Origin of the sequence: Sphingomonas sp. ABOLE, from assembly GCF_003950455.1 — a bacterium.
Taxonomy (GTDB): domain Bacteria; phylum Pseudomonadota; class Alphaproteobacteria; order Sphingomonadales; family Sphingomonadaceae; genus Sphingomonas; species Sphingomonas trueperi.
Genome location: NZ_QQWY01000030.1, coordinates 1 through 57,243 on the forward strand (window position 1 = coordinate 1; position 57,243 = coordinate 57,243).

The 57,243-nt window shown below is 68.2% G+C and carries 49 protein-coding genes, 1 tRNA gene and 2 riboswitches (1 of these 52 only partly in view); of the genes, 30 read left to right on the forward strand and 20 right to left on the reverse strand.

What is annotated here, in order from left to right; translation table 11 throughout:
- Nucleotides 1–387: 387 nt before the first annotated feature.
- The 4 genes from CA234_RS16970 to hcp form a co-directional block, all read right to left on the reverse strand.
- Entirely contained in the window at nt 388–1,623 is a 1,236-nt protein-coding gene (locus CA234_RS16970; RefSeq protein ID WP_126002306.1) for a tyrosine-type recombinase/integrase, read from the reverse strand.
- 163 nt (nt 1,624–1,786) lie between these two features.
- Nucleotides 1,787–1,861 (reverse strand) — tRNA-Glu (locus tag CA234_RS16975).
- A gap of 54 nt (nt 1,862–1,915) precedes the next feature.
- Nucleotides 1,916–3,682 carry a single-stranded-DNA-specific exonuclease RecJ gene (gene recJ / locus CA234_RS16980; protein ID WP_126002307.1) on the reverse strand — a complete coding sequence of 589 codons (1,767 nt, stop codon included), beginning with the start codon at nt 3,680–3,682 and terminating at the stop codon, nt 1,916–1,918.
- 85 nt (nt 3,683–3,767) lie between these two features.
- The gene (gene hcp / locus CA234_RS16985; RefSeq protein WP_126002308.1) at nt 3,768–5,408 is read right to left on the reverse strand and encodes a hydroxylamine reductase; all 1,641 of its coding nucleotides are present in this window, start codon (nt 5,406–5,408) and stop codon (nt 3,768–3,770) included.
- A 131-nt stretch (nt 5,409–5,539) separates the two neighbouring features.
- Between hcp and CA234_RS16990 the strand changes: the two genes are divergently transcribed.
- Nucleotides 5,540–5,959 carry an Rrf2 family transcriptional regulator gene (locus CA234_RS16990; protein WP_125973779.1) on the forward strand — a complete coding sequence of 140 codons (420 nt, stop codon included), beginning with the start codon at nt 5,540–5,542 and terminating at the stop codon, nt 5,957–5,959.
- Nucleotides 5,960–5,962: 3 nt separating this feature from the next.
- Here the strand turns inward: CA234_RS16990 and CA234_RS16995 are convergent, their stop codons facing one another.
- The 3 genes from CA234_RS16995 to CA234_RS17005 all read right to left on the reverse strand — a co-directional run bounded on the left by CA234_RS16995 (nt 5,963) and on the right by CA234_RS17005 (nt 8,186).
- Nucleotides 5,963–6,685, reverse strand: coding sequence for a 2OG-Fe(II) oxygenase (locus tag CA234_RS16995; protein WP_125973777.1), 723 nt, complete (start codon nt 6,683–6,685; stop codon nt 5,963–5,965).
- A gap of 74 nt (nt 6,686–6,759) precedes the next feature.
- Entirely contained in the window at nt 6,760–7,605 is an 846-nt protein-coding gene (locus CA234_RS17000) for an RcnB family protein (protein ID WP_126002309.1), read from the reverse strand.
- A 107-nt stretch (nt 7,606–7,712) separates the two neighbouring features.
- Nucleotides 7,713–8,186, reverse strand: coding sequence for a (2Fe-2S)-binding protein (locus CA234_RS17005; RefSeq protein WP_125973773.1), 474 nt, complete (start codon nt 8,184–8,186; stop codon nt 7,713–7,715).
- Between the two features lie 77 nt (nt 8,187–8,263).
- Between CA234_RS17005 and CA234_RS17010 the strand changes: the two genes are divergently transcribed.
- The gene (locus tag CA234_RS17010) at nt 8,264–9,064 is read left to right on the forward strand and encodes a class III extradiol ring-cleavage dioxygenase (RefSeq protein WP_126002310.1); all 801 of its coding nucleotides are present in this window, start codon (nt 8,264–8,266) and stop codon (nt 9,062–9,064) included.
- A gap of 55 nt (nt 9,065–9,119) precedes the next feature.
- On the opposite strand, the gene CA234_RS17015 is transcribed toward CA234_RS17010, so the two are convergent.
- On the reverse strand, nt 9,120–9,881 hold the full coding sequence (locus CA234_RS17015) for a class II aldolase/adducin family protein (RefSeq protein WP_126002311.1): 762 nt from the start codon (nt 9,879–9,881) through the stop codon (nt 9,120–9,122).
- Between the two features lie 66 nt (nt 9,882–9,947).
- Nucleotides 9,948–11,375, reverse strand: coding sequence for a short-chain fatty acyl-CoA regulator family protein (locus CA234_RS17020; protein WP_125973767.1), 1,428 nt, complete (start codon nt 11,373–11,375; stop codon nt 9,948–9,950).
- A 103-nt stretch (nt 11,376–11,478) separates the two neighbouring features.
- On the opposite strand from CA234_RS17020, the gene CA234_RS17025 reads away from it, so the two are divergent.
- The 6 genes from CA234_RS17025 to CA234_RS17050 all read left to right on the forward strand — a co-directional run bounded on the left by CA234_RS17025 (nt 11,479) and on the right by CA234_RS17050 (nt 19,889).
- Nucleotides 11,479–13,005, forward strand: coding sequence for an acyl-CoA carboxylase subunit beta (locus CA234_RS17025; RefSeq protein WP_126002312.1), 1,527 nt, complete (start codon nt 11,479–11,481; stop codon nt 13,003–13,005).
- Between the two features lie 23 nt (nt 13,006–13,028).
- On the forward strand, nt 13,029–13,448 hold the full coding sequence (gene mce / locus CA234_RS17030) for a methylmalonyl-CoA epimerase (protein ID WP_125973763.1): 420 nt from the start codon (nt 13,029–13,031) through the stop codon (nt 13,446–13,448).
- 150 nt (nt 13,449–13,598) lie between these two features.
- Nucleotides 13,599–15,740 (forward strand): methylmalonyl-CoA mutase, encoded by a 2,142-nt coding sequence (gene scpA, locus CA234_RS17035; protein WP_125973809.1) that lies wholly within the window; start codon nt 13,599–13,601, stop codon nt 15,738–15,740.
- Nucleotides 15,741–15,813: 73 nt separating this feature from the next.
- The gene (gene bioB / locus CA234_RS17040) at nt 15,814–16,824 is read left to right on the forward strand and encodes a biotin synthase BioB (RefSeq protein ID WP_125973761.1); all 1,011 of its coding nucleotides are present in this window, start codon (nt 15,814–15,816) and stop codon (nt 16,822–16,824) included.
- Nucleotides 16,825–17,056: 232 nt separating this feature from the next.
- Nucleotides 17,057–19,066: an acetyl/propionyl/methylcrotonyl-CoA carboxylase subunit alpha gene (locus CA234_RS17045; RefSeq protein WP_125973759.1), complete on the forward strand. Its 2,010-nt coding sequence runs from the start codon at nt 17,057–17,059 to the stop codon at nt 19,064–19,066.
- Between the two features lie 166 nt (nt 19,067–19,232).
- Nucleotides 19,233–19,889: a hypothetical protein gene (locus CA234_RS17050; protein WP_125973757.1), complete on the forward strand. Its 657-nt coding sequence runs from the start codon at nt 19,233–19,235 to the stop codon at nt 19,887–19,889.
- 6 nt (nt 19,890–19,895) lie between these two features.
- Here CA234_RS17050 and CA234_RS17055 read toward each other — a convergent pair whose 3' ends face one another.
- Nucleotides 19,896–20,375 carry an RNA pyrophosphohydrolase gene (locus tag CA234_RS17055; RefSeq protein WP_125973755.1) on the reverse strand — a complete coding sequence of 160 codons (480 nt, stop codon included), beginning with the start codon at nt 20,373–20,375 and terminating at the stop codon, nt 19,896–19,898.
- Nucleotides 20,376–20,453: 78 nt separating this feature from the next.
- Between CA234_RS17055 and CA234_RS17060 the strand changes: the two genes are divergently transcribed.
- From CA234_RS17060 to CA234_RS17080, 5 genes are read left to right on the forward strand one after another with little or no spacing between them, the layout of a single operon-like run.
- On the forward strand, nt 20,454–21,395 hold the full coding sequence (locus tag CA234_RS17060) for a histone deacetylase (RefSeq protein WP_125973753.1): 942 nt from the start codon (nt 20,454–20,456) through the stop codon (nt 21,393–21,395).
- Nucleotides 21,392–22,378, forward strand: a complete 987-nt coding sequence (hemB, locus tag CA234_RS17065) for a porphobilinogen synthase (RefSeq protein WP_125973751.1) — start codon at nt 21,392–21,394, stop codon at nt 22,376–22,378. The genes CA234_RS17060 and hemB overlap by 4 nt, the downstream gene beginning before the upstream one ends.
- Nucleotides 22,375–22,899 (forward strand): GNAT family N-acetyltransferase, encoded by a 525-nt coding sequence (locus CA234_RS17070; RefSeq protein ID WP_125973749.1) that lies wholly within the window; start codon nt 22,375–22,377, stop codon nt 22,897–22,899. The genes hemB and CA234_RS17070 overlap by 4 nt, the downstream gene beginning before the upstream one ends.
- On the forward strand, nt 22,896–23,420 hold the full coding sequence (locus CA234_RS17075; protein WP_125973747.1) for a GNAT family N-acetyltransferase: 525 nt from the start codon (nt 22,896–22,898) through the stop codon (nt 23,418–23,420). Before CA234_RS17070 ends, CA234_RS17075 begins: the two co-directional genes overlap by 4 nt.
- Entirely contained in the window at nt 23,417–25,624 is a 2,208-nt protein-coding gene (locus CA234_RS17080; protein WP_167713057.1) for a fused MFS/spermidine synthase, read from the forward strand. Before CA234_RS17075 ends, CA234_RS17080 begins: the two co-directional genes overlap by 4 nt.
- Here CA234_RS17080 and rsmA read toward each other — a convergent pair.
- The 4 genes from rsmA to lptD all read right to left on the reverse strand — a co-directional run bounded on the left by rsmA (nt 25,621) and on the right by lptD (nt 31,199).
- Entirely contained in the window at nt 25,621–26,442 is an 822-nt protein-coding gene (rsmA, locus tag CA234_RS17085; RefSeq protein ID WP_125973745.1) for a 16S rRNA (adenine(1518)-N(6)/adenine(1519)-N(6))-dimethyltransferase RsmA, read from the reverse strand. The genes CA234_RS17080 and rsmA overlap by 4 nt on opposite strands.
- The gene (pdxA, locus tag CA234_RS17090) at nt 26,439–27,452 is read right to left on the reverse strand and encodes a 4-hydroxythreonine-4-phosphate dehydrogenase PdxA (protein ID WP_126002313.1); all 1,014 of its coding nucleotides are present in this window, start codon (nt 27,450–27,452) and stop codon (nt 26,439–26,441) included. The genes rsmA and pdxA overlap by 4 nt, the downstream gene beginning before the upstream one ends.
- A gap of 1 nt (nt 27,453) precedes the next feature.
- A complete protein-coding gene (locus CA234_RS17095; RefSeq protein ID WP_241213557.1) occupies nt 27,454–28,812 on the reverse strand; it encodes a peptidylprolyl isomerase in 1,359 nt (452 codons plus the stop codon).
- A 98-nt stretch (nt 28,813–28,910) separates the two neighbouring features.
- The gene (gene lptD, locus CA234_RS17100; protein ID WP_209092424.1) at nt 28,911–31,199 is read right to left on the reverse strand and encodes an LPS assembly protein LptD; all 2,289 of its coding nucleotides are present in this window, start codon (nt 31,197–31,199) and stop codon (nt 28,911–28,913) included.
- Nucleotides 31,200–31,337: 138 nt separating this feature from the next.
- On the opposite strand from lptD, the gene CA234_RS17105 reads away from it, so the two are divergent.
- Nucleotides 31,338–31,778: a DNA polymerase III subunit chi gene (locus CA234_RS17105; RefSeq protein ID WP_125973739.1), complete on the forward strand. Its 441-nt coding sequence runs from the start codon at nt 31,338–31,340 to the stop codon at nt 31,776–31,778.
- A gap of 74 nt (nt 31,779–31,852) precedes the next feature.
- The gene (gene ndk / locus CA234_RS17110) at nt 31,853–32,275 is read left to right on the forward strand and encodes a nucleoside-diphosphate kinase (RefSeq protein ID WP_125973737.1); all 423 of its coding nucleotides are present in this window, start codon (nt 31,853–31,855) and stop codon (nt 32,273–32,275) included.
- Nucleotides 32,276–32,417: 142 nt separating this feature from the next.
- On the opposite strand, the gene CA234_RS17115 is transcribed toward ndk, so the two are convergent.
- From CA234_RS17115 to CA234_RS17130, 4 genes are all read right to left on the reverse strand, one after another.
- Nucleotides 32,418–33,800, reverse strand: a complete 1,383-nt coding sequence (locus tag CA234_RS17115; protein ID WP_125973735.1) for a HAMP domain-containing sensor histidine kinase — start codon at nt 33,798–33,800, stop codon at nt 32,418–32,420.
- Complete coding sequence (locus CA234_RS17120; RefSeq protein WP_125973803.1) at nt 33,797–34,516, reverse strand: response regulator; 720 nt, start codon at nt 34,514–34,516, stop codon at nt 33,797–33,799. The genes CA234_RS17115 and CA234_RS17120 overlap by 4 nt, the downstream gene beginning before the upstream one ends.
- Nucleotides 34,517–34,676: 160 nt before the next feature.
- Nucleotides 34,677–35,171 (reverse strand): EF-hand domain-containing protein, encoded by a 495-nt coding sequence (locus tag CA234_RS17125; RefSeq protein WP_125973733.1) that lies wholly within the window; start codon nt 35,169–35,171, stop codon nt 34,677–34,679.
- 127 nt (nt 35,172–35,298) lie between these two features.
- Nucleotides 35,299–36,513: an MFS transporter gene (locus CA234_RS17130; protein ID WP_206431226.1), complete on the reverse strand. Its 1,215-nt coding sequence runs from the start codon at nt 36,511–36,513 to the stop codon at nt 35,299–35,301.
- A gap of 292 nt (nt 36,514–36,805) precedes the next feature.
- Between CA234_RS17130 and CA234_RS17135 the strand changes: the two genes are divergently transcribed.
- From CA234_RS17135 to CA234_RS17145, 3 genes are all read left to right on the forward strand, one after another.
- Entirely contained in the window at nt 36,806–39,538 is a 2,733-nt protein-coding gene (locus CA234_RS17135; protein ID WP_125973731.1) for a TonB-dependent receptor, read from the forward strand.
- Between the two features lie 184 nt (nt 39,539–39,722).
- Nucleotides 39,723–39,959 (forward strand): hypothetical protein, encoded by a 237-nt coding sequence (locus CA234_RS17140; protein WP_125973729.1) that lies wholly within the window; start codon nt 39,723–39,725, stop codon nt 39,957–39,959.
- 9 nt (nt 39,960–39,968) lie between these two features.
- A complete protein-coding gene (locus tag CA234_RS17145) occupies nt 39,969–40,691 on the forward strand; it encodes a hypothetical protein (RefSeq protein WP_126002314.1) in 723 nt (240 codons plus the stop codon).
- Nucleotides 40,692–40,718: 27 nt separating this feature from the next.
- Here the strand turns inward: CA234_RS17145 and CA234_RS17150 are convergent, their stop codons facing one another.
- A complete protein-coding gene (locus CA234_RS17150; protein ID WP_241213555.1) occupies nt 40,719–42,626 on the reverse strand; it encodes an EAL domain-containing protein in 1,908 nt (635 codons plus the stop codon).
- 112 nt (nt 42,627–42,738) lie between these two features.
- On the opposite strand from CA234_RS17150, the gene CA234_RS17155 reads away from it, so the two are divergent.
- The 9 genes from CA234_RS17155 (at nt 42,739) to cobJ (ending at nt 54,276) form a co-directional block, all read left to right on the forward strand.
- Nucleotides 42,739–43,497 (forward strand): phosphatase PAP2 family protein, encoded by a 759-nt coding sequence (locus CA234_RS17155; protein WP_126002315.1) that lies wholly within the window; start codon nt 42,739–42,741, stop codon nt 43,495–43,497.
- 74 nt (nt 43,498–43,571) lie between these two features.
- A complete protein-coding gene (locus CA234_RS17160; protein WP_206431227.1) occupies nt 43,572–44,885 on the forward strand; it encodes a DUF5690 family protein in 1,314 nt (437 codons plus the stop codon).
- Nucleotides 44,875–45,092, forward strand: a riboswitch (cobalamin riboswitch). (Overlaps the previous gene by 11 nt.)
- A 211-nt stretch (nt 45,093–45,303) precedes the next feature.
- Nucleotides 45,304–46,290: a HoxN/HupN/NixA family nickel/cobalt transporter gene (locus tag CA234_RS17165; RefSeq protein ID WP_241213558.1), complete on the forward strand. Its 987-nt coding sequence runs from the start codon at nt 45,304–45,306 to the stop codon at nt 46,288–46,290.
- Between the two features lie 24 nt (nt 46,291–46,314).
- A riboswitch (cobalamin riboswitch) is annotated at nt 46,315–46,536 on the forward strand.
- A 184-nt stretch (nt 46,537–46,720) separates the two neighbouring features.
- Complete coding sequence (cobW, locus tag CA234_RS17170; RefSeq protein ID WP_125973723.1) at nt 46,721–47,758, forward strand: cobalamin biosynthesis protein CobW; 1,038 nt, start codon at nt 46,721–46,723, stop codon at nt 47,756–47,758.
- Nucleotides 47,759–47,770: 12 nt separating this feature from the next.
- Nucleotides 47,771–51,049 carry a cobaltochelatase subunit CobN gene (cobN, locus tag CA234_RS17175; RefSeq protein ID WP_125973721.1) on the forward strand — a complete coding sequence of 1,093 codons (3,279 nt, stop codon included), beginning with the start codon at nt 47,771–47,773 and terminating at the stop codon, nt 51,047–51,049.
- Nucleotides 51,046–52,170: a cobalamin biosynthesis protein CobG gene (locus CA234_RS17180; RefSeq protein WP_126002316.1), complete on the forward strand. Its 1,125-nt coding sequence runs from the start codon at nt 51,046–51,048 to the stop codon at nt 52,168–52,170. Before cobN ends, CA234_RS17180 begins: the two co-directional genes overlap by 4 nt.
- Nucleotides 52,170–52,799: a precorrin-8X methylmutase gene (locus tag CA234_RS17185; RefSeq protein ID WP_126002317.1), complete on the forward strand. Its 630-nt coding sequence runs from the start codon at nt 52,170–52,172 to the stop codon at nt 52,797–52,799. Before CA234_RS17180 ends, CA234_RS17185 begins: the two co-directional genes overlap by 1 nt.
- Nucleotides 52,796–53,521, forward strand: coding sequence for a precorrin-2 C(20)-methyltransferase (cobI, locus tag CA234_RS17190; protein ID WP_126002318.1), 726 nt, complete (start codon nt 52,796–52,798; stop codon nt 53,519–53,521). Before CA234_RS17185 ends, cobI begins: the two co-directional genes overlap by 4 nt.
- Nucleotides 53,518–54,276 (forward strand): precorrin-3B C(17)-methyltransferase, encoded by a 759-nt coding sequence (cobJ, locus tag CA234_RS17195; protein ID WP_126002319.1) that lies wholly within the window; start codon nt 53,518–53,520, stop codon nt 54,274–54,276. The genes cobI and cobJ overlap by 4 nt, the downstream gene beginning before the upstream one ends.
- Here cobJ and CA234_RS17200 read toward each other — a convergent pair.
- Nucleotides 54,243–55,001 (reverse strand): cobalt-precorrin-6A reductase, encoded by a 759-nt coding sequence (locus tag CA234_RS17200; RefSeq protein WP_126002320.1) that lies wholly within the window; start codon nt 54,999–55,001, stop codon nt 54,243–54,245. The two genes, cobJ and CA234_RS17200, sit on opposite strands and share 34 nt — an antisense overlap.
- Here CA234_RS17200 and cbiE point away from each other — a divergent pair.
- The 3 genes in view from cbiE to cobM are tightly spaced (each overlapping or abutting the next) and all read left to right on the forward strand, a layout consistent with a single transcriptional unit that may run on beyond the window.
- A complete protein-coding gene (cbiE, locus tag CA234_RS17205) occupies nt 55,000–56,196 on the forward strand; it encodes a precorrin-6y C5,15-methyltransferase (decarboxylating) subunit CbiE (RefSeq protein WP_125973709.1) in 1,197 nt (398 codons plus the stop codon). The two genes, CA234_RS17200 and cbiE, sit on opposite strands and share 2 nt — an antisense overlap.
- Nucleotides 56,193–56,540, forward strand: coding sequence for a cobalamin biosynthesis protein (locus CA234_RS17210; protein WP_125973707.1), 348 nt, complete (start codon nt 56,193–56,195; stop codon nt 56,538–56,540). The genes cbiE and CA234_RS17210 overlap by 4 nt, the downstream gene beginning before the upstream one ends.
- On the forward strand, nt 56,537–57,243 hold the 5' portion of the coding sequence (gene cobM / locus CA234_RS17215) for a precorrin-4 C(11)-methyltransferase (RefSeq protein ID WP_126002321.1). It continues 79 nt past the right edge of the window; the window shows 707 of its 786 coding nt (coding positions 1–707); its start codon is at nt 56,537–56,539; the stop codon falls past the right edge of the window. The genes CA234_RS17210 and cobM overlap by 4 nt, the downstream gene beginning before the upstream one ends.

Below are 57,243 nucleotides of genomic sequence, written 5' to 3' on the forward strand. Positions count from 1 at the left end.
GCTCCTCGAGCCCATCGGCAACATCCCGCCTGCCGAAGCCGAAGCGAACTACTATGCTGCCGCTGAGCAGATCGTTATGGCGGCGTGACTCACATCTAATGGCCTCCGGCAAACCCGGCGCGGTTCACCCCCCCCCGGATGCCTCCTCTTTGGCTGGCAACCCTTATCACATTTCCCGGGGGGGAACGCGGGTCCTCCGTCAGCCATCTTTGCAGCATCGTATAGACGCGGAAAGTTCACGATCTCAGAGAATGTGCCGGGTAGACAGCTATCAACGTCTTTCGGCTCTAGGATTGTGATCTTAGGCTTTAGATGGATTGGCTCCGCGAGCTTGCCGCCGTCGTCGCAGAGCATGCGGCCGCGCGGAGTCGTGGTCACCTCATCCGACTAAGTTCGACTCTCAGCCGCTTGCCCGAAGTTCCTGCTCAACACCTTTGCACGGTGGCGCAGAAAGTCGAGGTGGTCGGACCAGTGCTGCATCATGCGAACGCGTTCGTCCCAATATTCGCCTCTGGTGTAGGCGCGGCGGACGGCATTGTTGTCGCAGTGCGCGAGTTGCCGCTCGACGGCGTCGGGGTGCCATAGACCCATTTCGTTGAGCAGCGTGGCCGCCATCGCGCGGAAGCCGTGGCCGGTCATTTCGTCCTGCGCATATCCCATCCGGCGGAGTGCCGCATTGATCGTGTTCTCCGACATCGGCTTTCGGACGGAGCGGAGGGATGGGAAGAGATAGCTGCTATAGTCTGCGTCGTGCTCAATCGACGCAAGGATCGCGAGGGCTTGGCGGGAGAGGGGGATCGCATGGGCTCGCCGCATCTTCGTCTTGTGCGGCGGAATGGTCCAGATCGCCCGTTGCAGGTCGAAGTCCTGCCATTCTGCGAAACGTAGCTCGCCAGGGCGGACAAAGACGTGTGGCAGGAGCCTCAGCGCCGCGAGGGTGTTGGGCTGCCCCTGGAAGCCGTCTATGGCCCTCAGAAGCTCGCCTGCGGCCTTTGGCGTGGTAACTGCGGCGCGATGTGCTGGCTTGGGCGCGATCAGCGCGCCGCGGAGGTCAGCGGCGACGTCGCGCTCGGCGCGGGCGGTCGCAATCGCGTAGCGAAATACCTGCGAACAGGTGCTGCGGAGCCGCTTTGCCGTCTCGTAACGCGCGTTGCCCTCCATCTTCCGCAGCATCAGAAGCAGTTCCTGCGCGGATATCGCAGCGATCGGGCGCTTGCCGATCGACGCGTAGATGAAACCGAGAAGCCAGCGGAGCTTCTTCATCGTGACCGGCGAACGGCCTTCCTTTTCGACCTTGGACAACCATTCGTCCGCAACCGTTTCGAAGCTGTTGGAGGCAGCGACGGTCGCCGCTACCCGATCGAGCTTGATCCGCTCGGCGGGATCTTCGCCGCGGGCCAGCACCTTCCGCGCGGCATCACATTCGGCGCGTGCTTCTGCCAGACCGGTGTCGGGCCAAACCCCGAAAGCGAGGGTCTTTTGCTTCCCATAATGTCGATAGTTCATCCGCCAATAGCGTCCGACGGATGGGGTCACGAGCAGGTAGAGCCCGTCTCTATCGCTTAGCTTGTACGCCTTGCCGCGAATCTCTGCGGCTTTGATGGCAACCACCGACAGCGCCATGATGGTATCTCCCGTCGAAGCGACCGGCGCATGCCATCAAAAATACCATCAGCTTGCTGGTATGCAGTGGCATTCTTCCAGCTTGGATGAGAGACTTATACCACCAAAAACCGCAGAAAACAGCCAGTTATGGCATGTTCTGGCATGCCTTGGGAAGGCACTTTGGTGACCCCTACGGGAATCGAACCCGTGTTTCAGCCGTGAAAGGGCCGCGTCCTAACCGCTAGACGAAGGGGCCAACTGCTTGGCGTGGAGCGGCCGAATAGGGGGCGATTTCGCAGCCGTCAAGCACTCAATCGGCCCATGCCGCATCTTCTATGTGCATTTCTGCTGCGGGCCGGCTGCCCCAGGTGTCCACCTTCGCCCGGCCGGCCAGCCAGAGCCGGCGGTGCGAGGGGGCAGAGAGCAGCGCGTGGCCCAGTTCCGTATCGGCCTGGCGGAAGGCGACGGCCTTCAGGCTCTTCCCATCCGCTCCGGCGACGATCGCGCGGACATGGCCGCCGGTGCCGACCACATCGGCCTTGATCACGCGAACCGGGCCCGCCGCGATTCGCGGCGCGGGCCATCCCATCCCGTAGGGGCCGCCGGCCTCCATCGCCTCCACCAGCATCGGGTTCACGCCCGCCGGGCTCAGCACCGCATCGAGCAGCAGGGCCCGTTCGCCGCGCGCGATCGCGATTCGTTCGGCGAGGCGCTCCTCCAGGAACGCGGCGAGCGCTTCCACGCCCTCGGCGGCCACCGTCACGCCGCAGGCCATCGCATGCCCGCCGCCGGCGATCAGCAGCCCGGCGTCCTTGGCGGCCAGCACCGCCGCACCCAGGTCCACGCCGGGGATCGACCGGCCCGAGCCCTTGCCGATCCCGTCCTCGCCGATGGCAATCACCAGCGCGGGCCGGCCGAACTTTTCCTTCAGCCGCCCGGCGACGATGCCGATTACGCCGGGGTGCCAGCCCTCGCCGGAGACCAGCGCCACCATCCGATCACCACCGAGCAGGCACAGCGATTCGGCCGCTGCCTGAACTTCGGCTTCGATCGCGCGGCGCTCCTCGTTGAGCAGGTCGAGCTCGGCGGCGATGGCGCGCGCCTCGGCGGGATCGCGCGTGGTGAGCAGACGGACGCCGAGGTCCGACTTGCCGACGCGACCGCCCGCATTGATCCGCGGCCCCAGCGCAAAGCCGAGGTCGGTGCAGGTCGGCGCGCGGGTGAGCCGCGAGGCTTCGATCAGCGCGGCCAGCCCGATGTTCCGCCGCTGCGCAATCACCTTGAGGCCCTGGGCCACGAAGGCGCGGTTGAGCCCCTTGAGCTGCGCCACATCGGCCACGGTGCCAAGTGCCACGATGTCGAGCAGGTCGAGCAGCCGCGGCTCCTGCCGGCTCGCGAAATAGCCGCGCGTCCGCAGCGTGCGCACGAGGGCGGCGCCGAGCAGGAAGGCGACGCCCACGGCGGCGAGATGGCCGTGCTCGGCGCCCTCGGCCTCGTCGAGCCGGTTGGGATTCACCAGCGCGTGTGCGACGGGCAGGTCGGTCGCGCATTTGTGATGGTCGACCACGATCACATCGGCCTGGGCGTCGCGCGCCATCGCCAGCGCCTCGAACGCCTGCGCGCCGCAGTCGACGGTGACGATCAGCCCGTGCCCCTGCTGCTTCAGGCGCACCAGCGCCTCTCCCGAGGGGCCATAGCCTTCCATCAGGCGATCCGGGATATAGGGGGTGGCCTCCAGGCCGAGCGCGCGCAGCAGCAGGATCAGCAGCGCCGCGGAGGTGGCGCCGTCGACGTCATAGTCGCCGAAGATCGCGATCTGCTCGCGCGCTTCCACCGCGTCCGCGAGGCGTTCGGCAGCGCGGTCCATGTCGCGGAAGATCGAGGGGTCCGGCATGAAGGCGCGGATGCTGGGGGTGCGGTGACGCTCCAGATCGGCGCGGTCGACGCCGCGGGTGAGCAGCAGCTGGGTGACGAGGTCGTCGGGAGCGAAATCGGGGTCGCGTGCATCGGCGGCGAGGCCGCGCCAGCGCCAGGGCTGGCCGAGGATCGAACGGTGAACATTCAGGGCAGGGGACATGCCCCCGATGTGGCCGGGGGGTGGCCGATTGTCGAGGGGCATGCGCCGAAACCCCGCTCGGCGCGTCGGGCGGGGTGGGGGTTCGTCACGCCGCCTCAAGCATGTGCGCGAGATCGTCGTGCGCATCGCCGGTCGGACGGATGTCGAATTTCGCGATCAGGATGCCAAGCACCTCCGGCGTGAGGAACTGCGGCAGCGTCGGGCCCAGATGGATCCGGCGCAGGCCGAGATGCAGCATCGTCAGCAGCACCGCGGTCGCCTTCTGCTCGAACCAGCTGATCGCGTAATGGAGCGCCAGGTCGTTGACGCCGACGTTCAGCGCCTCGGCGACGGCGGTGGCGATGCGGATCGCCGAATAGGCATCGTTGCACTGGCCGATGTCGAGCACCCGCGGGATGCCGTTGATCGCGCCCAGATCCTCGCGGTTGAAGCGGAACTTGCCGCAGCCGAGGGTGAGGACCAAGCTGTCCTTGGGCGTCGCCATGGCGAGGTCATGGAAATAGTTGCGCCCCGGCCGCGCGCCGTCGCAGCCGCCGATCAGGAACAGGTTCTTCACCTCGCCCTTGCCAATCATGCCGAGCAGCGTGTCGGCGACCCCCATCACCGTGTTGCGGGCGAAGCCGATGGTGATCGTCTGCTCGGGCGCGTCCTCGGCGAAGCCGGGCTGGGCCAGCGCGCAGGCGACGGCGGGTGCGAAGTCATGGTCCACCAGGTGCGGCAGCCCCTTCCAGCCCACGGGTCCCGCGGTGAAGATACGGCCGCTATAGCCCTTGAGGTTGGGGTTGATCAGGCAGTTCGAGGTCATCACGATCGCGCCGGGAAAGGCATCGAAATCCCTCTGCTGGTCCTGCCATGCGCCGCCGTAATTGCCGGCGAGGTGCGGGTACTTCTTCAAGCCCGGATAGGCATTGGCGGCGAGAAGTTCGCCATGGGTATAAACGTGGATGCCGGTGCCTTCGGTCTGCTGGAGGATCGCTTCCAGGTCGCCCATGTCGTGGCCGGAGACGAGCAGGCACTTACCCGCCCTTGGCGTCATCCGCACCGCCGTCGGCTCCGGATGCCCGAAGCGGCCGGTATTGGCGGCGTCGAGCAGCTCCATCACCTTGAGGTTGAGCGCGCCGATCGCCAGCGCATGGCCGAGCAGCGCGTCGACGTCGGTTGGATCGGTGGCGAGGAAGGCGGCGATGCGATGGAACTCGGCGCTGATGGCGTCCTCCTCGAAGCCGAGCACCCGGGCATGCTCGCCATAGGCGGCGGTGCCCTTCAGGCCGTAGAGGATCAGGTTGCGCAGGCCGACGATGCTCGGCCCGTCACGATCGAGGAAGCGCTGGATCGCGGCGAAGGGCGCAGCGGCGGCGAGTTCCGAGGGCGTGGCGCCGGGGTTCCACAGCGCGGGCTCGGGCAGCGCGGAAAGGTCGGCCCCGGCGGCCTCGGCCAGCAGCCGCGCCCGCTCACGCATCGATAGCGCGCGCACGATCAGCGGCACGAAGCGGGTGTCGTCGAAATTCACGTTGGTCAGCGTCGTGAACCAGGCGTGCGGCGTGAACGCATCCACCATGGCGTCGCGCGCGCTCTTGGCGGCGGCGCGATCGGCATAGACCGAAACGCCCTGCAGTACCCGCAGCAACACATCCTGCAGCTCCGCAACCTGCGCCGTCTTGCCGCAGGAGCCGATCTTGGCGGCACAGCCACCCTTGTTCGATTGTTCGCACTGGACGCAGTACATCGCCGGTCTCCCAATAAAGCTGAATATTGAATTCCGGTTATTGGGTATCCCGCGCGCTCACTTTGACGCTTGTCAAATATACGTAGTCTTCCGCATGCATCTGCAGAGCTTGCCAGCTAAGAAGATGTCGCATGCAATTGACCCGCCACAGTGATTACGCGCTGCGCCTGCTGATCCACTTGGGCAGCAGCGGGGAAGGGCGCGTCTCGATCGCGTCGGTGGCGGAGGAGCAGGACATTTCCGCCACGCATCTGATGAAGATCGCCAATGGTCTCGCCCATGCCGGCTATATCGAGGCGGTGCGCGGGCGCGGCGGCGGGATCCAGCTGGCGCGCGATCCGGCGGAGATCAACATCGGCGCGGTGCTCGACGTGACCGAGCCGCGCTGCGCGATGGTCGATTGTACCGGCTGCCGGTTAGTCCGCGGCTGCAACCTGCCGGGCGTGCTCGCCGAAGCACGACGCGCCTTCATGGACGTGCTGCGGCGCTATACGCTGGCGGACGTGCTGCGCGGGCGGGCGGGCCAGCTCTGGCCGCCGCGCGCCGCCTGAAGCTCAGTCGGCGTCGACCACGCCCGAGCGATAGGTCTGGATCGGCGCCTTGATCCAGGCCTGCTCGCGAAACCATTTGGTGATGATGTACTTGGTCCCCTCGACGACGCGCATGCCCTCGTGCAGTGTGTCGTAATTGGGGCTGCCGTCGGCAAGCATGTTGTTCCAGATCACCAGCAGGCCGCGCTTGGGCTTGAAGCGGATGCCGGCGCGCGGGAACCAGGTGGCGCCGCCTTCCTCGACGGTGTTGAGATAGCCCATCGCGGTCCAGGTGCGCTGGCCGCCGGTCTCGACCATCTTGTCCCAATAGCCGCTGTCTTCGTGGAAATAGTCGCAATGCGCACGGAACTGCTGGTTGGGCGCATAACGCTGGCCCTGCATCGTCTCGGCATTTTCGACCGGGATGCCGAGCAGGGCGGCGATGCGGTTGTCGATCGCCAGCACGTCGGGCGACCAGCGATACAGGTCCGAGCTGTGGCTGGTGCGATAGTCGGGATCGTCGGTCGCGGCGAGCAGCGTGGAGGGGCGGGCGTTGCTGTCGATCAGCGCCATCAGCATGTCGCACTCGGCGTCGCTGAAGAAATCGGGATAGGTATAGACCTGCGCCAGTTCGACCTTGGCGCGGCGTACGTTCGGGTTCGCGTCCAGCCGCGCCGCGACCTCGCGGCCGATCCGTGCCCGCTCCGGGGAGGGCGATCCCTTGCTGTTGGGGTTGGTTTTGCTCACGGCGAAACTCTTTGCCGCGGGCGTCGGCGAATGCAAGCGCAAGGGGCCGGCATCGCTGCCGGCCCCCGTTTCGCTCACCAGAAGATGCCGTAGATCACGTCGACCACCTGGCCGCTGTCCACATCGACGAGCAGCGCGTCGTCATAATAGCGGACCCAGCGATACGGCCCCCAGACGTCCGGCAGCCGGTAGAAAGAGGGATCGCTGATCCAATATTGCTGCGCGAACAGGAATCTGTCGAGCCGGTAGCCCACCGAGAAGCGCCTGTATCCGTAGCTCCAGCGTGCCGGCGGATAATAGCGCGGCAGGCGGTAGAGGCTGCGGTTATAGTCGCGATAGGCCCGCCAGTCATAGCGATGGTCGCTCCGCCAGCCATTGTTCCAGATGCCGCCGTTGCCGCGCCAGCGGTCGGCGCGATCCCAGTCGCGACGATCGTTCCAGCCGCGATAGCCGTCGCGGCGGCCCCAGTCGCGGGCGCCGTTCCACTGCGGGCGGCCACGATCGTCCCAGCGGCGATCCTGCCAGGCCTGCGGGTCGCGGTTCTGCCAGTCGGGACGCTGCCCCCCACGCCAGTCGCGTCGCGGCTGGACAGGGCTTTGCGTACCCTGCGGTTGCTGGAAGGCCGGCCGGGGCTGTCCATCGGGCCGACGCCAGTCGCCGCGATCCATCGCCTGCGGCGCACCCTGTGGACGCTGCCAGCCGGGGTTGCCCTGCGGACGCTGCCAGTTGCCGCCGTTCTGGGGCTGGCCCTGGCCCTGGGGGCGCTGCCATCCCTGACCTCCCTGGCCGCCCTGCGGACGGAAGTTGTCGGGGCGCATCCAGCCGCCATTGCCGCGATGCTCGCCGCGCTCCTGCGCGATGGCAGCGGCGGGGACCAGCGCAGTCGCGGCTGCGATCGCCGCCAACAGCATCCTCTTCATCGAACCATTCTCCGGTGGCAGCGGCGAAGTCGCCGTGCCGATGCTGCCCGAATACGCGCCCGACGCTGAGCGGGCTCTGAATTGCACTGACAGCAGATTGAAAGCATTCAGGCGCCGTCGGCCGGGTCGCCGCGGGCAATGCGCGCGGCATCCTGGATCGCCGCGACCAGCCGCGGGTAGATGCCGCAGCGGCAGATATTGGGGATGCCCTGGCGGATGTCTTCTTCCGACGGGTTGCGATTGGTGCGGATCAGCACCGACGCCGCCATCACCATGCCGGGAATGCAATAGCCGCACTGGACGAGATTGGCGGCGAGGAAGGCCTGTTGCACCGGGTGGCTGCGATCGGGCGAGAGACCCTCGATGGTCGTGACGAAGGTGCCTTCGATCGCGCCGATCGTTTCGCGGCAGGCGAGGCGGGCGGCGCCATCGATATCGACGGTGCAGGCGCCGCAATCGCCGGTGCCGCAGCCATATTTGGTGCCGGTGAGGTTGGAGGCGTCGCGCAAGGCCCAGAGCAAAGGCGTCTGCGGATCCATGTCATACTGGACCGGCTGGTTGTTGACGGTGAACCGAGTCATGGCGCGACCCTAGCGGGAAACGGCGGGTTTCCGAAACCGGCATTGTCGGTCGGTGCGGCACAGGCGACATTGCGAGCATGACCCTACCCGCGCTCTTCGTCCCCCATGGCGGCGGCCCGTGCTTCTTCATGGATCCGGCCGGCGGCCCACCCGATCCGATGTGGCGCCCGATGCAGGCCTATCTCGCCGGGAGTATCGCCAGCCTGCCCGAGCGGCCGCGGGCGATCCTGCTCGTCTCCGGGCATTGGGAGGAGCGCGACGTTACCGTGCATGTCGGCGACGGCCAGCCGCTGCTGTTCGACTATTACGGCTTCCCCGAGCACACCTATCATCTGCGCTGGGATGCCCCCGGCGCGCCCGAGGTGGCGCTGCGGGCCGAGGTGCTGCTCGACGCCGCCGGCTTCCCCGCCGGGGTCGAGCGCGAGCGCGGCTGGGACCACGGTGTGTTCATTCCGATGAAGGTCGCGGTGCCGGCTGCCGACATCCCGCTCGTGCAAGTGTCGCTGCGGGCCGATCTCGATCCCGCCGCGCATGTCGCGATCGGCAAGGCGCTGGCGCCGTTGCGCGACGAGGGGGTGCTGATCGTCGGCTCGGGCATGAGCTTCCACAATCTGCGCGCTCGCGGGCCGCAGGCTACGCCCTATGCCGATGCCTGGGACGACGCGCTGGTCGAAGCCGCTACCGATCCCGATCCGACGCGTCGCGAAGCCAGGATCGTCGCTTGGCGAGATCTGCCCTATGCCGAATTCGCGCATCCGCGCGAGGAGCACCTCCTGCCGCTGATGGTCGCGCTCGGTGCGGGCGGTGAGGGGCCGGCGGTCTGCGACTATCGAGACCATGTGCTCGGCTGGGCGGTGAGCGGCTTCCGCTTCGGATGAGCATTTTCTAGTTGCCCGCGTGCGGGCGACGGCTCGGAAAATGCGTTTAAAGCGATCACTCGCGCCAGCTGCGATCGATCCGGTCGACCAGCCGGACCATCGCGGCGAAGTCCGCAGCGCCCGGGCCGCCGGGGACCTGCGCCATATGGACGTCGCGCTGGTGGACGGCGACGACCTCCGGCGAAATCTCGATCGGCTGGCCCATGCCCATCGTCGCGACCTGGATCTCGCAGGCGCGCTGCAGCGCCCAGTGCTTGACGAACGCCTCGGGCAGCGTGCGGCCCATGGCGAGGATGCCGTGGTTGCGCAGCAGCATCACGCGCTTGTCGCCGAGATGGGCGAGCAGCCGCTCCCCTTCCTCGTCGCGCACGGTCACGCCTTCGAAATCATGGTAGGCGATCTGGCCGATGAAGTTGCACGCGTAGAAATTGGTCGGCCGCAGCCCGCCTTCGAGCGAGGCGACCGCCATGCCGGCGGTGGTGTGGCTGTGCATGATGCAATGCGCGTCGGGCAGATGCCGGTGGAACAGCGCATGCTGGACGAAGCCCGCCCGGTTCACCGGATAGGGCGAGTCGTCCAGCTTGTTGCCGTCGATGTCGATCTTGACGAGGTTGGAGGCCTTCACCTCGCTGAAATGCAGCCCGAAGGGGTTGATCAGGAAGGCGCCGTCCTGGTCCGGCAGCTTCACCGTGATGTGGTTGTAGATCATCTCGGACCAGCCGAGCATGTCGAACACGCGGTAGCAGGCGGCGAGCTGCTGGCGCGCCTCCCATTCGGCGTCGCTGACCTGTGGACTGGGGGCGAGCGCGGTTGCCATGGCACCTCTCCAAAATTCTGTTTTCGAGCTTTGGGTATGCCATGAAGGGGGCGACGCCCGCAAGCGTCAGCGGAAGCCGTAGGGCACCGCGCGGCGGCGGTCGGGGTCGATCTCGATCACCGATCCGGCAGGCGGGAAGGCGCGCTGGTCGCAATCGAGCCGGGGGCAGATGCGGCACGAGGCGCCGATTGGCGTGGCGGCGCCGCCGGTGCGCAGCGCATCGGCATAGACGAAGTCGGCGGCGTGCGCCTCCTCGCACCCCAGCGCGACGGCATAGCGGCGGGGCGGACGGGTGAAGCTGCCCGAGGGCTTGACCAGCCCCTTGGCCATCGAGACATAGCGGGTACCGTCGGGCATCTCGGCGAGCTGCACCAGGATGCGGTCCGGGATCGCCACCGCCTCGTGGACGATCCACAAGGGGCACGCGCCGCCGAGCGCGGCGAACTGCAGCCGCGTGGCCGAGTGTCGCTTGGTGATGTTGCCCGCCATGTCGACGCGGCAGAAGAACACCGGCAGGCCCTGCGCGCCGGGGCGCTGCAGCGTCGAGAGCCGGTGGCACGCCTGCTCGAAGCTCACCGCGAAACGCTGACGCAGGCGATCGATGTCGTGGCGCACTTCATAGGCGGCCGCGCGGAAGCGACCATAGGGCATCAGCAACGCCCCCGCGGCATAGTTGGCGAGCCCGACGCTCAGCAGCTCGCGCGCGGCGGGCGAGGCGAGCCCGGCCCGATCGATCACCAGCCGCATCTCGTTGGCGAACTCGTAGCGGACCAGCCGGTGCGCGAGCAGGAAGGCGCGGCTTTCCGGCGGCAGGGCATGGTTGAGCGCCAGCGTCCGTGCGCCCTCGTCGAAGCGACTGAGCTCGCTGCCGTCGCCCTGCGCGCCGACCACGCGGACGCCGTGCCACAGCCGCAGCCGGTCCTCGAAGGCGCGAACGACATTGTCGTCGTCGAGCGCGAGCGCGTCGGCGAGCAATTCGGCCGAGCGGTCGATCGCGTCGATGTAATTCCCCTCGGCCTGGAACCAGTCACGCACCTCTTCCCAAGGGAGTGGTGCGGCGTCGCCCGAGCCGGTGTCGAACCGGTCGTCGAGCACGCGCAGCTGCTCCTGGCTGCGGCGATAGGCGTCGTGGAGCGCGACCATCCGCCGGGCGAGCAGCGGCTGTTGCTCGATGCCGCGGCGGACATCGGCCTCGTCGATCCGGTCGGCGGGCACGCTGCTATCGGTCGCGGCGTCGATTGCACGAAGCAGGGCTGCAGTCCCGCCTTCACCATTGATCTCCGCCGCGTCGACCGGGAATTCGCGGACGAGTGCGAGCAGTACCCCGTCGGTGATCGGCCGGTCGTTGTTCTCGATCTGCGAGAGATAGGAGACCGAGATACCCAGCCGTCGGGCCATGCTCGCCTGCGGGATGTTCAGACGCCGCCGCAGGTCGCGCAAGCGGAAGCCCTCGAACAGGCGGCGGCGGGGCAAAGGTGGGAGCTGGCTGGCCATGAGTTCGCATACTCTGCAAACCTGCGCCCCGCAACTTCGCAACATTGCATTTGCGAAGCCGGCATGGCCCGGTGCACAAGCCGCGTCCACGGAGAGAATGCCGATGTCGTCGACGATCGAGGAACTGGAACACCGTCGTGCCGCTGCCCGTCTGGGTGGCGGCCAGAGGCGGATCGATGCACAGCACGCCAAGGGCAAGCTGACCGCGCGCGAGCGGCTCGAGGTGCTGCTCGACCAGGGCAGCTTCGAGGAACTCGACATGTATGTCGAGCACAACTGCACCGATTTCGGCATGCAGGACCAGGTGATCCCCGGCGACGGCGTGGTCACCGGCTCGGGCACCATCAACGGCCGCCTCGTCTTCGTGTTCAGCCAGGATTTCACCGTGTTCGGCGGCTCGCTCTCGGAACGGCACGCGCAGAAGATCTGCAAGATCATGGACATGGCGATGAAGGTCGGCGCGCCCGTGATCGGCCTAAACGACAGTGGCGGCGCGCGCATCCAGGAGGGCGTGGCGTCGCTCGGCGGCTATGCCGAGGTGTTCCAGCGCAACGTGCTGGCCTCGGGCGTGGTGCCCCAGCTCAGCCTGATCATGGGGCCCTGCGCCGGCGGCGCGGTCTACAGCCCCGCGATGACGGACTTCATCTTCATGGTGAAGGATTCGTCCTACATGTTCGTCACCGGCCCGGATGTAGTGAAGACCGTTACCAACGAGATCGTCACGCAGGAGGAACTGGGTGGAGCGGTGACGCATACCACGAAGTCGGGGGTCGCTGACGTGGCCTTCGAGAACGATATCGAGGCGCTGCTCGCGGCCCGCGACTTCGTGGACTTCCTTCCCGCCTCGAACCGCGAGGCGCCGCCCGAGCGGCCCTGCGACGATCCCTGGGATCGGATCGACGAGAGCCTCGACACGATCATCCCGCCCAGTGCCAACCAGCCCTATGACATGCACGAGCTGATCCGGAAGACGCTCGATGAGGGCGAGTTCTTCGAGCTGCAGCCCGCCCATGCCGGCAACATCCTGGTCGGCTTCGGCCGGATCGAGGGGCGCACGGTCGGCGTGGTGGCGAACCAGCCGATGGTACTGGCGGGCTGTCTCGACATCAATGCATCCAAGAAAGCGGCAAGGTTCGTGCGCTTCTGCGACGCGTTCGAGATCCCGATCGTCACCTTCGTCGACGTGCCGGGCTTCCTGCCGGGCGTCGGGCAGGAGCATTCGGGGATCATCAAGCACGGCGCCAAACTGCTGTTCGCCTATGCCGAAGCGACGGTGCCCAAGATCACGGTCATCACCCGCAAGGCCTATGGCGGCGCCTATGACGTCATGGCGTCGAAGCATCTGCGCGGCGACCTCAACTATGCCTGGCCCACCGCCGAGATCGCGGTGATGGGCGCCAAGGGCGCGGTGGAGATCATCTTCCGGGGCAAGACGCCCGAGGAGATTGCCGAGCGCACCGCCGAGTATGAGGCGCGCTTCGCCAACCCGTTCGTGGCAGCGAGCAAAGGCTTTGTCGACGAGGTGATTATGCCGCACTCGACGCGCCGCCGGATTGCGCTGGGGTTGCGCAAGCTGCGCAACAAGCAGCTCGAAAACCCGTGGAAGAAGCACGACAACATCCCGCTGTGACGCGGCGCTGATCGAGGACCATGATGAAACTCGGCCGTCTCAACCATGTCGGCATTGCGACGCCGTCGATCGAAACCTCGATCGCCTTTTATCGCGACGTGATGGGCGCGGAGGTGATCCGCGAACCCTTCGAGCTGCCCGCGCAGGGGGTGAAGGTGTGCTTCGTCGATGCGCCCAACAGCCAGATCGAGCTGATCGAGCCGCTGGGGGAGGCGTCGCCGATCCACGGCTTCCTCGCCAAGAACCTGGCGGGCGGACAGCATCACCTCTGTTATGAAGTGCCCGATATCCACGAGGCCAAGGCCTGGTTCGAAGCCAAGGGCTGTAAGGTGCTCGGCGAGCCACGCATCGGGGCGCATGGTACGCCGATCTTCTTCGTCCACCCCAAGGACATGGGCGGCATCCTTACCGAGATCATGGAGACGCCGCGTGACGGGCATTGAGCAAATCGCCCTCTCCCCAACGGGGAGAGGGAAGGGGCCCGCGCGCGAAGCGCGTGGGAAGGGAGAGGGGCAGTGGATGGCCGCCGCTCCGAGCCCCTCTCCCTTCCGCACGCTTCGCGTGCTCCCTCCCTCTCCCCGGTGGGGAGAAGGATTGTGACCAAGCCCTCGCTCGACCAATGGTCCGCCGTCGCTTCCAAGGAGGTGAAGGGCAAGGACCTAACCTGGGAAACGCCGGAAGGTATCCCGGTCAAACCTCTGTACACCCAAGAGGATGTGGCGGGCATCGACCCCGGCCTGCCCGGGTTCGCGCCGTTCACGCGCGGCGTGCGTGCCTCCATGTACGCCGGTCGCCCCTGGACCATCCGCCAGTATGCCGGCTTCTCGACCGCTGAGGAGTCGAACGCCTTCTACCGCCGCAACCTCGCCGCCGGGCAGAAGGGCCTGTCGGTCGCGTTCGATCTCGCCACCCATCGTGGCTATGACAGCGATCACCCCCGCGTGGTGGGCGATGTCGGCAAGGCGGGTGTCGCGATCGACAGCGTTGAGGACATGAAGATCCTGTTCGACGGCATTCCGCTCGACCAGATGTCGGTGTCGATGACGATGAACGGCGCGGTGATCCCGGTGCTGGCCTTCTTCATCGTTGCGGGCGAGGAGCAGGGCGTTCCGCAGGACAAGCTGGAAGGCACGATCCAGAACGACATCCTCAAGGAGTTCATGGTTCGGAATACCTATATCTACCCGCCCGAACCGAGCATGCGGATCATCTCGGACATTTTCGCCTATACCAGCGCGAAGATGCCGAAATTCAACAGCATTTCCATCTCCGGCTACCATATGCAGGAAGCCGGCGCGACCCAGGTGCAGGAGCTCGCCTTCACCATCGCTGATGGCATGGAATATGTGAAGTATGGCGTCGCCTCCGGCCTCGATATCGACAAGTTCGCAGGGCGTCTGAGCTTCTTCTTCGCAATTGGTATGAACTTCTTCATGGAAGTGGCGAAGCTGCGAGCCGCCCGGGTGCTGTGGCACCGGGTGATGACCCGGCTCGGCGCGCAGGACGATCGCTCGAAGATGCTGCGCACCCATTGCCAGACCTCGGGCGTGTCGCTCACCGAGCAGGACCCGTACAACAACGTCATCCGCACCACGATCGAGGCGATGGCGGCGATGCTGGGCGGCACCCAGAGCCTCCACACCAACGCGCTCGACGAAGCGATCGCGCTGCCGACCGATTTCTCCGCCCGGATCGCCCGCAACACCCAGATCGTGCTGCAGGAAGAGACCGGGATGACCAAGGTCGTCGATCCGCTGGGCGGCAGCTATTATGTCGAGAGCCTGACCCAGAGCCTGGTCGACAAGGCCTGGGAGATCATCGAACGGGTAGAGGCCGAGGGCGGCATGGCCAAGGCGGTGGCCGCCGGCTGGCCCAAGGCGATGATCGAGGAAGCCGCGGCGGCGCGCCAGGCGCGGGTGGATCGCGGCGAGGACGTGATCGTCGGGGTCAACAAGTACCGGCTGCCGAACGAGGATCTGCTGGAAACGCTGGAGGTCGACAACGCCGCCGTGCGCGAGGCGCAGATCGCCCGCATCCAGCGGGTGAAGGCAGCGCGCGACGAGGCTGCATGCCAGGCGGCGCTCGATGCGCTGCGGGAAGGCGCGAAGGGTGGCGGCAACCTGCTGGAGCTGACGGTCGTGGCTGCCCGTGCTCGCGCGACGCTGGGCGAGATCAGCGCGGCGATGGAAGACGTTTTCGGCCGCTATGCCACCAAGCCGACACCGGTAAGGGGCGTCTATGCGGCGCCTTATGCTGACGACAGCCGTTGGGCCGAGGTGGTGCGCGGCGTCGAGGCGGTCGAACATCGACTCGGTCGCAAGCCGCGGCTGCTCGTCGCCAAGATGGGCCAGGACGGGCATGATCGCGGCGCCAACGTCATTGCCTCGGCCTTTTCGGACATGGGGTTCGAGGTAGTCAGCGGGCCATTGTTCCAGACGCCCGAGGAAACGGTGGTGCTGGCGCTGGATAGTGGCGTCGACGTGGTCGGAGCCTCTAGTCTCGCGGCAGGGCACAAGACGCTTATCCCGGAGTTGATCCGCGGCCTGCGGGAAGCCGGGCGGAACGACGTCAAGGTCATCGCGGGCGGAGTCATTCCGCCGCAGGATTATGAAATGCTGCGTGCGGCGGGGGTGCAGGGGATCTACGGCCCCGGGTCTAACGTGGTGGAATGCGCGGCGGACGTTCTGCGCCTGCTCGGCCACAACATGCCACCACTAGACGCCGGTGCCGAGTGACCAGGCTGCCCTTTTACGTGGGCGCGCGCACCCGCTATGCCGAGCGGCGTAACCGTTCACCGGAGTTGCTTGCTTGACCTTCGAATCCTCCCCCGTCCGCACCGACTGGACCCGCGACGAGATCGCTGCGCTGTTCGACCTGCCGTTCACCGAACTCGTGTTCCGTGCCGCCGAAGTCCACCGCGCCAACCATCCGGCGAACCAGGTCCAGCGCTCGACGCTGCTTTCGATCAAGACCGGCGGCTGCCCCGAGGATTGCGGCTATTGCAGCCAGTCGGCGCATGCCGATACCGGCCTCAAGGCGACCAAGCTGATGGATCCGCGCGCGGTGCTGCAGGCGGCGGCGCAGGCCAAGGACCATGGCTCGACCCGCTTCTGCATGGGCGCCGCCTGGCGCAACCCCAAGGACCGCGACATGCCCGCCATTGTCGAGATGGTGAAGGGCGTCCGCGCGATGGGCATGGAAACCTGCATGACGCTGGGCATGCTCACCGACGCGCAGGCGAAGACGCTCGCCGATGCCGGGCTCGATTACTACAACCACAATATCGATACCTCGCCCGAACGCTACGGCGAGGTCATCACCACCCGCAGCTTCGAGGAGCGGCTGGAGACGCTGGAGCATGTCCGCGAGGCGGGCATCAACGTGTGCTGCGGCGGCATCGTCGGCATGGGCGAAACGCGTGGTGATCGCGTCGGCTTCATCCACGCGCTGGCGACCCTGCCGGTGCATCCGGGCAGCGTGCCGGTCAACGCACTGGTGCCGGTGAAGGGCACGGTGTTGGGCGACATGCTGGCCGACACGCCGCTCGCCATGATCGACGATATCGAGTTCGTCCGTACGGTCGCGGTGGCGCGCATCACCATGCCGCGCTCGATGGTCCGCCTCTCGGCCGGGCGCGAGAGCATGAGCGATGCCACCCAGGCGCTGTGCTTCCTGGCGGGCGCCAATTCGATCTTCACCGGCGACAAGCTGCTGACCGCGGGCAATGCCGGCGACGACAAGGACGCGGCGCTGTTCGCGCGCCTCGGCATCACGCCGATGGCAGCGGAGTGCAAGGTAGAGCTGGAGGCGGCGGAGTAATGCTTTCCGGCTTCGTGCGATGGTCGGAGCGCCGCGCGAGCCGGGTGAGTCTCCGGTCGTCTCTCATAAGTACAATTTGGGCAATGTTGCTTGGACCCGCACTTTGGGTCCTGCTCCTGCCCTTGTTTGGCGGCGACGCTGACGCGGTCTTTTACGCATTGGTGGCTGCAATCCTACTGGCAATGGCAGGCTGCTGGTGCACCCTGTCGTTGCTTCGACGCTGGAGCAATTAGTGTTCAAGAAAATCCTCGTCGCCAACCGTGGCGAAATCGCGTGCCGGGTGATGCGGACCGCCAAGAAGATGGGCATCGCCACGGTCGCGGTCTATTCGGATGCTGATGCCCGCGCGCCGCATGTGCGGATGGCGGACGAGGCGGTGCGGCTCGGGCCCGCGCCTGCGGCGGAGAGCTATCTCCGCGCAGACCTGATCCTGCTTGCCGCCAAGGAAACCGGCGCCGACGCGATCCATCCAGGCTATGGCTTCCTGTCCGAGCGCGAGAGTTTCGCCAAGGCCTGTGCCGAGGCGGGCATCGCGTTCGTCGGGCCGCCGCCGGGGGCAATCGCGGCGATGGGCGACAAGATCGAGTCGAAGAAGCTCGCCCAGCAGGCGGGCGTGAACGTCGTTCCCGGTTTCGTCGGCGAGATCGAGGATACCGAGCATGCGGTGCGGATTGCGGGGGAGATCGGCTATCCGGTGATGATGAAGGCCTCCGCCGGCGGCGGCGGTAAGGGCATGCGGCTGGCCTATAGCGAGCAGGACGTCCGCGAAGGCTTCGAAGCGACCAAGCGCGAGGGGCTGGCGAGCTTCGGCGACGACCGCGTGTTTATCGAGAAGTTCATCGAAAGCCCGCGCCATATCGAGATCCAGGTGCTGGGCGACCAGCACGGCAACATCGTCTACCTGAACGAGCGCGAATGCTCGATCCAGCGCCGCCACCAGAAGGTGGTGGAGGAAGCGCCGTCGCCCTTCGTCACGCCGGCGATGCGCAAGGCGATGGGCGAGCAGGCGGTCGCACTGGCGCGGGCGGTGGGCTATTACAGCGCGGGCACGGTCGAGCTGATCGTATCGGGCGCCGACAAGACCGGGCAGGGCTTCTACTTCCTCGAGATGAACACCCGGCTCCAGGTGGAGCATCCGGTGACCGAGGCGATCACCGGGCTCGATCTGGTCGAGCAGATGATCCGCGTGGCCGCCGGAGAGAAGCTGGCGTTCGGCCAAGACGAGGTGAAGTTGGACGGCTGGGCGATCGAGAACCGCGTCTATGCCGAGGACCCCTATCGCGGCTTCCTGCCCAGCACCGGGCGGCTGGTGCGCTATCGGCCGCCGGCGGCGGAGCCGGCGGGGCAGGGCTATGTCCGCGTCGACGACGGCGTGACCGAAGGTTCCGAAATCAGCATGTTCTACGATCCGATGATCGCCAAGCTGATCACCTGGGCGCCGACCCGCGATGAGGCAGCGGACCTGCAAGTCCGCGCGCTCGACCGCTTCCGGATCGACGGCATCGGCCACAATATCGATTTCCTCTCGGCGATCATGCAGCACCCGCGCTTCCGCTCGGGCGAGCTCACCACCGGCTTCATCGCCGAGGAATATCCCGAGGGCTTCCACGGTGCGCCGGCGGACGAACAACTGGTGCGCCGCCTTGCTGCTGTCGCGGTGGTGCTCGACCTCGCGCGCACGGCGCGGGCGGCGGAAATCTCCGGCCAGCTCGGGGCGGTGGCGCTTTCCACCGAGCGTTCGGTGCGGATCGGCGAGCACCGCTTCGACGTGAGCGTCGATGGCTGCGACACCGGGCTGCTGGTCAACCTGTCGAGCGACACGCCGCCGCTGGAAGTCTCCTGCAATTGGCATGCGGGCGATCCGCAGCTCTTCGCGCGCATCGACGGCGAACCTTTCGCCACGTCGGTCGATCGCACGCGCACCGGCTGGAAGCTCACCGCGCACGGCGCCGCGCATCGGGTCGAGGTGCTGCCGCCGCATGTCGCGCAGTATAGCGATCACATGATCGAGAAGGTGCCGCCCGACATGAGCTGCTTCCTGCTCGCGCCGATGCCGGGGCTGCTCACCCGGCTGCATGTCCAGCCCGGCGACCGGGTCGAGGCGGGGCAGGCGCTGGCAGTGATCGAGGCGATGAAGATGGAGAACATCCTCCGCGCCGAGCGCGCCGGCACCGTCAAGCACGCGCATTTCGCACCTGGCGACAGCCTGACGGTGGACGCTGCCATCCTCGAATTCGAGTAACTTAGCGGCAATACGTCTCACATCGATACGGTGGCGTATCCAGTAACGGATTGCCCTTCTGCCGTTTCCGGGCTTGTGGCGATTGGGAAACTCGTGTCTCAATCGTGATAAGAGGGACGCTCGACGGTTCACCCCCGAGGACCGCACGCCCCCAAAGGATGGCAAGGTGCAGGAAGAGGATGGCTTCACCCGCTGGATCGAGGCGTGCGCCGCGGGCGAACTGCTCGGCATCGGTGCCGCCGCCCTCTGGTGGGTCACCGTCGATCGCTTCGATCCGGTGCCGGTCGGCCCCACCGCCGAATGGATCGTCTTCTTCGCCAAGGCGCTGAGCGGCTTGATCCAGGGATTGACGCTCGGGCTGCTCCAGGGCTGGGCGCTGCGGCGGCAATTCCCGGCACTCGATCTGCGCGCGTGGGTAGGTGCGACGACGCTGGTCGGTATCGTCGTATGGGCGATCGGCGCCTGGTACGCCGTGTTTCCGCCACTCGATGGCGATCCGCTGCTGCCGCCCGTCGAGACGCTGTTCCAGACCGCGGTTGCCGCCGCCGGCTTCGGGCTGGGGCTGGGCGTGCTGTTCGGCGCGGCGCAGGCGCTGGTGCTGTACCGTGCGGCGGGTCAAGTGCACTGGTGGGTCGCGGTGAGCGCCATCGGCTGGGGCGCCGCGCTGCCGTGCATCTATGTCGCGGCCTCGGTCGGCAGCGCCGAGCCGAGCAGCCTCGAGATCGCCATTCGCGGGCTGATCGGCGGCGTCGTCTCGGGGGTCGTGCTGGGCACGATCACCGGCCTGTCCTTCGCGGTGATGCCGGCGCGGCGCGCGGCCTGATCGCGCTCAGCCGAGGTGCGGCGCGAACAACTGTAACAGCCGCGTGTAGAGCGCCCGCTTGAACGGCACGATCAATTCCGGAAGGTCGGCAGGGTCCGACCAGCGCCAGGCACGGAACTCGGGGTGCGCCGTCGCGATGTCGATATCGCCGTCCTCGCCGAGGAAGCGCAGCAGGAACCAGCGCTGGCGCTGGCCGCGCCACTTGCCCTTCCACACCTTGCCGACCAGGTCGTCGGGCAGGTCATATTGCAGTTCCTCGGGCGCCTCGGCGATCAGCTCGGCATGATGGCGGGCGACGCCGGTCTCTTCCCACAGCTCGCGAAAGGCGGCTTCGAGCGCATCCTCGCCCGGGTCGATCCCGCCCTGTGGCATCTGCCAGGCCTCCAGCGTCGAATCGAGCCGCTGGCCGACGAACACGCGGCCGTCGCGGTTGAGCAGCATCACGCCCGCGCAGGGGCGATAGGGGAGCGAAGCGAGATCGGTCATGGCGCTTCCCTAGAGCGGCGCGGGACCTGACGGAAGGGTCGTCTTTCGAACGGGATTGCCGCTCCCTAGATTGGCCGCGTGATCCCCGTCGTCCACCACCCCGATTATGTCGCGCCGGCACCGGCGGGCAGCGCCTATCTATGGAACAAGAATGGCCTGGTCCGCGACCTGCTCCACGCCGAGGGCGCGCGCATCGCCTGGCACGCGCCCGAGGCAATGCCGCCGCGCTGGCTGGAGGCGGTGCACGATCCCGACTATGTCGCCGAAGTGCTGGAGGCGCGCGTGCCGCCGCACAAGACGCGGCGGATCGGGTTCCCCGTCACCTCCGCGGTCGCGCGTCGATCGGAGCGGGTGCCCGGCGGCACCTTCCTTGCCGCGCGGATTGCGCAGGCCGAGGGGTATGCGGCGAACAGTGCGGGCGGCAGCCACCATGCGCTGGCCGATACCGGCGCGGGCTATTGCGTGTTCAACGACCTCGCCATTGCCGCGGTGCGCCTGACCGAGGAGGGCCATGCCGCTCGCGTGCTGATCGTCGATTGCGACGTGCATCAGGGCGACGGCACCGCGGCGCTCACCGCCGGGCGATCGGACATCGCCACCTATTCGATCCATGCCGAGAAGAACTTCCCCGTACGCAAGGCACGCTCGACCCTCGACATCGGCCTGCCCGATGGGACGGGGGACGACGCCTATCTCGAAACGCTGAAATCGACATTGCTGCCACTGGTCGCTCAGTTCGACCCCGACTTGGTGCTGTACCAGGCCGGCGTCGATCCGTTCGCGGACGATCGGCTCGGGCGGCTGGGGCTGAGCGGTGCGGGGTTGGTGGCGCGCGATCGCTGGGTGGCGGAGACGATGCGACGGCGCGGCATTCCCTTCGCCAGTACCTTGGGTGGTGGCTATGGCAGCGATGCGATGGAGGTGGCGCAGCGGCATGCCACCTCGATCCTCACCCTCGGCGCTACCGCGCTCGGCGACGCTTGCAACTGCCGCAACCAAGGCGCATTTGACGCGGCATGAGCCAATATCCCGCGCTTCGCCTCCGCCGCTCCCGGGCTTCGGCCTGGAGCCGTCGCCTCCATGCCGAAACGGTACTCACTCCCGCCGACTTGATCTGGCCGGTGTTCGTGACCGAGGGGACGGAAGAGGAGCCGATCGCGGCGCTGCCGGGCGTCTCGCGCTGGAGCCTGAGCGGCATCGTCGACCGCGCCCGCGAGGCGCGAGACCTCGGCATCCCTTGCCTGGCGCTGTTCCCCAATACGCCACATGGCTTGCGCACCGAAGACGGCCGCGAGGCGGTTAACCCGGACAATCTGATGTGCCGCGCGATCCGCGCGATCAAGGACGCGGTGCCCGAAGTGGGCGTCCTGACCGACGTCGCGCTCGATCCCTATACCAGCCACGGCCACGACGGCATCGTCGACGCCGCGGGCTATGTCCTCAACGACGAGACATCGGCGGTGCTGACCGAGCAGGCGCTCGTGCAGGCGCAGGCGGGCGCCGACATCGTCGCGCCGAGCGACATGATGGACGGCCGCGTCGGCCAGATCCGCGCCGCGCTGGAAGGCGACGGGCATGTCAACGTGCAGATCATGGCCTATGCCGCCAAATATGCGAGCGCCTTTTATGGACCCTTCCGCGACGCGGTTGGCAGCCGCGGGCTGCTCAAGGGCGACAAGAAGACCTATCAGATGGACCCCGCCAATGCCGAGGAAGCGCTGCGCGAAGTAGCTCTCGACCTGGCCGAAGGTGCGGACAGCGTGATGGTAAAGCCGGGCCTGCCCTATCTCGACATCGTCACCCGCGTGAAGAGCGCGTTCGAAGTGCCTGTATTCGCCTATCAGGTCTCCGGCGAATATGCCATGATCGAGGCGGCTGCCGCGGTTGGCGCGGGCGATCGCGAGGCATTGGTGCTGGAGACGTTGATGGCGTTCAAACGGGCAGGGTGTTCCGGGGTGCTCACTTATCACGCCCCGTTGGCGGCACGGCTGCTCGGCGCGTGATCGAGACGGCGCGGCTGCTGTTGCGGCTGCCCGCGCCGCGCGATTTCGGCGCGCTCCACGCGATGTGGAGCGATCCGGACGTCATGCGCGACCTCGGGCCGGTGAAGACCCCGGCGCATAGCCGGGCAACGATCGCCCGGCATCTCGGCTATGGCCCCAGCCACGGTCTAGGCTTCCAGGTGGTCGAGCGGCGGGAGGACGGCGCGGTCCTCGGCTTTTGCGGGCTCAAGCCCGGTGCGCCCGACACGCCGATCGCCGGCGAGCTCGAGATCGGCTGGATGTTCGCGCGTGCCCATTGGGGCAAGGGCTATGCCCGCGAGGCGGCCCTGGCGACCCTCGACTGGGCCTGGTCGCACCGCAGCGAGCCCCGCGTCGTGGCGATCACCGCCGCCTGCAACCTGGCCAGCCGCGCGCTGATGGAGCGGCTCGGCATGCGCTGGTTCGCCGCTTTCGAGCATCCGGTGCAGCCGGAAGGGCATCGCTTGCGTCCCAGCGTCGCCTTCGCCATCCCCCGGCCATGATCGAGACCGAACGACTCCTGCTGCGCGGCTGGGCCGATGCCGACCGCGAACCGTTTCATGCGATGTGCACCGATCCGCGCGTGATGGCGTTCATCGGCCCGGTACAGTCGCGCGCCGAGAGCGATGCCGGGGTCGACCGGCAGATCGGCTTTCTTGACAGCCACGGCCATTGCTTCTGGGCGATCGAGCGGCGCGAGGACGGCCGTTTCCTCGGCTTTTGCGGCCTCAAGCCGGGTGCTGCCGGCACCCCCATCGACGGCGAGGTCGAGATCGGCTGGCGGCTCGCCGTCGAGCATTGGGGGCAGGGCTATGCCGGCGAGGCGGCGGAGGCGAGCCTCGCCTGGGGCTGGCGACGGCTCGACGTGCCGAGCATCGCCGCGATCACCGTGGAAGCAAATGCCCGCAGCTGGGGGCTGATGGAGCGGCTCGGCATGCAGCGCGCGCTCGATGCCGATTTCGATCATCCGGCCGCCATTCCCGAACTGCGGCGCCACCGCACGTACCGCATCGCCCGCCCGTGACGGAGGCGCAGGCCGGCGGCGCCCGCCGCGCGCTGTTCGTCGCTGCCATTCTCGGCGGATCGTTCCTGCTGTTCCTGATCCAGCCGATGGTCGCGCGGATGGCGCTGCCGCGGCTCGGCGGCGCGCCGGCGGTGTGGAATTCGGCGATGCTCGTCTACCAGGCGTTGCTGCTGGTCGGCTATGGCTATGCGCATTGGCTGGGGCGGTTCCGCGTACGGACCCAGGCAAGCGTGCATCTCGGCGTGCTCGCCTTCGCGGCGCTGTGGCTGCCCATCGGGCTGGGGACCATGCAAGTCCCCGCAGGTGCCGAGCCTGCTTTATGGGTGCCATGGCTGCTCGTCGCCGCGATTGGGCCGTTATTCCTCGCCATTTCCGCGCAAGCACCTTTGCTCCAGCGCTGGTATGCGGTGGCGAGCCATGGGCGCGACCCCTATGCGCTCTATGCCGCCTCGAACATCGGCAGCTTCGGCGGCCTGCTCGCCTATCCGCTGCTGGTCGAGCCGCTGCTGCGGCTGCGGAGCCAGAGCTGGCTGTGGACGATCGGCTATGCGCTGGTGGCGCTGCTGGTGCTCGCCTGCGCCAGCCGTCTGCCCAAGGGCGAGGCGCTGCCCGCGTCCCGCACCGATCGCTCCGCGACGGTGGCGCGGGACTGGGTGCGGTGGATCGTGCTCGCACTCGTGCCCTCGGGGCTGATGCTGGCGACGACGACCTTCCTCACCACCGATATCGTCGCGGTGCCGCTGTTGTGGGTGCTGCCGCTCGGGCTGTACCTGTTGAGCTTTCCCGTCGCCTTCCGCAGCTCGGCCTTGCTCGACGACCTGCTCGCGCGCTGCGTGCCCCTCGTGCTGCTGCTGTTTGGCGCAACGCTGGTCGCCGGGGATTCGCGGCTCGCCTATTTCAACGCGCTGATCGGCTTGGTGCTCCTGTTCGCGGTTGCGGTTGCCTGCCATGCCCGGCTCTACGCGCTGCGCCCGCCGCCCGAGCGGCTGACCGGCTTCTATCTCGCCATGGCAGTGGGCGGTGCACTGGGCGGCGTCTTCGCCGGACTGCTGGCGCCGATACTGTTCGACTGGACCTATGAATATCCGCTGCTGATCCTCGCCGCCGGACTGCTGATCCCGCAACGCGCGCTGACCGGCGAACTCGCGCAGCTGTGGGCGAGCCGCTATCGGCTGTCCGTGGGGCTGGCGCTGAGCGCCGCGGTGGTGGCGATCGTGATCGTCGCATTGCACGTGCAACTGCTTGGGCCGATCCAGATCCAGCTGGGCTTCGTCGCGGTGGCGGTGATCGGGCTGGTGACGATCGGCGCGCGCTGGCCGTTCGCCGTGGCGCTGGCGGGTGGGCTGTTCCTGTTCGGCGGCTATACCGCGATCGAGACCTCGCTCAGCGGCGCGCGGACCCGCAGCTATTTCGGCGTCTACACGGTGAGTGATCAGCCCGATCAGCGCCGCCTCGCGCACGGCACCACGGTGCATGGCGTGCAGCTTAAAGGTGCCCGGGCGGCGCGGCCTACGACCTATTATCAGGCGGGATCGGGCGTGGGGCAGGCGATGCTCGCGGCACCCGCGCTCTATGGGCCGAGCACGCGCGTCGGCGTCGTCGGGCTCGGTACCGGCACGCTCGCCTGCTATGCGCGGCCCGGCCAGGCCTGGCGCTTCTTCGAGATCGACCCTGCGGTGGTCCACCTCGCCCGCGACTCCGGCAAGTTCAGCTTCCTGCGCCTTTGCGCCCCGCAGGCGCGGATCTCCGTCGGCGACGCGCGGCTGCGGCTGAGCGAACTGCCAGCGACCAGCCTCGACCTGCTTGCGCTCGACGCCTTCTCCTCGGACGCGGTGCCGATGCACCTGATGACCGCCGAGGCCTTCGCCACCTATGGCCGCGTGCTGGCGCCAGAGGGGGTGCTGCTCGTCCATATCTCGAACCGCTTCCTCGCGCTTGCGCCGGTGGTGGCCGGGGCCGCGAAGGCCGGCGGATGGCAGGGGCTGCGGCTGGTTCATGTGCCGAGCGCGCTCGAACGGCAGGACGAAGGCGCGGTATCGGACTGGATCGCGCTCAGCCGCTCGCCGCGGGTGCTGGCAGCGTTGAAGGCGCGCGATGGCGAATGGCGTCCGCTGGTTGGCCAGCCGGGCTTCACCGGCTGGACGGACGATCACGCCTCGCTGGTACCGGTGCTGCGGCTGTTCCGCCCGGCGGGGGAGGACTAGCCGCGCCCGAGTTCGCGCGCGATCGCGACGAACTCGGCGACACTGACGGTCTCGGCTCGGCGGCTCGCGTCGATGCCGAGCGTCTCCAGTGCCGCCAGCGCGCCGGGAACCGACTTGAGGCTCTGGCGCAGCATCTTCCGGCGCTGGCCGAAGGCGGCGGCCGTCACCGCCTCCAGGATGCGGAGCTGCACGCCCTCGGGCGCCGCGCCGGGGACGATGTGCACCACCGCCGACATCACCTTGGGCGGCGGGGTGAACGCCGAGCGATGGACGTTCATCGCGATCCGCGGCGTGCTCCGCCACTGGGCGAGCACCGCCAGGCGGCCATAATGTTCGGTACCCGCCTGTGCGACGATCCGCTCGGCGACTTCCTTCTGGAACATCAGCGTCAGGCTCGCCCACCAGGGCTGCCATTCGGCCGAGAGCCAGCCGACCAGCAGCGCGGTGCCGACATTATAGGGCAGGTTGGCGACGATGTGCGGCTTGCCCGCGAACAACGCCGGTGCGTCGACCTCCAGCGCATCGCCCTCGATAACGCGGAGTTTCTCGGGGAAATAGCCGCCCAGTTCCTCCAGCGCGGGAATGCAGCGCCGGTCGCGCTCGACGGCGGTGACGCTGGCGCCCGCCTGGAGCAGCGCGCGGGTCAGGCCGCCGGGGCCTGGGCCCACCTCGAAGACCTCTGCACCGGAGAGGTCGCCGGGCACCTTGGCGATGCGGCTGAGCAGCTGACCGTCGAACAGGAAATTTTGGCCGAGCGCCTTGCTGGCACTCAGTTGGTATCTGGTGATGACGTCGCGGAGCGGGGGCAGGGCAGTCACGCGGTGGCTTCTGCCCGGCGCTGCGCCGCTTCGGTGGCCATACGAATCGCGGCGATCATCGCACCCGGATGCGCGAGATCCTGCCCGGCAATGCCGAAGGCGGTGCCATGGTCGGGCGAGGTGCGCACGATCGGCAGGCCCAGCGTCATGTTGACGCCGTCGTCGAAATGGAGCGTCTTGATCGGGATCAGCGCCTGGTCGTGATAGAGGCAGAGCGCCGCGTCATAGCCTTGGCGGGCGCGCGCGTGGAACAGCGTGTCGGCGGCGTACGGCCCGCTCGCATCGATCCCGTCGGCGCGGAGCTGTTCGATCGCCGGTGCGAGCACTTCGATTTCTTCCCGCCCGATGGCGCCGTTTTCGCCCGCATGCGGGTTGAGCCCGGCGAAGGCGAGGCGGGGGCTTGCGATGCCGAAATTGCGCTGCAGCCCGCGCGCGGTGACGCGGCCCTTGGCGACGATCAGCTCGACGCTGATCAGCGACGGCACCGCCGCCAGCGGGACGTGTACGGTGATCGGCACCACGCGCAGCGTCGGCCCGGCGAGCATCATCACGGCATTGTCGGCGGTGATGCCGCAGCGTTCGGCGACGAACTCGGTCTGGCCCGGGTGCGAGAAGCCGATCGCGTAGAGCCGCGATTTGGAGACAGGGCCCGTCACCAGCGCGCCCGCGGCCCCGGCGCTGGCGAGGCCGGTCGCCACCTCCAGCGATTGGAGCGCGATATGCGCGGTGCCGAGCGACGGTGCGCCGGGCACCACCGGACCGGTATCGCCGATCGGCAGCACCGGCAGCGCCTCGCCGAATGCCGCGAATGCCTCGCGCGGATCGCCGATCTGCGCGATCGGTCCGCGCCACACGGCGCGCACCGCTACGGGGTCGCCCACCGCGAAGAACGGCGCGAGGCGTTCGGCCCCGCGCGCTTCCCACGCCTTGGCAGTGATTTCCGGCCCGATCCCCGCCGAGTCGCCCATGGCGACGGCGAGCGGAGGCAGGAAGGCGCCTCCTGCCGTCACGTCAGCGATATTCGATCAGCGCGTCGCGGCGCAGGTCGCGCAGCATGCGCTCGGCGCGCAGGTTGACGCGCTGGTCCTCCAGCTGCTCCTGCACCTGCTCGACCGACGGCGTGTTGGCGGCGGGCGGATCGTCGCGGCCGCAGATCACCAGCACACGCACGCCGTCCTCGATCGAGCCGAAGGGCTGGGTCGCTTGGCCGACCTGCAGCGGCAGGATCAGGTTCTGCAGTGCGGGCGGCAGATCCTTGATGACGATGTTGTCGCGATCGACCACTTCGGCGCCCTCGGCCGAGGCGACCTTGCTCACGTCACCGCAGCCGCGGATCGCCTGGGTCGCCTTGGCGAAGGAGGCGGCACGGGTGCTCGCCTGGGCCTCGGTGATGCCCTTGGCGAAGGCGAGCGACAGCTGGCGGAGGCTCAGCTTGGCATCGCGCGGGTCCGAGATGCCGACCTTGTGCTTGTCCGCCAGGTATACGATCGAGAAGCCCGCCGAGAGCGGGATCGGCCCCGCGACCTGGCCCGGTTGCATTTCCTGCACCGCTTGCGCCAGCTGCTCGGGCAGCATCGCCGGCTGGATCCAGCCGAGATCGCCGCCGCGGGCGCGGGTCGAGCTCTGCGAATAGGTGCGGGCGAGATAGTCGAACGGCGTGCCCGAGCGCATCTGCTCGATCATCTTCTGCATGCCCGCGGAGACTTCCTGGGCGCGATCGGGCGTGGCGTTCTGGTAGATTTCGTAGACGTGGTATTCGTCGGTGCCCTTCTGGGCGGTGAGGCGGTCGATCATCGCCTTCACTTCGGTCTCGCCCACATTCACGTTGACGCGTTTGCGCAGCAGGCGGCTCCAGGCGAGCTCGGCCTCGATCTGGCGCTTGATCGAACGCTCGGACGAACCGATCTCGCGCAGCCAGGCGCGCATCTGCTCGGGCGTCTTCTGGAAGCGGGTGGCGACGCGGCTGAAGCTGTTCTCGATCTCGCGCGGATCGACCTTGATCTCGTTGGCCTTGGCCTCCTGGATCTCCAGCGTCTCGTCGATCAGCTGGCGGAGCATGGCGAGCTTGAGCTGCTCGCGTTCCTCGGGCTTCAGGGTCAGCTTCTGCATGCCGGTGACGAGCGCGACGCGCTGGTCCACCTCGGTGCCGGTGATCACATAGTCGTTGACGATCGCGGTGGGCTTGCGGACGTTCGGGTCGGCCTTGCCGAAAATCTCCAGCGTGCTGGGCAGATCGAGCCCGTTGCTCACGCCGGCCTGGCCATCCTGCCCCGCGGAGGTCTGGGCGATCGCCACCGTCGCCAGGGCAGCGAACCCCGCGCCGGCCAGCCACTTCGCACCCGTTCCCGCAATCCTGCCCACACCCATCATCACTTCAGAACGACCCTTATCCTCAAACGGGAAGCAGCGCTTATAGCGCAATTGTGCCTGAACCAAGGCTGAGCGCCGAATCCCCCAGACCGGGCCTTCTAGCGGCCGAGGTTCTTGAAGGCGAGGGTGAGCAGATAGGAGTTGCCGCGCTGCGCGTCACCGGTGGTCGCATAGTCGCGCCGCCAGGTGGTGCCGATGCGCAGGCAGTCGTCCTCGTAGAACAGCCCGATGCGGTGGCGGATCGGCTGGAAGCCATTGGCCAGCGACAGCGGATCTTCCTGCTTGTCGGTGAGATCGATCAGCGTCGAGCCCGACAGCGACCAGAAGCGCGCGAACTGGACGCGTGCGCCGAGACGAAGCTCCTCGCGGTCTTGGAGGTCCTCCAGCGTCGGATCGACATTGCGGTTGAGGCGGAGGTAGCCGACCGTGACATAGGTTGCGCGCGACCCGACCGACATGTCGATCTCGTTCCGGCGCACCGCCAGCCCGTCCTTGTCGAGCCGGTAGCGGTGGGTGAGGCTGACGAAATCGTGGAAGCGGATCACCGTACGGCCGACGATGTCGGACATGCGATCGGTGAGGCCGGTGCCATTGGGGAACAGCGTGGGCCGCGTGGTCAGGCGGTAGCTCTGGCCGACATTGGCCTCGACGCTGATGCCGGGCAGATAGAGCGCGTAATCGAGCCCGTAGGTGAAGCGCGTCGAATCCTCGAAGCGATCATAGCCCGCGAAGCGGTTGAGCGCGAACAGGTTGGAATCTTCGAGATCGACCGCGCGGGCGTCCTCGTTGGGAACTTCCATGTTCGCCAGGTGGGGCGCGACCACCATCTGCACGCGCGGGGTGATCCGCTGCGACCCGCCGAGGAATTCGCCGACGAAGGGCCATTTCACGTCGAGCGCGCCGGCGGCGATGCCGCGGAAGCGGAAGCCGTCCTCGCCGCGATAGCTCGCCACCGTCGTCGCGATCGTGTCGGACGTGTTGTAGACGTCGCCGCGGGTATAGGCCGTCAGGCTGACTTCCTGGCCCCAGTTGGTGAGCCGCCGGATGCTCCACTGTGCGCTGGTGAAGGCGCGCTGGGTGTCCTGCCCGCCGGTGCGGGTGAGTGCGAGGGTGTTGACCTCGAAGTCGAACTTGCCGCCGAGCAGCCCGTCGTCGAGACGGCGACGATAATCGATCTCGGGCAGCGCCACCGGCTGCAGCCCCTGGCGGTCGCCCACGCGCAGCGTCTGCACCGCCCAGGCGTTGATCACGAAATAGCTGTCGGCGTCGATCCGTTCGACGGCGAGGTTGTTGCGCAGCCGGTCGTCGCGCGAAATGTCGTAGCGGCGCAGGAAGGTGCGGTCGCTCGCGACGCGGAACGACGCGCGAACGTCCCAGTTGGTGTCGAGCTGATACCGTCCGGCCAGGTCGAGGTAGCCGCGGAAATCGTTGCGGAGCGTCGCCGGCGTCGGTGTCACGGTAAGGTCGTCGGCGCGGCGGCTATAGGTGCCGTACGCCTGCAGGCGGAAGGCGCCGAGGCTGTTGAGCTCGCGATAGTCCGCCTGCAGCATCGGCAGCGTGTCGGAAAAGACCCGCGGCGTGACGGTCAGGTCGCGATTGGGCGCGATGCTGAAGAAATAGGGAAGGGCGAGCTGAAGGCCGTTGGTGCGGCTGTAGCGCGCGTCGGGCGTCAGGAACCCCGAATCGCTCTGGCCGCCCGCCGGATGCGAAAAGGCGGGCAGCGGGATCGTCACGAACTTGAACACCGAGATGCGCGCGCCCTTGTAGCGCAGCCGGTGCTTGGCCGGGTCGTAGACGACGCGGTCGGCGGTGATCTTCCAGGACGGTTCCTTGGGGCAGCCCGAGCTGTCGGAGACCGAGCAAGGCGTGTAGGCGGCGTTCTCCACCGTGATCACGCCGCCGTCGTTGCGCGAACCGCGCGCGGCGGCGATGCGGCCGCCGGCTTCCAGCACCACCAGCATGTTGTCGACCACGCCATCCTTCAGCGTGTCGGTCAGCTCGATGCTGTCTCCGTAGGCGGCATCGCCCTCCGGGTTGGCGACGACGATGTTGCCGGTGGCCATCACCTTGCCGGTGCGGCGGTCCCAGGTGACCTTGTCGGCGCGGAGGCGGTTGCTTTCGCGGTACATGCGCACGTCACCGCTGGCCGTGACGACGTCGCTGTTCATGTCGTAGTCGAGCTGGTCGGCGGTGAACTGGACCTGCTTGGGATCGTCGGGCAGGCCATTGGCCGGCGGCGGCGCGGGCTCTGCCGGACGGTCCTGCAGATCGGCGGCGGGGAGCGTGGTGCCGGCAGCCTGATCGACGGGCAGGGGACGCGAATCGGGCGCCTGCTGGGCGCGTGCCTGCGCCGACAGGCACAGACCGAGCGCGGCCGGAAAGAACATGGCCTTGCGCTTCACGAAAACTCCCACCTGTATCGACACTCCCCGGCAACGGGCATCCACGTGCCCTATCGCAGCGATTGCGGCTCCGCAACGGGAGGCGCGTTGGCCCCAACGCACATCCGGGCTAAGGGGCCCCGCATGCAGGTCGATTTCTATCACCTTACCGTCGCGCCGCTCGATCGCGTGCTTCCGTCGATCGCCGAAAAGGTGCTGGCCAACGGCGGCCGGCTGCTGATCGTCGCCGGGGATCCGGTGCTGCGTACCCGCATCGACCAGTTGCTCTGGAGCTACCAGCCGGCGAGCTTTCTGCCGCATGCCCAGGCCGGTGGCGACTGGGACAGCGAGCAGCCGGCATTGATTGCGGAGACGGTCGCACCGGCGAACGGTGCCCGCAATGTCGCGCTGGTCGACGGCCTCTGGCGCAACGAAGCGCTGGATTTCGACCGCGCCTTCCATCTGTTCGACGAGGATAGCATCGGCGCGGCCCGTGTCGCCTGGCGCGCCCTGGGCGGCCGCGAGGGCGTCGAGCGGCGCTATTGGCGACAGGACGAAAATGGCCGCTGGGCGCAGGTCGCCTGAGCTTGCATTGAAGACGTTGCGGGACTAGGGAGCCGCCACTTCCTTCCATCACCAATTACAGGAGCCGCACGGCCATGGCCGCGACCCGGACCTTTTCGATCATCAAGCCCGATGCCACCCGCCGCAACCTGACCGGCGCCGTCACCAAGATGCTGGAAGAGGCCGGCCTGCGCGTCGTCGCCTCCAAGCGCATCCAGATGACCCGCGAGCAGGCCGAAGGCTTCTACGGCGTCCACAAGGAGCGCCCCTTCTTCAACGACCTCGTCTCGTTCATGATCTCGGGTCCGGTCGTGGTGCAGGTGCTCGAGGGCGAGAACGCCGTGCAGCGCAACCGCGACATCATGGGCGCCACCAACCCGGCGAACGCCGAACCGGGCACGATCCGCAAGGAACTGGCCGAGTCGATCGAAGCCAATTCGGTCCATGGTTCGGACTCGGAAGAGAATGCCGCGATCGAGATCGCCTTCTTCTTCAAGCCGGAAGAAATCGTCGGCTGATAGGTTGACGGTTACTCGGTAGAAAAGGGCCGCGCTTCCGACGGGAGGCGCGGCTTTTTTTGTGCTTCTTTTCTAAGCCCCTCTTCCTTGGAGGAGGGGCGGGGTGGAGGGATTTCAGAACAGGCGTTCGTCTCGGTGGGGCCTACCGCGGCAGGGTGATCGTCGCAGTCAGCCCGCCACCCTCCCGGTTCCCCAGCGCGATCGTTCCCCCGGCGTCGTTGACGATCGCCCGCGCCAGCGCCAGCCCCAGCCCGATCCCGCCGGTATCGCGGTTGCGCGACTGTTCCAGCCGGGTGAAGGGGTTGAACACCGCCTCCAGCTTGTCCGCCGGAATGCCGGGCCCGCGATCGCACACCTCGATCGTCACCCGCTCGGCCTCGGGGATCAGCCGAACCTCGGCCCCGCCGCCATACTTCACCGCATTCTCGATCAGGTTGCGCACCGCTCGGCGCATCAGCGTCGGCCGCAGGCGCATCTTGAGCCGCTCGGGCTCCTCGAAGGTCACGTCGTGGTCGAGATCGCGGAAATCCTCGACCACCGCATCGACCAGCGCGCCGAGATCGACATCGGTATTCGGCTCGCTCGGCCGACCGAGCCGCGCCAGCGACAGGATGTCGTCCAGCGTGCGGCTCATCTCGTCGACCGTGTCGGCCATCCGCGCGCGATCGTCTTCGTCCTCGACCGACTCGATCCGCACCCGCAGCGCCTGAAGCGGCGTACGCAGGTCGTGTCCGATCGCGCCGAGCATCCGGTCCTTCTCGTCGAGCATCGAAGTCACCCGTCGGCCAAGCGCATTGTAGGCGGCGATCAGCGCACGCACGTCACTCGGCCCGCGCTCGCGGATCGGGGCGGTGTCGTCGCCGGGGCGGAAGGTCCGCGCAGCCTCGGTGAGGGTGCGCAGCGGCCGCGCGATCCGTCCGCCGACCAGCAGCACCGGCACCAGCACGACGACGTAGAGGATCAGCGTCTGCGCGGCGAGCTGCCAGATCAGGTCAAATTCGGTGCGGGGCCAAGGTGTCGCGAGGGTCAGCCAGCCCTTGCCGGGCAGTTCGACCGCGACCAGCATCTCCGCCCCCATCCGCCGCAGCCGCTCGGCGCGCAGCGGGTCGAGCCTGGGGTCGCGCAGACGTTCCGGTCGGACCGGGCGCAGCGCCGCCATGATCGTACCGGCGCGCAGCCCGGCATCCTCGAGCCCGCGCCGGAGATCACGTTCAACATCGGGGCGGCGCCGAGCGATTTCGTTCGCGAACGGGTTTTCCGCATGCAGGCGTACATGGGTGCGAGGGTCGGAGAGGAAGCGCCTCTTCGCAGCCCCTGGCTGGCGCGGGGGTTCGCGCTGGAGGACGAGCAGGCGTTCGGCTGCGTCGGCCAGCCGCGTGGTAGCGGGCGCAATCACCAGAGCGAACCGCGCCTTTTGCCGCTCATGGAGCAGCAGCCCGAAATTGATCGCCTGCGCGACGAACAGCGCCGCCGCGACGAGCAGGGCGATGCGCGCGATCAGGCTGGTGGGCAGGAAGCGCCTCAAAGCCGGGTGACCTCGGCCGCCAGCGTATAGCCGCCGCCCCACACGGTCTTGATGATCGAAGGGTTCTTGGCGTCGGTCTCGATCTTCTTGCGCAATCGGCTGACCTGATTGTCGATCGCGCGATCGAACGCCGCCGCCTCGCGGCCCTGGGTGAGGTCGAGCAGTTGGTCGCGGGTGAGCACCTGGCGCGGCCGTGTGACCAGCGCGTGGAGCAGATTATATTCGCCGGTAGACAGCGGCACCGACACACCCTCGCGGTCGACCAGCGTGCGCTCGCCGGTGCGGAGCACCCAGCCGGCAAAGGCGAAGGAGCCGGTTTCGGGTGCATGCTGCTTGGCGCCGCCTGCCGACCAGCGGCGCAGCACCACCTTGATCCGGGCGGAAAGCTCGCGGGGGCTGAACGGCTTCACGACATAATCGTCGGCGCCCATCTCCAGCCCGACGATCCGGTCGGTTTCCTCGCTGCGCGCGGTGAGCAGGATCACCGGGGTCTCGCTGGTCTCGCGGATATGGCGGCACAGGCTCAGCCCGTCCTCGCCGGGCATCATGATGTCGAGCACCACCAGATCGATCGCATAGGCGTTGAGCCGCGCCCGCGCGCTTTCGGCATCGCCCGACTGGGTGACGCGGAAGCCCTGCTTGGTGAGATATTGCGCGAGCGGCTCGCGGATCGAGCGCTCGTCGTCGACGAGCAGCAGGTGGGGAACCTCGGACATGGTCACCAACGTAGCGCCTTTGGCAGCGGGGAAAAGAGCCGGGCGGGAGGGAGGAGATCCGCGAAGCGTCGCAGTGACGCGCCAGGGGAGGCGCGTCTGATCCCGACGGGGACGGGATCGGCGATGCCCGCGGCCTCCCGCCCGGCTGCTCCGGCCGGCGTCAGTTGCCGTCGGCCGGAGGAGGGGGCGGCATGTCGCCGGCGGGCGGACCCTGGCGACCACGCCAGCCGCCGCCGCGGCGCATCTGCATCATCTTCTGCGCGGCAGCCTGACGCTCGGCAGCGTCGATCTTGCCATCATGGTTGGTATCGATCCGGTCGAACATCCGGGCGGCGCGGGCCTGTTCGTCGGCGAGGGTGAGATCCTTCTTGGGCGCCATGCGGGCACCCATCCGGGCGCGCTGCTGCGTCATATAGGCCTCGCGCTCCTCGGGCGTAACCTTGCCGTCGTGATTGGCGTCCATCGCGTTGAAGCGGGTTGCGACGCCTGCGAGCATCTCGTCGCGGGTGACGATGCCGTCCTTGTTCTGGTCGGCCATCGCGAGCGGATCGTGGCGAGGGCCGCGCGGGCCGTCCTGCGGTTCCGCCTGGGCGGCAAGCGCCGAGCCCGCGAGCAGCGAGGCGCCGAGCGCGGCGAGGGTGACACGTTTCAGCATCCGGAACTCCTGGAGAAGAAGGGGATGCCGGGGGCGGGGGCAGACCCCCGGCACGCACCTTGTTTCCCCTGCCGCTGTCGCACGGGTTTGTCATCGCCCGGGCTAAAGTGTCGCAATTTGTCGTGTGCTATTCGGCGGGCGCCTGCTGGACGCGCGGTACGACCTTCCATTCGATCAGCAGCAGCGCGCTCAGGGCCAGCACCGCCGCCACCGCGAAATTGCCCCCCTGGAACCCGCGCTCCGATCCATAGGCCAAAGCCTGGCTGAGGACGAGCGGCCCGAGGATCAGCGCGACGCTGCCGAGTGCCGCCATGCCGCCCTGGAGCGCGCCCTGGCGCGACGGATCGGTCATCCGGGAGAGCAGGGCGTTGATCGACGGGAAGGCGAGGCCCTGAAAGGCGGCAAAGGGGATGATCGCGAAGACCATCCAGGTCTCCCGCGCGAAGCAATAGCCGATGAAGGCGAGGCCCCCGGCAAGCATGCCTAGCACCACGGTCCGCTCCTCGCCCCAGGCGGCGATCGCGCGACCGGTGACGAAGCTCTGCACCAGCGCCATGCAGATGCCCGAGGCGGCGAGCGAGGCGCCGATCATCCGTTCGTCCCAGCCCAGCGCGATCTCGCCGAAGAACGCCCAGGTCGCCGGATAGACCATGTGCGCGAGCTGCCAGAGGAAGGCGGCGAGCAGCAGCGGCTTGGCATTGCCCGCCTCGAACAGCGGCCGGAACGCGGCGAAGACGTGCGCGTCGCGCAGGCGGAACGGGCGTCGGCGCGCGGGCGCCATCGTCTCCGGCAGCAGGAACAGGATCCACAGCGCGTTGAGCCCGGCGAGTGCCGCCGCGGCGATAAACGGCGCGCGCGGCCCCAGGCCGGCGAGCAGGCCACCGACGGCGGGGCCGAGAATGAAGCCGATCCCGAAGGCCGCGCCCATCATGCCGAAGGTCGCGCCGCGCTTCTCCGGCGGAGCGACGTCGGCCAGCACCGCATTGGCCGGGCCGTAGACCGCGCCAGCAACACCGGCGACGATGCGGCCGACGAACAGCCAGCCGATCGTCGGCGCCGCCGCCATCAGCAGATAGTCGATCGCGAACGCCGCCATCGACGCGAGCAGCACCGGCCGCCTACCGATGCTGTCGCCCAGCGAGCCCAGGATCGGCCCGGCGAAGAACTGCGCGACCGCGAACGCCACCAGCATCCAGCCGCCGATCCGCGCGGCATCGTCGAGGTTGGTATGCGACAGCGTGACGATCAGCTTCGGAAGTACGGGCAGGATAACGCCGAAGCCGATCGAATCGATCAAGACGGCGGCAAGCACGATCGGCACGGCGCGATGGTGAAAGTGCATGCGGTCCCCTCCCCGGAGGAAGCATAGCGTACCGCAATCCGGCCGCGCGCGCCACGTCGTGCGGACGAGTGCGGGAAGTGTGAGAGCCGTCAACGCCTTACTGCGCGCGGGCGAGCGTGGCGTGCGCAGGATGCCAATCCGGTTGGGCAACACTGTGCTTTCTCAGCAACGATTGCATTCAAGTGGCATTTTGCAACTTTAGTTTTGCTTGACGCCGCTGGCCACAAGGCGTGTATTCGAGCTTCGGGTATGGAGCGGAACCACAGCTCCAACCTCGGTGGAGAGGAAAGATATGCGGCTACGCCTTATGTCGGCCTGTGCAGTGCCGGCACTCGTCATGGCGCTCGCAGCGCCCGCGCTCGCGCAGGAAACACCCCAGGAACAGCAGGACGCCGCCGGGCGAGCCGTCCAGTCCGACAACGAGATCATCGTTACCGCGCAGGGTCGCGCCCAGGCGCTGGCCGACGTTCCGCTGGCGGTCTCTGCGGTCAGCGCCGAGACGCTGCAGCAGACCGGTGCCAACGACATCCGCGCGCTGAACCAGGTCGCGCCGTCGCTGCTGGTCTCCTCGACGGGCAGTGAAGCCAATGGCTCCGCGCGTATTCGAGGGATCGGTACGGTCGGCGACAATCCCGGCCTGGAAAGCTCGGTCGCGGTGTTCATCGACGGCGTCTATCGTTCTCGCTCCGGCATCGGTCTCAGCGAGCTCGGCGATCTCGAGCGGATCGAGGTGCTGCGCGGGCCGCAGGGCACGCTGTTCGGCCGCAATGCCTCGGCCGGCCTCATCAACATCGTCTCGAAGAAGCCGGAGTCGATCTTCTCGGCGGGGGCCGAGGCGACCTATGGCAATTACGAGACAATCCGCCTGCAGGGCTTCGTCAACGTGCCGCTGAGCAGCACCGTGGCGGGCCGGCTCGACGGCGTCTACATGAAGCGCGACGGTTTTTACCGCGACGTCACCAACAATCGCGACGTCAACAATCGCGATCGCTACTTCCTGCGCGGCCAGCTGCTGTTCGAACCGACCAGCGACATCCAGATCCGCGTGATCGGCGACTATACCCATCGCAACGAAGAATGCTGCGGCGCGGTCTATGTCGATTCCTCGATCAACCCCTATATTGGCAGCCTGAACAGCCCGACCGCGAACAACATCGTCCGGGTGCTGCGCGATCTTGGCCAGCCGATGGCGGCGTTCAGCAATCCGTATAGCCGCGATCTCTATGTCTCTCGGGGGCGCAGCTATGGCGGCATCACCGAGGATTGGGGCGGCTCGGTGCAGCTCGACTGGAACCTGGGCAATGTGAAGCTCACCTCGATCACTGGCTATCGCAATTATTTCTCCAGCCAGGGTGCGGACACCGATTACAGCGCGGTCGACCTGCTCTATCGCGCCCCCAATGCGGACTCCTCGCGCGCGTTCGAGACGTTCAGCCAAGAGCTCCGCCTCAACGGTACCGCGTTCAACGAGAAGCTCGACTGGCTGGTCGGCGGCTATTTCGCCAACGAGGACCTGACGCTCGTCGACAATCTCCGCTTCGGCAGCCAGTATGGGCGCTTCGCCACCTGCCGGATCGTCTCGGGCAGCGCGCTCGCCGCCCTCTACAACCCGGCAGCGGCGGGCTGCCTTGCCGCGCGGCCGGCGCTGTTCGGTGCCGCGAGCCCGCTGATCTATGCGGCGTTCGACCGGCTCGACGGAATCAACGATCGCGGCACGACGCGCGACTATTTCAAGCAGAACAGCCGCAACTGGGCGCTGTTCACCCACAATATCTTCCACGTCACCAAAGGCTTGGACCTTACCCTGGGCCTGCGCTACACCAATGAGCGCAAGCGGCTGAACGCGACCTTCGGCAACGACAACACCGCCTGCGTCGCCAACCAGACGTCGCTGCTGCCGCTCCGCTCGGTCGCCTCGCTCACCGCGACGATCGACGGCATTCTCGGCCTGTCCTGCCAGGGCAATTCCACCGCCGAGCTCAACGGCGTTGCGATCAGCGATACCCGCAAGGAGGACCAGTTCACCGGCACCGCGATCCTCTCCTACAAGCCGACCGACGACCTGCTGCTCTACGGCAGCTATTCGCGCGGCTACAAGGCGGGCGGGTTCAACCTCGACAAGTCGGCGCTCAAAGTGCCGATCCTGCCCTTCGCGGCAGTGGGCGGCGCGCAGGCGCTGACCGCCAACCTCCAGTTCGCGCCGGAAACCAACAACGCCTTCGAGATCGGGCTGAAATACTCGACCCGGAAGTTCAGCCTGAACCTTTCGGCCTTCCGTCAGCAGTTCAAGAACTTCCAGCTCAACACCTTCAACGGCACCGTTTTCCTGGTGCAGAACATCAACGGCTGCACCGCCAGCCTGGGCGGCGGCGATCGCGACCAGAGCAAGTTCAGCACCGCGACCAACTTCAACGCCGCGGCGTCCACCACCGGGGCCTGCTCGTCCTCGAACGTCAGCTACGGCGTGGTGTCGCAGGGCGTCGAGCTCGAAGCCTCGATCGTGCCGGCGCGCGACTTCCGCGTCGGACTGGGCCTGACCTATGCCGATACCCATTATCGCGACCAGCTGGTCGGCAGCGACGCCGGCGCACCGCTCGACCAGGCGCTTCGACTGCTGCCGGGGCAGCAGCTGTCCAACGCGCCGGAGATCGTCAGCACCGCATCGGTGGCCTGGACGCCGCCGCTCGGCAGCTCGGGCCTCAGCGGGCTGATCTATTTCGACGCGCGCATGACCGGCGACTTCAATACCGGCTCGGACCTGTTCCCGCAGAAGATCCAGGACGGCTTCACGCTGGTCAACGGCCGCATCGGCATCCGCGGCAAGGATGAGCGCTGGGCGATCGAGTTCTGGGGACAGAATATCTTCAACCAGAACTACACCCAGGTGGTGTTCAACTCGCCCTTCCAGGAGGGTGCCGCCACCGCGCCGTTCACCGATCCCAAATATCCGGGCGGCCGCCAGCTCTTCTCGGCCTATCTCGCCGAGCCGCGCACCTACGGTATCACGCTGCGCACCCGTTTCTGACTTTCCTGGGGAGGAAAGCACTGGGCCGGAGGCACGATCCTTCGGCCCGTTTTTTGCCCCGCACGCGGGAGAACCGTAGCTTTACTCGCAACGATTGAAATTCTTTTGCGAGAGAGGACGTCGGCGCCGAATTCCCGCATATGAGGATAGGTGTTGGAATAGAGCATCTTCGAGGGGAAAGTTGATGTCTTCGATCCGTCCGTTGCCGCAGGCCGCCGATCTTGCCGGCGTAGCCACCGTTGCGCCCGTGGGTAATGACACCAAAGCTGCTGAGGCCACGCCGGCGGCAGTGGAGCCGTCGGCGGCAGCAGCCGACCCGCGCGGCGTGCAGCTCGCGTCCGACACGGCGAATGCGCTGCTCGCAGCGCAATCCGACAAGCCTGAGACCGCCAAGCCCAAAGACGAGGCGCCGTCCGTCTAGGAGATGTTCGTGCCGGCCCTGGAGGGCTTCTCCTCGCATGAATTCGCCATCGGGATCAGCGACCCTACGCGGGTCAGCAGTTCGGCGGGATTGAACGATGCCGAGGTGTTGAAGGACGTGCGGGCACGGTTCGACGATAAGACGGCGCGCATCGGGGCGGATGTAAACAAGAACACGAGCGAATATGTCTACGCGATGATCGGCGATCTCGATACCCGCTCGATGGCGCTGGTCGCTGCCGACACCAGTGGCACCTTCTCCGACGAAGAGAAGAATCTGGCTGTCATGGCGACGCAGTGGCAGGATCACTTCCGCGCTGGCGGCTATGTCGGGTCGCCCGAACTGCATAACACCTATATCGGCATGGGGCTTTCGGCCGTTCGGCCGGAAGATCGCGCAGAGGTCATGCGCGTGTATGACGGCGAGGCGGCGAAGGATACGAGCGTGCGCAGCCAGCTAGGCCGGGCTTCCGCGCGGGTCACGCTGGGCGAGGAGCAGAGCAAGTCGGTGTTCGGCGACATTTCGGCGAGCACCAATCCGGATGACAAGATGCTGAGCCTGCTGGTCGAAGCCATGACCAAGGCGAAGGAGACCGACCCGCAGATCACCAGCAAGCTGCACGGTATCAACACCGCCGACGATCTGAAAAAGGCAGAGTGGTTCAAGCCCTATGTCGAGCGGTTCAACCAGCTGCTGGACGAGCAGGCGGCGAATTCGGTCAAGGCAGCCTGAAAGCTGCCTGGTCGTCGCGGCGCAGCTTCAGTGAAGCAGTGCCGTGTCGGATGCCGTTCCGGCCGCACCGCGCGTGGGCGAGAGCGGCGGGATCTTCGCCGCGCGCAGGATCTCGGTCGCGCGCTCCATCCCGACCGCGGGCGAGAAGAGGTGCCCCTGGCCATAGGCACATCCGATGCTGCGCAGCCGTTCTGCCTGCAGCTCGGTCTCGACCCCTTCGGCGATCACCCGCATGTCGAGCTCCTGCGCGATGTGCAGCACGCCCTCGACGATCGCGCGGCTGGCGCTGTTCTGCAGCAGCTGGTCGGTGAAGCTCTTGTCGATCTTGATGAAGTCGACCGGCATGGTCAGCAGGTGGGTGAGCGAGGCATAGCCGGTGCCGAAATCGTCGAGCGCCACCAGCAGCCCCTGGGCACGGAACCAGCGCAGCGTATCGGCGACGACGGTGTCGCCCTGGCCAAGATACACCGTCTCGGTGATCTCCAGCACCAGATGGTGCAGCGGCACGCCGTACCGCGCCAGCGTCTCTGGGATCATCTCGCGCAGCCGGGCGCCGTGGAAGTCGCTCGATGAGAAATTCATGCCGACATGCGGCGGCGCGATGCCGAGGTCGCACCAGTGGCGCAGGTCGGCGGCGACGCGTTCGAGCATGCGTGCGGTGATCGCACCGGCGACCTTGCCGTCGGTGGTTGCCTCGAAGAATTCGGCGGCGGAGACGATGCGGTCCTCGGTGCGCATTCGGCATAGCGCCTCGAAGCCGAGGATCTCGCCGGTCTTCAGGTCGAACAGCGGCTGGTAATAGGGGAGGAGTCGATTCTCGGCGAGCGCGCGCTCCACCGCATGGATCGCATCGAGCCGCCGGGCCATGCGGGTGGCGATGCCGGGCACGTAGCGGACGAAGCTGCCGCGCGCGGTTTCCTTGGCATGGTAGAGCGCGAGATCGGCATTGAGCCGCACCTGTTCGGCCGTCTCGCTTTCGCCGATCAGCGCGCCGCCGGCGGTCGCGCGGGGGACGACGTTGCGTTCGCCATCCTCGATCGGTTGGGCAAGCGCATCGAGCAGCATGCGCGCGGCTTCGGCCGGGTCGGCGAGCGCCGCTGGGCTCTGCACCAGCACCGCGAATTCGTCGCCGCCGAGGCGATAGGCGCGATCGGGGGCGGCGGCTTCGGACAGGCGCCGCGCGGCGTGGATGATCAACGCATCGCCCGCGGCATGGCCGAACGTGTCGTTGACGATCTTGAGATTGTCGAGGTCGACGAGGATCAACCCCCAGGCCCCTGGCTCGCTGCAATCCAGCTCGCTGAGCGAGGTGGTGAAGGCCGAGCGATTGGGCAGGCCGGTGAGCCCGTCGAGTTGCGCGCGACGAACGTGTTTGGCGCGCCAGATATCCTGTTCGATCGCGATCGCGCACAGGTGCAGGCAAACCTGGATGATCCGCCGTTCCATCGGCGTGGGCCCGCGCGGCACGCGATAGTAGAAGGAAACGACGCCGGTCACCTCGCCGCGGGCGTTCGTGATCGGGTTCGACCAGCAGGCGTGCAGCTCCAGCGGGCGGGTCAGGTCGAGATATTTGGCCCAGTTGGGATCGGTCTCGATATCGATGCTCGCGACCGGCTCGCCGTGATAGGCAGCGGCGCCGCACGAGCCGACCTTGGGGCCGATCATCATCCCGTCGACCGCCTCCAGATAGCGTTCCGGAAGGCTTGGGCCGGCAACGGGATGGAGCCGCCCGGCGAGATCTACCCGAAGAATCATGGAACGGACATCGGGCAGGCGCACTTCCACCTCGCGGCACAGCCGATCGGTGACCGAGGCAAGATCGGCGCCTTTGGCGACAAGCTCCAAGATGTTATTCTGAAGCGATATGTCCACGTCGCCCCCATGTGCAGGTGCGTGCACCTTGCCCGGATCGGCCTTGCCTGCGGCATAATGCATGCTTCCGTAAAAGCACGTAGCAGAAAAACGCGCGGCAGCGTAGGGGAGGCCGCATGCGCAACCAGCTCCACGCTTCCGCCTCGGGCGCCGCTGCCCGACCGAGCCGCTCCGCATGATCCGCGGTGGCATCTTCGCAGCGCTCTCGCTGCTCATCGCGGTCCCTCAGGCGAGTGACACGGCGCCGTACCTCGCCGCGGGCCAATATCCCGACGGCATGGCGATCCTGCCGCCGCCGCCGGCGCTCGACAGCCCCGGCGCTGCCCTGGACATGGCGGTGTTCCGGGCAACGCGGAAGCTGGAGGGCACCCCGCGCTGGCGGATCGCCACCGACGACGTCACCAACGATCCGCTGCGCCGCAACGCCTGCGCGATGGGGATGGTGCTCGACGTCAAGACTGCGCCGGCACTTGCCCGGCTGCTCGATCGCGCAGGCACGGGCCCGGTCGTCGGCAGGGTGAAGGCTGCCTACCAAGTGCCGCGTCCCTATCTGCGCGAGGACGGCCCGATCTGCGAGGCCAAGACCGCACATCTCGCCAGCAATGGCGACTACCCGTCGGGGCACACCGCCAATGGTTGGCTGGAAGCGCAGATCCTCGCCGAGGTGATGCCCGACAAGGCGACTGCGATCCTCGCGCGCGGCCGTGCCTATGGCGAGAGCCGGGCGATTTGCGGGTCGCACAGCAAGAGCGCGGTCGAAGCCGGCTACATGGCCGGCGCCTCGGTGTTCGCGGTGCTGCAGACCTCGCCCGCCTACCAGCGGGATCTCGCGGCGGCGCGGCAGGAAGCGGCGCGGCTGCGCAATACCGCGCCGCGCCCCGATGCACAAAGCTGTGTCGCGGAAGCGGAGGCCCTTCGCGTCCGCCCCTGGTGATCGAGGCCTGATTTCGATGTCATGAAGCTGTCGCGCAGGCCCGTCACAAGCGCGGCGCTTCATGGGGAATCGCAATGCACGGTGATGGCGCGCGCGGTGCCGCGCGGACCACGTCGGGATTTACGCTCTTCCTGGGCGGGCTCGCGGCGTTCAGCGCCTATTTCGCGATGTATGCCTTCCGCAAGCCGTTCGCCGTGGCCAGCTATGCCGATGTGGCGGGCTGGCACTCCGCCATCGACTACAAGACCGCGCTGCTGATCGCGCAGGTGGTCGGCTACGCGCTGTCCAAGCTGATCGGCGTCCGCGTCATCTCCGAATCCGGGCGGCAGGGGCGGGCGCGCATGATCCTTGCGCTCATTGGCGCGTCTTGGCTCGCACTGATCCTCTTCGCCTTGATCCCGGCGCCGTGGAACGTCGCCTGCCTGTTCTTCAACGGCCTGCCGCTGGGGCTGATCTGGGGACTGGTGTTCAGCTATGTCGAGGGGCGCCGCGTATCCGAACTGCTCGGCGCGATGCTGTGCGCGAGCTTCATCCTGTCTTCGGGCGTAGTGAAGTCGGTGGCGGCGCTGCTGATGGAGGCGGGGGTTGCGGAACAGTGGATGCCGGCGGCGACCGGACTGGCCTTCGTGCCGTTTCTGCTAACCGCGCTGTGGCAGCTGGAGCGCCTGCCGCCGCCCGACGCGTGCGACGAGGCGGAGCGCACCGTTCGCGTGCCGATGCAGGCCGCCGACCGCGCCGCGTTCCTGCGTGCACACGGCGCGACGCTGGTGCTGCTCGTGCTCGGCTATGTGCTGCTCACGGCGCTGCGGGACGTCCGCGACAATTTCGCGCGCGAGCTGTGGGCTGCGCTCGGCTATGGCGGTGAGGCGGCGATATTCTCGGCGAGCGAGCTGCCGATCGCGCTGCTCACGCTCGCGGCCCTCGCGCTGCTGATGCTGATCCGCGACAATCTGCGCGCGCTGCTGGCGATGCACGGGCTGATCTTGCTCGGCGCGCTCTGCCTGGGCGGCTCGACGCTCGCCTTCCAGGCGGGGCTGCTCGCGCCGCTGCCTTGGATGACGGTGGCGGGGGCGGGGCTCTACCTCGCCTATACCCCGTTCAACGCGATGCTGTTCGATCGCATGATCGCGACGATCGGCACCGCCGCCAATGCCGGGTTCCTGATCTATATCGCCGATGCCTCGGGCTATGTCGGCAGCGTGGCGCTGCTGCTCGTCCATGCGCTCGGCGCGCCGGAGGTGCGCTGGCTGCCCTTCTTCATTACCTGCTGCTATGCGGCCGCGCTCGCGGTGGGCGGGCTGACCATGGTGTCGGCGCTGCATTTTCTGTGTACCGGCGCGGACCGGCGGTTGATCCACCGCCCGGCTTCGCCTACCACCAGCGCCTGATCGCGCCGGTGCCCCGACGGGGGCTTAATCGGGAATGCGGTGCGGGAGCTCGCTCCCAAATCCGCGGCTGTCCCTGCAACTGTGAGCGGATAGCGCGATGCACTGGCCTCCAATCGAGGGGCAGCCACTGGGCGGAGATGCCTGGGAAGGCGTGCAGCGTGCCGGGACCCGCGAGCCAGGAGACCTGCCGGCGTCCGGTCGCTCTTGCCCTGGCCCAGGGGATGGCCGCGGCACGGTGTACTCCGTCTGAGCGGCGCATGAGCGGCTGGGGCCGTTCGCGGTTGCGTGGCCCGGTCGCTTGGCAAGCGTCCGGCCGGGATGCGCGATCGGCCGCTCGCGGTGGCCCCGGCCTGGTCGCACGACGCCGCCGGAGTGTCCTGTCTTGTCCGTTCTGCCGTTGCGTGCGCGCGTGGCCCTGCTGTTCGCATTGCTGATCGCCGCCAATCTCGCCGCCGGGGGCTGGGCCTTCGCCCTGTTCCATGCCCAGCCGCTGATGCTCGGCACTGCGCTGCTCGCCTGGGGGCTGGGGCTGCGCCATGCGGTCGATGCCGATCACATCGCCGCGATCGACAACGTCACCCGCAAGCTGATGAACGACGGCCAGCGGCCGATCGCCACCGGGCTGTGGTTCGCGATCGGGCATTCCGGGATCATCGCCATCGCCTCGGCCGGCATCGCGCTCGCGACCGGCGCTCTGGCGGGCATGGGGGCCTTCCGGGAAGTGGGCGGGGTGATCGCCACCAGCGTCTCGGCGCTGTTCCTGTTCGCCATTGCCGGCATGAATCTGATTATCCTGCGATCGGTGTGGAAGACCTTCCAGCACGTCCGCGCGGGCGGCGCCTATGTCGAGGACGACCTCAACCTGCTGCTCGCCTCGCGCGGGCCGCTGTCGAAGTTGTTTGGGCCGATGTTCCGACTCGTCAGCAAGAGCTGGCACATGGCGCCGCTCGGATTCCTGTTCGGGCTGGGCTTCGACACCGCGACCGAAGTGGCGATCCTCGGCATGTCGGCGGGTCAGGCGGCGCACGGCGTCTCGCTCGGCACGCTGCTGGTGCTGCCGGCGCTGTTCGCGGCAGGGATGGCGCTGGTCGATACGCTGGACGGGGTGGTGATGCTCGGCGCCTATCAATGGGCGTTCGTCAAGCCGATCCGCAAGCTCTACTACAACGTCACCATCACGCTGATCTCCGCGCTGGTCGCGATCGTGATCGGGGGCATCGAGACGCTGGCGCTGATCGGCGACAAGATGGGCTGGACCGGCGGGGCGTTCGGGCTCGCCGCCGATCTCGGCGCGCATTTCAACGGCCTCGGCTTCGCGATCATCGGCCTGTTCGTCGCCTGCTGGCTGATCAGCTTCGCCATCTATCGCTGGCAGAGGCTGGACGAGATCGAGGTGCGGGTCTAGAGCGGTCCTAGAAGGCTTTCCAGCCTTCGATATGATCGCGCCGGTGCCCCGGACATGGGGCTTAATCGGGAATGCGGTGCGGGGAGGCTGCTCCCCAAATCCGCGGCTGTCCCTGCAACTGTGAGCGGATAGCGCGATGCACTGGCCTCCGCCGAGGGGCAGCCACTGGGCCGACACGGCCTGGGAAGGCGTGCAGCGTGCCGTGACCCGCAAGCCAGGAGACCTGCCGGCGCTACGGTCGCTCTTGCCTTGGTCCAGGGGATGGCCGCGGCACGGTCTTGCTTCCGTTCGAGCGACGAAGCTGTGCGGCTGGGGCTGCACGGTCGCGTGGTGCCGGGCGATTGTCGCGCCCGCCCGTCGTCGCGCGCCGGCCGGACATGCGTCTGGCAAGCCCCGCCGTGTGTTCGCTCGGGCGCGGGGGAAGACATGCATGACCGACCTGGCCAAGGTCCCCGTTACCATCGTCACCGGCTTTCTCGGCGCCGGCAAGACGACGCTGATCCGCCACCTGATCCAGAATGCCGAAGGGCGGCGGCTAGCGGTAGTCGTCAACGAGTTCGGCACGCTCGGCGTCGACGGCGAGATCCTGAAGTCCTGCGCGATCCCCGATTGCCCGGCCGAGAACATCGTCGAGCTGGCCAATGGCTGCATCTGCTGCACCGTCGCCGACGATTTCATCCCGACGGTGGAGCGGCTGCTGGCACTCGAGCCTCGTCCCGACCACATCCTGATCGAGACTTCGGGTCTTGCGCTCCCCAAGCCGCTGCTCAAGGCGTTCGACTGGCCGGCGATCCGCAGCCGCATCACCGTCGACGGCGTGCTGGCGCTGGCCGATGCCGAAGCGGTCGCCGAAGGCCGGTTCGCGCCCGATCTGGTGGCGCTGGAGGCGCAGCGGGCGGCCGATCCGGGAATCGACCATGAGACGCCGCTTGCCGAAGTGTTCGAGGACCAGCTCGCCTGCGCCGACATGGTGCTGCTGACCAAGGTGGATCTGGCAGGACCCGAGGGCGTCGCTGCCGCCCGCGCGGTGATCGCCGCCGAGGCGCCGCGGCCGGTGCCGGTGGTCGAGATCCGCGAAGGCGCGATCGACCCGCGCGTGATCCTGGGGCTGGGCGCCGCCGCCGAGGACGACCTCGCCGCGCGCCCCTCGCATCATGACGGCGCCGACGATCACGAGCATGAGGATTTCGACAGCACCGTCGTGACCTTCGGCGAGATCGCCGATCCGGCCGAGCTGGTCGCCCGCATCGAACAACTGGCGCGCGAGCACAAGGTGCTGCGGGTGAAGGGCTATGCGGCGGTAACGGGCAAGCCGATGCGGCTGCTGGTCCAGGCGGTCGGCAGCCGGGTGCGGCACCAGTATGACCGCCCCTGGCGTCCCGGCGAGCCGCGCGGCACCGCGCTGGTGGCGATCGCCGAGCACGACCATGTCGATCCCGCAGCGTTCCGCGCGGTGCTGGCGGGCTGAGGCACAGGGGCCATGCACGTCCTGTTCCGCGAAACGCACGGGCTGGAGGAAAATGCCGCGCCCCAGGACCTCGGGCAGGCTCCCGCGGACCTGGTGGTGCTGTCCTTTTCCGACAGCGACCTCGGCGCGTTCGCGGCGGCATGGCATGGCCATCGCGACGTGCTGCCCTCGCTGCGGCTGGCGAACCTCGCGGAGCTGATGCACCCGCTATCGGTCGACACCTATGTCGAGCGGACCTTGTCGGGCGCGAAGGCGATCCTGATCCGGCTGATCGGCGGCATGCCCTATTGGAGCTACGGCCTGCAGCAGGTGGAGACGCGGGCACGCGAACGCGGGATCGCGCTGGCGGTGTTGCCGGCGGATGGCCGTCCGGACGAACGGCTGGATGCGGCGTCGACGGTACCGGTCGAAGTCTTGCGAGACCTCGCGCGGCTCTGTGATGCGGGCGGGGCCGCGGCGGCACGCGCCGCCCTGGGCGTTTTGGCGGCGATGGCGCGGCTGCCTTCAGTCGAGCCATTGCCCTACGCCCCGCTGCCAGCGTTCGGTGTCTGGCACCCCGCGCTTGGCGCTTTTCGTCCGCCCGATCGCCAGCCCGGCGATGCGGCGTTGCGGATCCCCGAGGCATGCCCATGGCGGCGGTCGGGTAGGCCGCTGGTGTTGATCATCTTCTACCGCTCGTACCTTGCTGCGTGCGATGTGGGCCCGTTCGAGGCGCTCCACGCCGTGTTCGAGAGCGCCGGTTTCGACACGCTTTCGATCTTCGTGCCCTCGCTCAAGGCCCCGGACGCCCGCGCGCAGGTGGAGCAATGGGTGCGCGACCTCGCCCCCGCTGCTATCGTGAACGCCACCGCATTCTCGGCACGCGACGAGCACGGCCGGTCGCCGCTCGATGCTGCCGGCGTGCCGGTGTTCCAGATCGCGCTCGCTACTGCGTCACGCGAAGCCTGGGTCAGCGCCGAGCGCGGGCTGTCACCGGCGGATCTCGCGATGCACGTCGTGCTGCCCGAGCTCGACGGGCGCCTTTTCGCCGGTGTCGCCAGCTTCAAGCAGGCCGAGGCGCGCGACGAGGCGCTGGGCTTCGCGCGCACGGTGCATCGGGCCGAACCGCAGCGGATCGAGGCGATCGTCACGCGGGTCGCAGGCTGGATTGCCCTCGCGCAGAAGCCCGTAGCGCAGAAGCAAATCGGGCTCGTCCTCTCGACCTATCCCGGCAAGGCTTGGCAGCTCGCGCACGCCGTCGGCCTGGACGCGCTCGCCTCCGCCGAGGCCATCGCTGCCGATCTGGGAGAGCCGGTGGACAGCCTGGCCGAGCGGTTGCAGCGCGACACGCTGCGCTGGCCGCTCGCCGCCTATCGCGAAGCGCTGGCGACGCTGCCTCAGCCGTTGCGGGAGGCCCTCGGCGCGGCATGGGGGGAACCTGATGCCGATGCCGCGTGCCGTGACGGTCATTTCCACTTCCCCGCATTGCAAAGCGGCAAGCTGCTGATCGCGCTCCAACCGGAACGCGGGGCCCCGGCGACGCGAGAGGACAGCTACCACGATGTCGGGCGGGTGCCGCGGCATGGATATGTCGCCTTCTACCTGTGGCTGAAGGCGCAGGGCATCGACGCCATCGTCCATATCGGCGCGCATGGCACGCTCGAATGGCTGCCGGGCAAGGCGGTGGCGCTTTCCGACGCCTGCTGGCCGGAGGCGCTCACCGGCGGTCTGCCGATCCTGTACCCGTTCATCGTCAACGATCCCGGCGAAGCCGCGCAGGCCAAGCGCCGCACCGGAGCGGTCACCATAGGCCATTTGCCGCCTGCACTGAAGACCGCGGGGACCGGCGCCGGCTTTGGCCGGATCGAAGCGCTGCTTGACGAATTTTCCAACGCCGTGGGCCTCGATCCGGCGCGTCGCGATCGTCTCCAGACCACGATCCGCGACGAAGCCCGCGCGGTCGGGCTCGAGGCGGAACTGGGGCTAGACGGTGCCACCAGCAGCGCCGAGGCGATCACCCGCATCGATCGGTTCGTCTGCGACGTGAAGGAAAGCCAGTTTGGTGACGGGCTGCATGTGTTCGGTCGCGGCGCGTGCGGGAACGCGGAACGCGCCGGGCTGCTTGCGGGCCTGGCGGGCAAGCGCGTCGCAGCGGGCCCGTCCGGATCACCCTTCCGCGGGCGCACCGACGTGCTGCCGACCGGCCGCAACCTCTACACGATCGATCCGCGCGCGGTACCCAGCCGCGCCGCGCATGCGCAGGGCATCGTTCTCGCCGACGAACTGATCCGCCGCCACCTGCAGGATCATGGCGACTATCCCAATGGGCTGGTCGTCGACCTGTGGGGGTCGGCGACGATGCGCACCGCCGGCGAGGAGTTCGCGATGGCGCTGCACCTGCTCGGGGCCGCACCGATCTGGGACCCTGCCTCCGAGCGGGTGACGGGCGTCGAGATTTTGCCGATCGCGATGCTCGACCGCCCGCGGATCGACGTGACCCTGCGCGTATCGGGCCTGTTCCGCGATGCCTTCCCGACACTCCCGCAGTTGTTCGGCCAGGCCGTGCGAGCACTGGCGGCGCGTGACGAAGCACCCGAATGGAACCCGTTCGCCGGGAAGGATGCCGGTGCGCGCGTTTATGGCCCGCGTCCCGGCAGCTACGGCCTCGGCATAGGTGATGCGGTCGAGACCTATACCGAAGAGGCGCGGCATGCGGCAGGCGAGGCGTGGCTCGCCGCATCGGACCATGCGTTCGACGGGCATGAGCCCCAGGCCGATCCGGAGGGGCTGCGCGCCAGGGTCTCCGATGCGGATGTGTTCGTGCATCTGCAGGACCTGATCGAAACCGATTTGCTCCTCGCGGCCGACTATGCCGCACACGAAGCCGGGTTTGCCGCCGCCAAAGCGATGCGTGGCGGAACGGCGGCACTCTACCACCTCGACGCACGCGACCCGGCGCGCCCAGTGGCGCGGCCGCTGACCGAAGAGATCGCCCGCGTCGTCCGATCGCGCGCGGCGAACCCGGGCTGGATCGCCGGTATGCGCCGCCACGGCTTTCGCGGCGCGGCCGAGATCGCGGCGACGCTCGATCATCTCGGCGCCTTCGCGCATCTCGCAGGTGCGGTGCCGCCGCAGCTGTTCGACCTCTACCACGATGCGACGCTCGGCCAGCCCGAGGTGCTGGATTTCCTCGCCCGCGAGAACCCGGCGGCACTGGCGGCGATGGAGGCGCGGTTCGCAGCGCTGCACGCCGCTGGACTTTGGCAGACCCGTCGCAACTCCATCCTCGCATCCCTTGGCGGCGCGGCATGAGCGGCTTCCAGGTCCGTGGCTGGTGTCCCGATGCGTGGCGGCCCATGGCGGCGGGTGACGGGCTGCTGGTGCGGGTAAAGCCCCGGCTCGCGCGGCTTACCCGTTCGCAGGTGCTCGGGCTGTGCGACGCGGCGCTGACGCTTGGCAACGGCCTGATCGACCTGACCAGCCGCGGCAATCTACAGATTCGCGGCGTCACCGAAGCGCGCTGGCTCCCGCTGGTCGAGCGGTTGATTGCGCTGGACCTTGTCGATGCCGATCCGGCAAGGGAGAAACGCCGCAACCTGCTGGTCGCACCCGACTGGCAGGCGGGCGACGACACCCATCGCATCGCCGGCGATCTGCTTGCCGCGCTCGACACGCTGCCCGACCTGCCGGGCAAGATGGGGGTCGTGGTCGACGCGGGGCCCGTGCCGCTACTGGCCGATGCGCCGGGGGACTTCCGCATCGAGCGCGGCGTCGAAGGCCCTCTCCTCCTCCGCGCGGCGGGGCGCGCCAACGGGGCGCCCGTCGCAGCCGGAGATGCAGCCGACGCGCTCGTCCGGCTGGCGCATTGGTTCATCGATACCGGCGGTACCGCCGCTGGGCGCATGGCGCGCCATGTCGCGCCGCTCCCGGACTGGGCGAGCGACCGCATCGCACCCGCAGCCCCGGCCAACCCGATTGCGCCGGGGCTGCACCCGCTGGGCGCATCACTCGGCGTGCCTTTCGGACAAGTGGACGCGAGGGTGCTGGCGGACGCGTGCGCGGCATGGGCGGCAGGCGTCCGGATCACGCCGTGGCGCAGCCTCCTAGTGGAAGGTGCCGGGCTGCGCGAGGCCGCCTTCATCACCGACCCTACCGATCCGCTGCTGCGTACCGATGCCTGTGTCGGTGCGCCGGCTTGCCCGCAGGCGAGCGTCGAGACGCGAGCTCTGGCGCGCCAGCTCGCGCCGCTGGTCTCCGGCCGGCTGCACGTCTCGGGCTGTGCGAAGGGCTGCGCGCTGGCGCAGGCGGCGGACGTGGTGGCGACGGGCCGGGACGGCCGGTTCGATCTTGCCTTCGATGCTCGCGCCGGTGCGTCGTCCACCCATGCCGGTCTCAGTCCCGGCGCGCTGCTTACCCTCTTCGGAACCGATTGATGCCCTATCACTACGAAACCGATGGCACCGCCATCTACCGCCAGTCCTTTGCGACAATCCGCACCGAGGCCGATCTCGCCCGCTTCTCGCCCGACGAGGAGCCCGTGGCCGTGCGCATGATCCACGCGGCCGGGATGGTCGAGCTGGCGCCCTATGTCTGCTTCTCGCCCGGCTTCGTGCAGGCGGCCCGGGCGGCACTGGCCGAGGGCGCGCCGATCCTGTGCGACGCACGGATGGTATCGGAAGGGATCACGCGCGCGCGGTTACCGGCCGACAATCGCGTGATCTGTACGCTGCACGACCCGCATGTGCCGGCGCTCGCCCAGGAAATGGCCAATACGCGCTCGGCTGCCGCGCTGGAGTTTTGGCGGCCGCATCTGGCTGGCGCAGTGGTGGCGATCGGCAATGCACCGACCGCGCTGTTCCATCTGCTCAACATGCTCGAGGATCCGACGTGTCCGCGGCCGGCCGCGATCATCGGCTGCCCGGTGGGGTTCGTCGGCGCGGTGGAATCGAAGGCGGCGCTCTGGGCCGCCCCGCCGGTGCCGTGCTGCATCGTCGAGGGGCGGCTCGGGGGCAGCGCGATCACCGTCGCCGCGGTCAACGCACTGGCGAGCCGCGCCGAATGAGCCTGGGCACGATCCACGGCGTTGGCCTCGGCCCCGGCGCGCCCGACCTGCTCAGCGTTCGCGCCGACCGGCTGGTGCGCGACGCCCGCCATGTCGCCTATTTCCGCAAGGCGGGGCGGTCGGGCCAGGCGCGGCGGATCGCGGAGGGCATGCTCCGGCCCGACGCCATCGAGCTGCCGATGGAATATCCGGTGACGACCGAGATCCCGGTCAGCGACCCGCGCTACAATGCCTGCCTGTCCGCCTTCTACGCCGAATGCACCGCGCGGCTGCTGGCGTTGTCGCGCGCCGGAGAGGACGTGGTGGTGCTCTGCGAGGGCGACCCTTTCTTCTACGGCTCGTTCATGCACCTCCATTCCCGGCTGTCGGGCCAGGTGCCGGTGGCGGTCGTGCCGGGGATCACCGGCATGGCGGGGGCATGGAACGCGACCGGCCAGCCGATCACCTGGGGCGACGACGTGCTGACGATCGCGATGGCGACGCTGCCAGAGGCGGAACTCGTCCGCCGCATCCGCGATACCGACGCGCTGGTGGTGATGAAGATCGGCCGCAATCTCGGCAAGCTGCGCCGCGCCGTGACAGCGGCGGGGCGCGAGGCCGAGGCCTGGCTGGTCGAGCATGCGGCGATGCCGGAGCAGCGGGTAACACCGCTCGCCGAGGCGACCAGCGTCACGCCCTATTTCTCGATCCTGCTCATCCATGGCCGGGGGCGCCGCCCATGAGCGGCTGGCTGGCGATCGCCGGGCTGGGACCCGGAGACGAAGCGCTGGTGACGCCAGAGGTCACCGCAGCGCTGGCGGAAGCGACCGATGTCGTCGGCTACATCCCCTATGTCGCGCGGGTGGCGCCGCGCGCGGGGCTGACGCTGCATGCCTCGGACAATCGCGTGGAACTGGACCGCGCGGCGCTCGCGCTCGATCTCGCGGCGCAGAAGCGGCGGGTGGTGGTCGTGTCCTCGGGCGATCCCGGGGTGTTCGCGATGGCGGCGGCGGTGTTCGAGGCGCTCGAAGCCGGGCCGGAGGCCTGGCGCGGGCTCGACATCCGCGTGCTGCCGGGGATCACCGCGATGCTCGCCGCCAGCGCGCGGGCAGGGGCGCCGCTCGGCCATGATTTCTGCGCGATCAACCTCTCGGACAATCTCAAGCCCTGGGCGCTGATCGAGAAGCGGCTGCGGCTCGCCGTCGAAGCCGATTTCGCAATGGCCTTCTACAACCCGCGCTCCAAGGCGCGGCCGCACGGCTTCGCGCGCGTGCTGGAACTGCTGCTGGAGGTCTGCGGCCCGGACCGCCCGATCCTGTTCGCCCGCGCAGTCTCCACCCCGGAGGAAGCGCTGCGGATCGTGCCCCTCGGCAGGGCTACGCCCGAGATGGCCGACATGCGCACCATGGTGATCCTGGGCTCGAGCCAGACGCGCTGGATCGAGGGTACCGCGCGGCCGATCCTCTACACCCCGCGCTCGGTGGGAGCGGGGGCATGATCCAGCCACTCCAGCACCGCCGCCGGATCGGTCACCTCGGTGCGGGGCGGCAGCGCCGGGCGGTCGATCATCAGCACCGGGATGCCGAGCGCGCGCGCGGCGACCAGCTTGGCCTCCGCACCGCTACCGCCGGCATTCTTGCAGACGACCAGATCGATACCGTGCGTCTCCAGCAGCGCCCGATCACCCTCGAACGTGAAGGGGCCGCGATCGATGATCAGCGTGTGGTGCGGAAGAACCGGCCGCACCGCCGGCGCATCGATGAAGCGCAGGACATAATGGTGCTGCGGCATCGCCGCGAAGTCGGCGACGTGCATGCGGCCGAGCGCCAGCAGGATTCTGCGCGGAGCACCGGCGAGCGCAGCGACCGCTCCCTCGATATCGGCGACGCGCATCCACTGGTCCCCCGGCACCTGCATCCAGGCGGGGCGGGTGAGCGCGAGCAACGGGACGCCCGAATTCCGCGCCGCCGCGACCGCATTGGCGCTCATCGTCGCCGCGAACGGATGGGTCGCGTCTACCAGATGCGTCACGCGCGCCTCGCGCAGGTACGCGGCCAGTCCGTCCGCGCCGCCGAAGCCGCCCACCCGCACCGGGATCGGCTGCGCTCGCGGTGCCTCGGTACGGCCCGCATAGCTCAGCGTGGCGGTCACGCCTCGATCGGCCAGCAGCCGCGCCAGCGCGCTCGCTTCGGTGGTGCCACCCAGCAGCAGGACGTTCGGCATGGCTGATCTTCCCTGGCTCACCATCATCGGACTGGGCGAGGACGGCGCGGACGGCCTGTCCGCCGCCGCCCGCGCGGCGCTGGAAAAGGCCGAACTGGTCATCGGCGCCCCACGTCACCTCTCGTTGCTGCCGGCACTTAGGTGCGAAGCACGCGCATGGCCAGCGCCCTTTGCCGAGGGCATCCCGCTGCTCCTCGCCGAGCGCGGTCGCCGGGTGGTGGTGCTTGCCTCGGGCGACCCCTTCTGGTTCGGCGCGGGCACCAGCGTCACCCCGCATCTCGCCCGCGAAGAGTGGACCGCGCACCCGGTGCCCTCCAGCTTCGCGCTGGCGGCATCGCGGCTGGGCTGGGCGCTTCAGGATACCCTGTGCCTGGGGCTGCACGCCGCGCCGTTCGGCCTGCTGCGGCCGCATCTCGCGCCCGGCCAGCACCTGCTGGTAACGGTCCGCGACGGCGCTGCAGTGGCTTCGCTGGCAGCCTATCTGGCGGGCGAGGGGTTCGGCGCCTCGACGCTGCACGTGCTGGAGGCGCTCGGCGGTCCGCGCGAGCGGGTACGATCGGTGCGCGCCGACACGCTCGCCTGGGAGGACATCGCGCATCCCGTCTGCATCGGCATCGAGCCGGCGGGGGCGGGGGCGGTGCTGCCAGTCGCCAACGGGCGGCCCGATGGCTGGTTCGAGTCCGACGGCCAGCTCACCAAGCAGCCGGTGCGGGCGCTTACCCTGTCCGCGCTCGCACCGCGCGCAGGGGAGTTGCTGTGGGACATCGGTGCCGGCTCGGGCTCGATCGGGATCGAATGGCTGCTCGCGCATCCCGCCAATCGCGCGATCGCCGTCGAAGCCGATCCCGTGCGCGCCGAGCGTGCACGTGCCAACGCGGCTCGGCTCGGGGTGGATCGCCTGCGCGTAGTGCCGGGCCGCGCCCCGGCCGTGCTGCCGGAGGGCGTTCCCGATGCGGTCTTCATCGGGGGCGGCCTGTCGCAGGCGTTGCTGGAAGCGCTGTGGGCACGGCTACCCACCGGTGTACGGCTGGTGGCGAATGCGGTGACCCTCGAGTCCGAGGCCTTGCTCGCCACGTGGCACGGGGCCGAGGGCGGGAGCTTGTTGCGGATCGAGCTGGCCGATGCGGCACCCCTCGGCACCCGCCACGGCTGGCGATCACGCTATCCGGTCGTGCAGTGGAGCGTCACCCGATGATCGTCGCCGGCTTCGGCTATCGCAGCGGTGCTACCGCCGCGTCGCTGCGTTCGGCGCTCGCACTGGCGCAGACGGGGGCGCCGCCGGTCACCCATGTCGCGACGCTCGCCGACAAGCTGCCGCTGCTGGCGGCGCTTGGGCTGCCGACGATCGTCGTCGATGCGGTGGCGGGCGTCGCCACGCCCACCCGCTCCCCCGCCAGCCTTGCCGCGCGGGGTACCGGCAGCGTCGCCGAGGCCGCTGCGCTCGCCGCCGCCGGACCCGGCGCCCGCCTGCTCGTCACGCGACAGATTTCCCCCGATCGCATGGCGACCTGCGCCATCGCCGAAGGAGCCCCCGTATGACCGTCCATTTCATCGGCGCCGGCCCCGGCGCGCCCGACCTGCTCACCCTGCGCGGCCGCGATCTCATCGCAGCCAGCCCGGTGTGCCTCTATGCCGGATCGCTGATCCCGGAGGCGATCCTCGCGCATTGCCCGCCGGGTGCCAAGATCGTGAACACCGCGCCGATGGACCTCGACGCGATCCTGGCGGAGATCGTCGCCGCCCATGCCGCCGGCCAGGACATCGCACGACTCCATTCGGGGGACCTCTCGGTCTGGTCGGCGATGGGCGAACAGCTGCGTCGGCTGCGGGCGTTCGGCATCCCGTTCACGATCACCCCCGGCGTGCCTGCCTTCGCGGCCGCCGCCGCGGCGCTCGAGGCGGAGCTGACCTTGCCCGAGCTCGGCCAGTCGCTCGTCCTCACGCGCACGCCGGGCCGGGCCAGCCGCATGCCGCCGCGCGAGAGCCTCACCAACTTCGCCGCGACCGGCGCGACGCTGGCCATCCACCTGTCGATCCACAATCTCGCGACGCTCGTCGCCGATCTGCTGCCTGCCTATGGCGCGGATTGCCCGGTCGCAGTGGTCTGGCGGGCGAGCTGGCCCGACGAGCGGATCGTCCGCGCGACGCTGGCGACGATCGAGGCAGCGGTCGCCGGAACCATGGAGCGCACCGCGCTGATCCTGGTCGGCCCGGTGCTGGCGGCGGAGGGTTTCGCCGAGAG

Excerpts from the sequence above, each read along its gene's own strand:
- CA234_RS16970 (WP_126002306.1), bottom strand. The coding sequence starts at position 1,623 with ATGGCGCTGTCGGTGGTTGCCATCAAAGCCGCAGAGATTCGCGGCAAG.
- recJ (WP_126002307.1), bottom strand. The coding sequence starts at position 3,682 with ATGTCCCCTGCCCTGAATGTTCACCGTTCGATCCTCGGCCAGCCCTGG.
- hcp (WP_126002308.1), bottom strand. The coding sequence starts at position 5,408 with ATGTACTGCGTCCAGTGCGAACAATCGAACAAGGGTGGCTGTGCCGCC.
- CA234_RS16990 (WP_125973779.1), top strand. The coding sequence starts at position 5,540 with ATGCAATTGACCCGCCACAGTGATTACGCGCTGCGCCTGCTGATCCAC.
- CA234_RS17000 (WP_126002309.1), bottom strand. The coding sequence starts at position 7,605 with ATGAAGAGGATGCTGTTGGCGGCGATCGCAGCCGCGACTGCGCTGGTC.
- CA234_RS17005 (WP_125973773.1), bottom strand. The coding sequence starts at position 8,186 with ATGACTCGGTTCACCGTCAACAACCAGCCGGTCCAGTATGACATGGAT.
- CA234_RS17010 (WP_126002310.1), top strand. The coding sequence starts at position 8,264 with ATGACCCTACCCGCGCTCTTCGTCCCCCATGGCGGCGGCCCGTGCTTC.
- CA234_RS17015 (WP_126002311.1), bottom strand. The coding sequence starts at position 9,881 with ATGGCAACCGCGCTCGCCCCCAGTCCACAGGTCAGCGACGCCGAATGG.
- CA234_RS17020 (WP_125973767.1), bottom strand. The coding sequence starts at position 11,375 with ATGGCCAGCCAGCTCCCACCTTTGCCCCGCCGCCGCCTGTTCGAGGGC.
- CA234_RS17025 (WP_126002312.1), top strand. The coding sequence starts at position 11,479 with ATGTCGTCGACGATCGAGGAACTGGAACACCGTCGTGCCGCTGCCCGT.
- mce (WP_125973763.1), top strand. The coding sequence starts at position 13,029 with ATGAAACTCGGCCGTCTCAACCATGTCGGCATTGCGACGCCGTCGATC.
- CA234_RS17055 (WP_125973755.1), bottom strand. The coding sequence starts at position 20,375 with ATGACCGATCTCGCTTCGCTCCCCTATCGCCCCTGCGCGGGCGTGATG.
- hemB (WP_125973751.1), top strand. The coding sequence starts at position 21,392 with ATGAGCCAATATCCCGCGCTTCGCCTCCGCCGCTCCCGGGCTTCGGCC.
- CA234_RS17075 (WP_125973747.1), top strand. The coding sequence starts at position 22,896 with ATGATCGAGACCGAACGACTCCTGCTGCGCGGCTGGGCCGATGCCGAC.
- CA234_RS17095 (WP_241213557.1), bottom strand. The coding sequence starts at position 28,812 with ATGATGGGTGTGGGCAGGATTGCGGGAACGGGTGCGAAGTGGCTGGCC.
- lptD (WP_209092424.1), bottom strand. The coding sequence starts at position 31,199 with ATGTTCTTTCCGGCCGCGCTCGGTCTGTGCCTGTCGGCGCAGGCACGC.
- CA234_RS17105 (WP_125973739.1), top strand. The coding sequence starts at position 31,338 with ATGCAGGTCGATTTCTATCACCTTACCGTCGCGCCGCTCGATCGCGTG.
- ndk (WP_125973737.1), top strand. The coding sequence starts at position 31,853 with ATGGCCGCGACCCGGACCTTTTCGATCATCAAGCCCGATGCCACCCGC.
- CA234_RS17120 (WP_125973803.1), bottom strand. The coding sequence starts at position 34,516 with ATGTCCGAGGTTCCCCACCTGCTGCTCGTCGACGACGAGCGCTCGATC.
- CA234_RS17125 (WP_125973733.1), bottom strand. The coding sequence starts at position 35,171 with ATGCTGAAACGTGTCACCCTCGCCGCGCTCGGCGCCTCGCTGCTCGCG.
- CA234_RS17130 (WP_206431226.1), bottom strand. The coding sequence starts at position 36,513 with ATGCACTTTCACCATCGCGCCGTGCCGATCGTGCTTGCCGCCGTCTTG.
- CA234_RS17135 (WP_125973731.1), top strand. The coding sequence starts at position 36,806 with ATGCGGCTACGCCTTATGTCGGCCTGTGCAGTGCCGGCACTCGTCATG.
- CA234_RS17140 (WP_125973729.1), top strand. The coding sequence starts at position 39,723 with ATGTCTTCGATCCGTCCGTTGCCGCAGGCCGCCGATCTTGCCGGCGTA.
- CA234_RS17150 (WP_241213555.1), bottom strand. The coding sequence starts at position 42,626 with ATGCATTATGCCGCAGGCAAGGCCGATCCGGGCAAGGTGCACGCACCT.
- CA234_RS17155 (WP_126002315.1), top strand. The coding sequence starts at position 42,739 with ATGATCCGCGGTGGCATCTTCGCAGCGCTCTCGCTGCTCATCGCGGTC.
- CA234_RS17160 (WP_206431227.1), top strand. The coding sequence starts at position 43,572 with ATGCACGGTGATGGCGCGCGCGGTGCCGCGCGGACCACGTCGGGATTT.
- cobW (WP_125973723.1), top strand. The coding sequence starts at position 46,721 with ATGACCGACCTGGCCAAGGTCCCCGTTACCATCGTCACCGGCTTTCTC.
- cobN (WP_125973721.1), top strand. The coding sequence starts at position 47,771 with ATGCACGTCCTGTTCCGCGAAACGCACGGGCTGGAGGAAAATGCCGCG.
- CA234_RS17180 (WP_126002316.1), top strand. The coding sequence starts at position 51,046 with ATGAGCGGCTTCCAGGTCCGTGGCTGGTGTCCCGATGCGTGGCGGCCC.
- CA234_RS17185 (WP_126002317.1), top strand. The coding sequence starts at position 52,170 with ATGCCCTATCACTACGAAACCGATGGCACCGCCATCTACCGCCAGTCC.
- cobI (WP_126002318.1), top strand. The coding sequence starts at position 52,796 with ATGAGCCTGGGCACGATCCACGGCGTTGGCCTCGGCCCCGGCGCGCCC.
- cobJ (WP_126002319.1), top strand. The coding sequence starts at position 53,518 with ATGAGCGGCTGGCTGGCGATCGCCGGGCTGGGACCCGGAGACGAAGCG.
- cbiE (WP_125973709.1), top strand. The coding sequence starts at position 55,000 with ATGGCTGATCTTCCCTGGCTCACCATCATCGGACTGGGCGAGGACGGC.
- CA234_RS17200 (WP_126002320.1), bottom strand. The coding sequence starts at position 55,001 with ATGCCGAACGTCCTGCTGCTGGGTGGCACCACCGAAGCGAGCGCGCTG.
- CA234_RS17210 (WP_125973707.1), top strand. The coding sequence starts at position 56,193 with ATGATCGTCGCCGGCTTCGGCTATCGCAGCGGTGCTACCGCCGCGTCG.